Genomic DNA, 57,130 nt, shown 5'->3' with positions numbered 1-57,130 from the left:
GCGGACCGTTTTCAGTGCGGCGGAACCGGATGTTTAGGGCGCGGCCCACGAAGGCCTCGCCGGTGCGGTACACCTGTTCCATGAGCTCGACCACTCCCTGCCCTTCCAGCTCAGGCAGCGCCTCCCGCACCGGCTTCCCGAGAATGTCCCGGTGCCCGATCAGTTGATAGAAGGCTTTGTTGGCAAGCTCGAAGGCAAAGTCCGCCCCGCGGCTCACCGCCACAAAGCCCGGCGCCTGCTCCATCAGTGTGTGCAGTTTGCGCTCTTCGCTGCGCGTTGGCGTAAAAGATCCGGGCGAATGACCCCACACGTCCGTGAGTTCGGTGATGTGGTTGAGAACATGGGTAATTTGATTCGAATGGTTGAATATGGGCCGATTGGTGACGCTCAGGCAGTGAGCCTGCCCGCCTTGTCGGCCCTCGCGAACGGGATAGCGCAGAATCCGAAGCCGATCTTCGCAGCCGGTGGTGAGCACTTTGCGATAGGACTGCAGTAGCTGCTGTTCGAGGGCTTCATCGTCCACCGGAAAGGCATCGAAGACGAATCGGCCCACAATGTCCTCCTTCTCCTGCCCGGTCAACGCCAGGTGACTCGCGTTAACATCGGCCACGGTCAGATCGCGGTGCAAAAGAACATAGGGACTTGGCGAATTGTGAAAAGCCGCCTCGTAACGATTCGAGAATTTCGCCACCGGGACTCCATTAACTGCTGGGTGGTGAGCTGCTGACGCGGGCCGCGAGGCGCGCTGCGGGTCAGAGCCCGCATTGCTCCTGACTATAGCAAAGGGCCCGCAAATCGCTGCCCAAGCGCGTCAATTGTGGCCTGTGACTTTGGAATGTGGCGTAGAAAACAACAAACTGTGGTGGGAGGGGGGATCCAGGTGGGCGCGAGAGTGGATCGAGGACGCGGGCCGCTCCGGCGGCCCGCGTGACCCGGTTACGCAATTCGCTTGTACTTGATGCGCTGAGGCTCGGCCGCAGTTCCTTTGCGCTTGACCAGGTCGTCGTGATACTCGCTGTAGTTGCCTTCGAAGAACACCACTTCGCTGTCCCCTTCGTAGGCCAGGATGTGAGTGGCCACCCGGTCCAGGAACCAGCGGTCGTGGGAGATCACGAGGGCGCTGCCCGGGAAGGTCAGCAAGGCTTCCTCCAGAGCCCGCAAGGTCTCCACGTCCAGGTCGTTGGAGGGCTCGTCCAGCAGCAGGACGTTGGCGCCCTGCTTAAGGATGTTGGCCAGGTGAAGTCGGCCGCGCTCACCGCCGGACAGGTCTCCGACGCGTTTTTGCTGGTCGGAACCTCTGAAGTTGAAGCGCCCGATGTAGGCGCGGGAACTCACTTCATAGCTGCCAATCCTGAGCGTGTCGTGCCCGTCGGAAATGGCTTCCCACACGGATTTGTCGTCGGCCAGCTGTTCCCGGCCCTGCTCCACGTGAGCGAGCTGAACGCTTTCGCCGATGGTAATGGTGCCTTTATCGGGCTCTTCCACACCCGTGATCATGCGGAAAAGGGTGGATTTGCCCGCCCCGTTGCCCCCCACAATCCCCACGATGGCGCCCTTGGGGACGGAGAAGGACAGGTTGTCGATCAGCAGCCGGTCGTCGTAGCCCTTGCAGACGCCGTCGAAGGTAATCACCTGATCCCCCAGGCGTGGGCCCGGCGGGATATAGATTTCGTTGGTTTCGTTGCGGGCCTGGAATTCCTGGGACTGCAACTCTTCAAAGCGGGCCAGGCGCGCCTTGCTCTTGGCCTGGCGGCCTTTGGGGTTCTGCCGCACCCACTCCAGTTCCCGCTCGATGGCCTTCTGGCGGCTCGCTTCGGCACGCTCCTCCTGAGCCAGGCGCTTCTCCTTCTGCTCCAGCCATTCCGAGTAGTTGCCCTCGTAGGGAATGCCGTGCCCGCGGTCCAGTTCCAGAATCCAGCCGGCGGCATTATCCAGGAAGTAGCGGTCGTGGGTGATGGCGACCACGGTGCCGTTGAATTCCTTGAGGAAGCGCTCCAGCCAGAGCACGCTTTCCGCATCCAGGTGGTTGGTGGGCTCGTCCAGCAGCAGCATGTCCGGGCGGGACAGCAGCAGGCGGCACAGAGCCACCCGGCGCTTTTCACCGCCGGAGAGGGTGTTCACGTCCGCATCCCAGGGAGGCAGGCGCAGGGCCTCGGCGGCCTTTTCCAGTTGATTGTCCAGGTTGTGTGCATCCCAGGCCTGGATGATATTTTCCATTTCGCCCTGGCGCTTGGCGAGGGCGTCGAAGTCCGCGTCCGGTTCGGCGTAGGCGGCATAGATTCGGTCCAGCTCTTCCAGTGCATCCTTGGCTTCGCGCACGCCATCTTCCACGTTGCCGCGCACGTCTTTCTCCGGGTCCAGCTGTGGTTCCTGGGAAAGATAGCCGACCTTGATGTCGGGCATGGGTCGCGCTTCGCCCACATAGTCCTGGTCCACCCCGGCCATGATTCGCAGGAGGGTGGACTTGCCGGCGCCGTTCAGCCCGAGTACGCCGATTTTTGCGCCAGGGAAGAAGGACAGGGAAATGTCCTTGAGGATTTCACGTTTGGGGGGGACGATCTTGCCCACACCCTGCATGGTGTATACGTATTGAGCCATAGGGTTTGTAGTCGGTCCGGGTAAGTGATTGGGTAGTCTTGCGGATCAGCATCCTGCGCTGTCCGCGCCCTGTATCCGGGCAGCGTACCATGTGGGACATGGCAGGCCACCGCTAACCGTGTTTGCCTGGCCGCGAGTTCAGGGTTCGCTCGGCCCGGGGTGAAAAGCGGCAGCGACGTTAGCGAATGTGGGGGCAAAATTCAATGAGGCAAGAGGGCCGGGTCTTGGGCTGCGTCCACCGGAGCTTGTTATTCTCCATTGCTCCAGGCTCCACCCGTATCGGCCCGCGTATATAGAGACTAAGTGCCGACCATCCTGTACAATCCGCGCTCTCATTTATTCCCCTTTGCAAGCGACGAGGCAGCGATGTTTGACCAGTCCCAAACTCTCGATTCTTTTGATCCGGATATCTGGCAGGCGATTCAGGACGAGGACCGCCGTCAGGAAGAGCACATCGAGCTGATTGCCTCGGAGAACTACACCAGCCCGCTGGTCATGGCAGCCCAGGGCAGCAAGCTCACCAACAAGTACGCCGAGGGCTATCCTCACAAGCGCTACTACGGCGGCTGCGAATACGTGGACCAGGTGGAAATTCTGGCCATCGAGCGAGCCAAGGCCCTGTTCGGCGCGGATTACGCCAACGTCCAGCCCCATTCCGGCAGCCAGGCCAACTCTGCGGTCTACCAGGCGCTGCTCGCGCCGGGCGATACCGTGCTGGGCATGAGCCTGGACCACGGCGGGCACCTGACCCACGGTGCCAAGGTCAACTTTTCCGGCAAGATTTATAACTCCGTCCAGTACGGGCTCAACACCGACACTGGCGAGGTGGATTACGATCAGGTCGAGCAATTGGCTCGCGAGCACAAGCCGAAAATGATCATCGCCGGCTTTTCCGCCTATTCCCAGGTCATGGACTGGGAGCGCTTCGCCGCTATTGCGAAAAGCGTCGGCGCCTACCTGATGGTGGACATGGCCCACGTGGCCGGACTGGTCGCGGCAGGCGTTTATCCAAATCCGGTGCCCTTCGCCGACGTGGTGACCTCCACGACCCACAAGACCCTGCGCGGCCCGCGGGGCGGTCTGATCATCGCGCGCGCCAACGAAGAGATTGAGAAAAAGCTGAACTCGGCGGTGTTCCCCGGCGGTCAGGGTGGCCCCCTGATGCACGTTATCGCCGGCAAGGCCGTGTGCTTCAAGGAAGCCATGGGCGACGACTTCAAAACCTATCAGCGCCAGGTGGTGAAGAATGCCCAGGCCATGGCGGCCACCTTCATGGAGCGAGGCCTGAAGATCGTCTCCGGCGGCACCGAAAACCACCTCATGCTGGTGGACCTGATCGGCAAGGAATACACCGGCAAAGACGCAGATGCGGCGCTGGGGCGAGCCAATATCACGGTCAACAAGAATGCCGTGCCCAACGACCCGCGCTCACCATTTGTGACCAGTGGTCTGCGGGTCGGTACCCCGGCCATCACCACCCGTGGTTTCAAGGAAGCGGAAACCCGTCAGCTCACCCATTGGATGTGCGACGTGCTGGACGCCCTCGAAGGCGATAACGCCGAGGCGATGATCGCCGAGGTGAAGGGCAAGGTGCTGGACATCTGCAAGCAGTTCCCGGTGTACGCCTCCTGACAATCTGACGCAGCCGAGCAGGGACGCCCGGTCACGCCAAAACCGAACACCTCGGCCGACCCGTGCTACGGTCGCCCCCGACCGAGGGCCTGAAGCAGGGCTTTGAGTGGGAGGGAAGGGGGTGACTGCCTGTGCTAGAATCGCACCCACATTCTGGGTCGCTCACTTCTGGAAAACCCCATGCATTGTCCCTTCTGTGGCGCAGACGACACCAAGGTCATCGATTCCCGCCTGGTTTCCGACGGCGATCAGGTCCGCCGGCGTCGGGAGTGCCTGTCCTGCCACGAGCGCTTCACCACCTACGAGGTGGCCGAACTGCTCATGCCCCGGGTCATCAAGACCGACGGCACTCGCGAGCCCTTCGACGATGCCAAACTGCGGGCCGGTCTGCAGCGGGCCCTGGAGAAGCGCCCGGTAAGCATCGAAAGCATCGAATCCGCCATCAGCCGCATCAAACACAACCTGCAGGCCACTGGCGAGCGGGAACTGCCGTCGCGAACCATCGGCGAGAAGGTGATGGAAGAATTGCGTCAGCTGGATCAGGTGGCCTATGTGCGATTCGCCTCGGTCTATCGGAGTTTTCAGGACGTCGAAGAATTCCGCCGTGAAATCGACAGCCTGTCCCGGCAGGCAGATTAACCTCCAGGCGCCTATGTCCAACCCAGACGATCTTCGCCATATGGCGGCCGCCATCGGCCTCGCCCGACGCGGTCTTTACACCACCCAGCCCAATCCCATGGTGGGCTGTGTGCTGGTGCGGGATGGTCAGGTGATCGGGCAGGGTTGGCACCAGCGCGCCGGCCAGGCCCACGCTGAAATCAAGGCCCTGGAGGACGCCCGCGAACGCGGCCACAGCACAGCGGGCGCCCGGGCCTACGTCTCTCTGGAGCCCTGCTCCTTCCATGGCAAAACCGGCCCCTGCACTCAGGCACTCATCAGTGCGGGGCTGCGGACTGTGGTGTATGGGATGGAGGACCCCAACCCGAAAGTGTCGGGCGATGGACTCCAACAACTGCGCGACGCGGGCATCGAAGTTATCGGCCCCGTCCTCGAACAGGAAGCCCGGCAGATCAACCCGGGGTTCAACAAGCGCATGGCCGAAGGGCTTCCCTTCGTGCGGGTAAAAATGGCCATGAGTCTCGATGGCCGTACCGCCATGGCCAGCGGGGAGAGCAAATGGATTACCGGCCCAGCGGCCCGCGGCGACGTGCAGCGACTGCGGGCACGCAGCTCGGCCGTGATCAGCGGCATCGAAACCGTGCTGCGGGACGACCCCACATTGAACGTGCGAGCCGCAGAGCTGGGCCTGCCCAATGCCGCGGCCATTGCCGGGCTTCAGCCTCTGCGGGTGATTCTGGATTCAAATGGGCGCCTGCCCGCTTCGGCGCGCACACTCAATGCCCCCGGCCGGGTCCTGCTGGTAAACGCGGAAGGGGAAAGTACCCTGCCGGCAAGCCCGGCGGCCACCATCGACCGCATCAACATGAACGATGGCAAGGGCCGGATCGACCTGCGCCAACTGTTGAAGGTGCTGGCCGACCAGCAGTGCAACGAGGTGCTGGTGGAAACCGGCGCGACCCTTGCCGGAGAGTTCATTACCCAGGGTCTGGTGGATGAAATCATCATCTACATGGCCCCCAAGCTGCTGGGAAGCAGCGCGCGGCCCCTGTTCAACATGCCCCTGGAAACCATGGCCGCACAACTGGGCCTGAAAATCGCCGACGTCCGCCCCATCGGACAGGACTGGCGCATCACCGCCACCATCGACCCGGAGGCCTGAATGTTCACCGGCATCATCGAAGCCATCGGCCAGATCGCGGCCGTTGAGCCTTGTAAAGGCGACCTGCGGCTCCACATCAAAACCGGTACGCTGGATCTGTCCGATGTGCACCTAGGAGACTCCATCGCCTGCAACGGTGTATGCCTCACCGCGACTCAACTGCCCGGCGACGGATTCTGGGCCGACGTGTCCCAGGAATCCCTGGAACACACCACCATCGCGGACTGGACAGTGGGAGACCGGATCAACCTGGAAAAAGCCCTCACCGCCAACGCGCGTCTGGGCGGCCACATCGTCAGCGGCCACGTGGATGGGGTCGGCACCATACGGCAACGCAGCACCGACGCACGCTCCGAGCGCTTCGTCGTCGCCGCACCCGGGCACCTGGCCCGCTACATTGCCCAGAAAGGCTCGATTACCGTCGACGGCACCAGCCTCACGGTCAACAAAGTGCAAGGCGCGGAATTCGAGCTCAACATTGTGCCCCACACTCTGGAGCACACCGTCATTGGGCAGTACCAGCCCGGCCACAGAGTGAACCTGGAAGTGGACCTGCTGGCCCGATATCTGGAACGACTGCTCCTGGCGCGCGATGCCGGGAGCGAGGGCGGAGAATCCATCAGCCTGGATTTTCTCGCCCGGCACGGATTTGCCGATCCCGCGCGGGGGAACTGAGCACCCCTCGCGCCCTGCTAGGCCCCAAAATCACGCTCGCACGACAGCCCGGTAATATCAGCTATGGCACTCAACACAATCGAAGAAATCATCGACGACATCCGTCAGGGCAAAATGGTCATCCTGATGGACGACGAGGATCGCGAGAACGAAGGCGACCTCATCATGGCCGCCGAACAGGTGCGCCCCGACGACATCAACTTCATGGCCACCCATGCGCGGGGCCTCGTCTGCCTCACCTTGACGGAAGACCGCTGCAAACAACTCGACCTGCCGCTCATGGTCCTGGACAACGGCGCCCGCCACTCCACCAACTTCACCGTCTCCATCGAAGCGGCCGAAGGGGTGACCACCGGCATCTCCGCCGCCGACCGAGCGCGCACCGTGCGCACCGCAATCGCACGGGACGCCCGACCCAAGGACATCGTCCAGCCCGGCCACGTCTTCCCGATCGTCGCCCAGGCCGGCGGAGTACTCAGCCGCGCCGGCCACACGGAAGCCGGCTGCGACCTGGCTCGTCTTGCGGGTTACGAGCCAGCCGCGGTCATCGTCGAAATCATGAATGAAGACGGCACCATGGCCCGCCGCCCGGACCTCGAGAAATTCGCCGAAAAGCACAACCTGAAAATCGGCACCATAGCGGACCTGATCCACTACCGCTCGGTGAAGGAAAAGACCGTCGAGTGCATCAACGAGCGGGAAATCAACACCGACTTCGGTGACTTCCGGCTGCTCACCTACCGGGACATCCCCCGCCAGGAAATTCACTTCGCACTGATCAAAGGCTCGATTCAGCCCGACGACCCGACGCTGGTGCGGGTGCACGTGCTGGACGCAGCAAGGGACATCTTCACCATCCGCCGCGCCGACGACAACGACTACCGCTCCTGGAGCTTCCATGACTCCCTGCGCTACGTCTCCGAACAGGGAGCCGGGGTCGTCGTACTCATCTGCCACAGCGATCCGGCCTCCACCATCGAAGAGAGCGTTGACTGGATGCTCTCCGGCAAACAGGCGCGCCCGAGTCAGGACATGGTATACCGGCAAATCGGCACCGGCGCCCAGATACTCCAGGACCTGGGGGTGAAGAAAATGCGCCTCATGTCCGCGCCCCTGCGGTTTACAGCGATTTCCGGCTTCGATCTGGAGGTAGTCGAACAGATCCCGTGCGAGACCTGAGGTAAACGTTTATCAGGAAAACCATCTCCCCGGATACTCGGAAGGGAGTTTGCTGGCGGGGTGAGCTGTTTCAAAACCCTCGCCGCAGGACGCGGCGCGGGAGCTACAGGGAAGTATTCATGCGTTTTTGAAACAGCTCACCCCGTCAGCAAACGGGCTAAGCGGCACCAGCAAACGGGCTAAGTGGCACCAACAAAAGGGCTAACTGGCACCAGCAAACAAGCCAATTAGCGCCAACAAACAAGATAAGCAGCACCCGCAAACGGGATATGCAGCATTCAATTTCAGACGCGCAAAACGCGCACGATAACGACCAACAAAATGCAAAGGTGAGAACAACATGGGCAAAGTAATCGAAGGAGACATGGTTTCCGGGCAAGGACGTTACGCAGTGCTGGTCACACGATGGAACTCCTTCGTGGTGGACCACCTGAAAGAAGGCGCGCTCGACACACTGCGACGGCACGGCGTGAATGAAGACAGCGTGACCCTCTGCTACGTACCCGGCGCCTACGAAATGCCCCTCGTGGCCCAGAAACTCGCCAACTCCGGCAACTACGACGCCATCATCGCACTCGGTGCCGTCATCCGTGGCGGAACACCCCACTTCGACTACGTCGCCGGCGAATGCAGCAAAGGCCTCGCCCAAGCCTCCATGAACAGCGGAGTACCCGTCGCCTTCGGCGTCCTCACCGTCGACAGCATCGAACAGGCCATCGAACGCGCAGGAACCAAAGCGGGCAACAAAGGCGCCGAAGCCGCCGCCACCGCCCTCGAAATGGTCTCCCTGCTCAAACAAATCTAAACATCCCGCATTGCGGGTAACCCTGAAGTCTCAGAGAAGCAACAATGACAGCCTCCACCCCGGCCGCGCGCCACAAAGCTCGTCACTACGCAATGCAGGGCCTCTACCAATGGCAGATGAGCAAACTGGACCCCGGAAAAATCGCCCGGCAGTTCCGCGAAGAATACGACATGACCCATGTGGACGTGGACTATTTTGAAGAGCTGTTAACCACAATTCCAAACCGGACCGACGACCTCGACCAGAGCTTTGCGCCACTCCTTCAGGACCGCAGTCTCGAAGAGCTCGACCCCATCACCCTGGCTCTTCTGCGCATTGCCAGCTACGAACTCGTCAGTCGCATCGACGTCCCCTACCGGGTCGTCATCAATGAAGCCGTTGGCCTCGCCAAAAAATTCGGCGCGGCCGATAGCCACAAGTTCATCAATGGAGTAATGGACAAAGCGGCGGTCAAGCACCGCCCGCTCGAAATCAAAGGACGATAATGGCCCTCGATGAATTCGAACTGATTGAAAAATACTTTCATCGCCAGCTTGGTGGATACGGTGTCCTGCTGGGCATCGGCGACGATTGCGCCCTCCTGCAGATACCGGAGGGAAAGGCACTGGCCACCAGCATGGACACCCTGGTGGCCGACCGACACTTCCCCGGGAATGGCGATCCGGAACTGATCGCCCAGCGGGCTCTGCGCGTGAACCTCAGTGACCTGGCCGCCATGGGCGCCGAGCCCCTGTGGTTCACACTCGGACTGACGCTCCCTTCGGCCGACCCATACTGGCTGGAAGGGTTCAGCCGTGGGCTCCAGGGTGCGGCTGACCAGTTCCGGTGTACCCTGGTCGGTGGCGACACCACCCGCGGGCCGCTGACCATCACAATCCAGGTGATGGGCGCAGTCGAACCAAAACGAGCACTGACCCGCGGCAACGCGCGCCCGGGAGACATAATCTACGTGACGGGCACCGTCGGGGATGGAGCCGCGGCCCTTGCCGTTCTCCAGCGCGAATTCCAGGTGGGCAAAGCGGCCTTCGACTATTTCATGGCCCACTACTATCGGCCCCTTCCCCGATTGCGGGAAGCCCAGGCACTGGCTGGAATCGCATCAGCCGCAATCGATGTCTCGGACGGACTGCTGCAGGATCTGGGGCATATCTGCGAGGCCAGCGGCGTGGGCGCCGTACTGCAAGTCGAGCGCCTGCCCCTCTCCGAAGCCCTCGCCAAACTCGCAGGATTTGAGCAAAGCATCGAATGGGCGCTTGCGGGCGGTGACGATTACCAGCTCTGCTTCACAGTATCCCAGCAGCAGCGCTATAAAGTGGAGAAACTGATCGCCGACCGCAAACTGACTGCGCGGGCCATCGGCATGATCGACAAAGGACGCGGCGTAAAGTGCGTCCACAAAGGCCAGCCTTACTCCGTCAAAAATACAGGGTACCGACACTTTGACACAGCTACCGACACCTAGCTTCAGCGAGTTGCTGCGCAATCCTGCGCAATGGCTGGCCTTCGGCTTCGGCAGCGGCCTCGCTCCCAAAGCCCCCGGAACTTTCGGAACGGTTGCAGCCATTCCGTTCTACTTCCTGATGCGCGACCTGTCACTGCCGGTCTACCTGGCCGTTGTGGTCGTCACCTTCGCGTTGGGTATCTGGCTTTGCGAAGTTGCCGCGCGCGCCCAACAGGTCCATGACCATCCGGGAATCGTCTGGGACGAGATGGTCGGCTATTGGCTCACCATGGTACTCGCCCCTTCGGGCTGGATGTGGCCGCTGCTGGGGTTCATCCTGTTTCGCTTTTTCGACATTCTCAAACCGTGGCCAATCGGCTGGGTGGACCGGCGTGTGCGCGGTGGGCTCGGCATCATGTTGGACGACATCATCGCCGCGGTTTATGCTCTTGCGTGCCTGCAACTGATCGCCTACTTGAGCATGGGGTAAACCACTGTGCGACACTCACTGCTAATCTGCGCCATTCTCCTCGCCATTTCCCCCGCCGGCTGGGCGTTGGAGGTCACGGTCAAGGGGCTGTTTCAGGGCGGCGCGATCCTCGAAGTGGACGGAAAGCGGCGCATGCTCCGCACCGGGCAGCGCAGCCCTGAAGGCGTGTTGCTGGTCTCGGCGGATATGAAACAGGCAGTGCTCGAGATCGACGGAAAGCAGGAGAAGCTGGGGATCTCCCGCAGTATCTCCAATCGCTATCAGGAGCGGAGCAAACCCGAGGTAAGGATCGCTTCCGGTGAGGGTGGGCATTATTTTACCCCTGGTCGTATCAACGGCCAGGCCGTGGACTTTCTGGTGGACACCGGCGCGACGGCCGTTGCCATGAACCTCCCCACGGCCCAGCGCCTGGGTTTGAACTACCGCGCCGGCCAGCGCGTATCGGTCAGCACCGCCAGCGGCGTGGATTCCGCCTACCGCGTGGTGCTCGACAGCGTCCGGGTGGGGACAATCGAGGTGAGGAATGTGGAAGCCGTGGTGTCCATGGGGGATTTTCCCCGCGAAATACTCCTGGGAAACAGCTATCTGAATCGCGTGGGTCTGCGACGTGAGGCCGGCGTTCTGATTCTGGAAGCCCAATACTGAATTATTGATGAGAATGAGCAGTTACAGTGACTATGCGTTTTGTTGAATCATCCAAGTTGCCGACCCCCTGGGGCATGTTCCAGATGTACGGTTTCGAAGACACCGCGACGGAGAAGGAACACATCGCATTGACCATGGGGGACGTGGGCAACGGGGAGCCAGTGCTTGCGCGTATTCACTCGGAATGTCTGACCGGCGACGCCTTGTTCAGTCTGCGTTGCGACTGCGGCGCGCAGCTCCAGGCGGCAATGCACCGCATCTCGGTGGAGGGCCGCGGAGTCATCTTTTACCTGCGCCAGGAAGGCCGTGGGATCGGTCTGCTCAATAAGATCAAGGCCTACCATCTGCAGGATAAGGGAGCGGATACAGTTGAAGCCAATGAACAACTGGGCTTCGGGGCCGACATGAGAGATTACTCCATCCTGCGCGATATGCTCGAGTACCTCCACATCGAGCAGGTCCGGCTCATGACCAACAATCCCAAAAAAGTAGACGCGTTGAAGTCGCTGGGGATTCAGGTGGTGGAGCGCATCCCCCACCAGACCGGGCGCAACCCGCACAACATCAAATACCTCGAAACCAAAAAGGGAAAACTGGGCCACCTTTTCGACGAGACGGAAGACCCCGATCAAACCGGGTCCTGAGCGACCTGCTGTTTTGGCCAGCCGCTGTAGTCCCAGAATGCGGAGCGTCCGCTGTTCAGGTGATCGCGCTGAGAGCCTGCTCAAGTTCGGAAAGGCCAAGCGGTTTGGTCAGGTGGCGGGAAATCCCTGCTTTCTGTTCCCGCTCCACATCGCCCGAATACCCGCTCAGCGTGATGAAACGGGTCGCGGAGTGCCCCTCGCGGCGCAGTTCTTCGACCAATTGATAGCCACTCATGTCGGGCAGACTCAAATCCACCAGAGCAAGAAAAGGTGTTTGTCCTTCTGCGACCCTCAGGGCCTGGGCCGCGCAATCAGCTTCCAGCACTTCCCACCCCAGAAGATCGAGGATCTCCCGGGTGGCGCGACGCACGTCCGCGTTGTCCTCCACCAGCAGCACCAGATTTTTGCGTGTGGTGCCCGGCTCCGGCTCGTCTTCCTCAGGGGGCACCCGGGCCGCCAGCAAGGTGCGTGCGGCGCTCAGAAGCGCTGACTCCTCAACCGGTTTGCTCAGGTAGTCGTCGCAGCCGGCGGTGATACAACGCTCCTTTTCACCCTGCATGGTAGCGGCGGTCAGAGCCAGGATCGGGCACTGGCAGCCATCCCTGCGAAGCTGAGTGCTCGCCGCCAGACCGTCCATCCCCGGCATCTGCATGTCCATGATAATCAGATCGAACGGTTCCCCCCGGGTGCAAGCGTGGTGATAGTGGTCCACCGCTTCATCCCCGTCGCTGGCGCAGGTGACATCTGCGCCCGCGTTGAAAATCATTTCCCCAACCAAGCGGCGGATATCCGGGAGGTCGTCAACCACCAGTACCCGACCGGAAATGCGAATCTGCTCTGGTTTCAGGTCGGTGCCGGCTTTCCTGTACATGGCGAGCGGCGCGAAGGACACATCGGACAAAGGGCCAGCGTCCACCGACAGGGTAAAAGTACTGCCCTGCCCGGCCTCGCTGCTCACCTGGATATCGCCGCCCAATCTCGCTGCCAGCTGCTTGCTGATGGTCAGACCGAGGCCGCTCCCTTCGTTGGCCAGGAGTCGCCCTTCATCGCCCTGGGAAAAGGGCTGGAATAGCTTGCCCAGGTATTCGGGATCGATCCCTACGCCGGTGTCCCGCACTTCGAAACGGATCTGGGACAGGTCGCGATGGGGCGCGAGCACCTTGATATGTACGGAGCCGTGCTCGGTGAACTTGATCCCGTTGCCGATCAGATTGATGAGAATCTGTCGAAGCCGGATCGGATCCGTCTCGATGTGAGTGGGTAGTGGACGGTCCGCGCTGAATCGCAGCGACAGGTTCTTCTCCCGGGCTGCAACCTCCATGAGCGAGCGAAGGTCGGTCAGGAAACTGTTCAGGTCGACTCGCTGCCTGTTAATCTCCAGCTTTCCAGCCGCAATCTTCGAAAGATCGAGAACATCGTTGAGCAGGCTCAGCAAGTGCTGGCCATTGCGCTTGATAGTCAAAAGGTCCGCCTGGTCCTTCCCTTCGTTCTGGCGGTGCAGCAGAATATCGGTATAGCCGAGGATGGCAGTCAGCGGTGTTCGCAGTTCGTGACTCAAATGCGCAAGGAACTCACTTTTCGAGCGACTTTCCGCTTCGGCGCGAAGCCGTTCGAGGCGTTCCGTTTCAACCTCACGGCGGGCTACGGCGTATCGAATGGCGCGCGCCAGCCGGGCGCCATTGAGTTGCGATTTCACCAGGTAATCGACGGCCCCTGCGCGAAGTGCATTGAGATCCAGCGCGGTATCATCCTGACCGGTGAGCATGATGATCGGCGCTGAAAACCCCAACCGGGGGGCCTCCTCCAGCAAAATCAGACCGTCATCCTGACCTAAGCGATAGTCGAGGAGGCAAACGTCGTGCTCGTTTCGCTGGAGCGCATCCCGTGCGAGTGCGGCGTTGGGCGCCCACTCCAGGCTGTACTGACCTTTTGCAATCTCGTCGAGCAGATCGCGAGTGAGCACGTAATCGTCCTCATCGTCCTCAATAAGCAGCAGCTTGATATTCATCATGTTGCTCGACAGAAACATAGGCCGTCCGCCTCGTGAGAACGCCGGTCGGCCGCACGGCGACCTATCGTGAGACGATCCGCGGCACTCATGGCGTCAATTCCGGCGCGGCTTTCATTTCGACTTGCTGCTGTAGCGGCAACTCGATCGTGAACCGGGTTCCCTGTCCGGGGGAGCTCGAAACCGCAATGGAGCCGCCGTGCCGCTCGACCACCCGCCGGCAAACCGCCAAACCGATACCGGACCCGGAGTACTCGCCACGTCCGTGCAGGCGCTGAAAAGGGGTGAAAATGCGTTCAGCATAGCGTTGGTCGAACCCGATTCCGTTGTCGGATACGGTAATTCGACACCATTGTCGGCTGTCAGAGTCAGTTCCGTTTACAAAAGTTTCTGCGTTCACCCGAATGTGGGGTCGCTCTCCTTCAGCGGTAAATTTAAGCGAGTTGGAAAGAAGATTCTGCAACAGTTGTCGCATTTGTGTGGGATCCGCATCGATATTCGGCAGCGGCCCGCGTTCGATACAAGCGCCCTTGGTGTCCGCGGATTCACTCAAGTTATCCAGCACATCGTCCAGCGCTGATTGCAGAGAGATGGTTTCGAAGTCACCGGGGCGGGTACTGACGCGGGAAAATTCCAGCAGGTCATTGATCAACAACGACATTCGCTCTGCCGCAGCCTGCATGCGACCGATATAGTCCAGACCGTCCGCCCCGATTTGTTCACCGGAAAATTTGTCCTTCAGGCGATCACCAAAAGCACGAATCTTTCGCAGAGGTTCCTGAAGGTCATGGGAAGCGACGAAAGCAAAATCCTGTAGCTCACGGTTGCTGCGCCGCAGTTCTTCGGAGTAGCGCTCAATTTCCAGCGTCCGCTCACTGACGATGGCTTCCAGTTCTTCGTTGGTGAGCGCCAGCTTCTCTGCGTCTTCCTGCTGCTTTCGGATCGCACGTTGGATGAGGATGTAGACAGCGCCAATTAACAAGAGGCTGGTGAAGGTCGCCACAGCGATGGTGAATGTAACCTGCTGACGACTTTGCGAGGCCGCATTTCGCTGCTGGCTCATGCGAGTGTACTCGCGCTGCTCCATTTCCGCGACAAGCTCCCGGATCTCCCTCATCAGGGCGTACCCTGTGTCTGATCGCTCCAGACTGAACGCCGCCTGGTTGAGATCGCTTCTGCTGAGGGCGACTACCCGTTCCATTTCGCCGGTTTTCCGGCCAATCAGATCAATCAGTTGTTCAATACTGTTTTGCTGGCGGGGCAACTCCGATCGGAGCGTCGTTAAAATGGTGAGATGGCCCTGCATGTTTGCGAGGGCGTTTTCATAGGGTTCCAGATGCTTTTCTTCGCCGGACAGCAGATACCCCCGCTGTCCGGTTTCGGCATCCTGAAGGGCTGAGAATGTATCCTTGAGCGCAACCAGAAAATTCAGCGTCCTCTGGACGTTGTTCTCTTTCCGAACCAGGTCGCCGATCGCGAGATAGGAAACGGAAGCATTAAGAACCAGCAGAGCCACCAGCAGCCCAAAACCAATCGCTTGCTGGCCAGAGGTGTTCTGAACGAAAGCTTTGACAGTCTGATATCGCACTTTGAACTAGCCCGACGTAGTCACTGCAGCCATGCGGCGGAATGGGGGGCGTTCACGTACTCTTCGAGAAAACACGGGAAAACGCCCGCCCGGCGATTCATATGCGGGACACACATCAGCGCTGGCAGCTTGTGCGGGTAGCTAATCCTCTTTGGACTTTGTGGAGGACTCCAGAACCGTGCCGCAGTTCTTGCACTCCTGCAGAATCCGGTCGATGTAGGTCACCACATCTTCGGGGTCGCCGGCACGCTGAAGCTTCAACTTGATCAGCTCCGCGTTCATGGAGATGCTGTTGAGCGGGTTACGCAGATCGTGAGCGACCTTGGACAAAGTTTTCGCGACTGAGTCGGCATCCGAATTTGATTGAATCATAGAATGGACTTAGCCAACCTCTTGCTTTTCATAGGCGTTAAGTCGGTTGTACAGCGTCTTTAAGCTGATACCCAACATTTTCGCAGCATTCTGTTTGTCTCCCCCCACTTGTTGCAGGGTGAGCTTGATCAACTCCTTTTCCATCTCACTGATGGTTTTACCGGCCCGCAGCCCTGGCTGGGCCGTACGTTCCTTGGCAAACGGTGACGCCAGCTCGCCGGGCAGATTGAGGTGACGGTTGCTTGGCGAGGTCATGATGAAGGCGCGGTGCACCGCATGGCGAAGTTCGCGAATGTTTCCTGGCCAGTCGTATGCCTGCAACCGCTCGATAGCTCCGTCGTCCAACTCCAGGTTCGTGTCGTTTTGGGCATTCAGGTCGGCAAGGAACGATCGCGCCAGCAACGGAATATCCTCCTTGTGAGTGCGCAGCGGTGGCACAGAGATCGGGAACACGGCCAGGCGGAAGTAGAGATCCTCGCGCAGGCATTCCTCCTCTGCCAGTTGCTCCAGCGGCCGGTTCGTGGCCGATATAATGCGACAATCAACGGGAATCTTCTGGGTGGAGCCGAGACGGGTGATCTGATGGGTTTCCAACACTCGCAGCAAGGTGGGCTGCAAGTCGATGGGCATCTCGGTTACCTCATCCAGAAACAGAGTTCCGCCATTGGCCTGCTCAAAGAACCCAACGCGACGACTGACAGCTCCGGTGAACGCACCCTTCTCGTGGCCGAACAGCTCGCTGCTGATCAGCTCCCGGGAAATGGCACCGCAGTTCGCAGCAATAAACGGGCCAGAGGTGCCACTGGCGCGATGAATCGCCTGGGCCACCAACTCCTTACCCACACCACTTTCGCCCTGGATCAGAACATTGGCTCGCGTGGCGGCCACCCGCTCGATCATCTGATAGAGCTCCTGCATCTGTGGCGATTCGCCAATCAGCGCACCGAAGTGTCGGCTGCCTAATTCTTCCGTATTGTCCGCCGATGTGGCTCGATCAATCAGAGAGCGGAGATCGTCCAGATTGATGGGCTTGATCAGATAACTGATGTTGGGACCAAGGACAGTCTTGACCAGCGATTTCACTGCTGTGTTGCCGGTAATGATAGCCACATGGGGCTGAACGCTCTTCTTCGGCAACCCCTCGAGCACCTCGAAACCGCTGCCGTCGGGAAGCATCAAATCGAGCAAAACAATATCGAACGACTGAGACCGGATGGCCTCCAGGCCATCACGAATATTGCCGGCAGTGGTCACCTTGTGACCGAGCATCGTCAAGAGTTCACTTGTGCTGTGTACGAAACTATCGTCGTCATCAACCAATAAAATTGATGCCACCGTCAGATCTCCTCGAAAAATCTTTAATCCGCGACTATAGCAATCTGCCGGTCACGTTACCAACAGGAATTGCCGCACAATGAACGAGTTACAGATATAACCGCTTGCGCAATTTGTAAAACTTACAAAACCTCAGACGCCATACCTCAGGCGTCAAAATGAAGTCTGGCTGCCCCGGGGATCCTGCGCCGTCTCTGCTTAATGGGGAGACGCTCACGAGCGGAAGCGCCGCAACTGATTCTACTCAACCGTGCGGGCGCACCACGTGAGGGATCACTTGGGTTCTCGCTTCGGTCCGCTGTAAACCCTCTGGAACGTGGTTGCGAGTTCGAGATCCGCCTAGAGAATCTGCGCTTTGACCCGATCGGCAGCACCAACTTTTCGCCTTCACCTGACGCAGCATCCTATTATCCGTTTCGCAGCATCGAAAGTGCGTAAGGCCGTGCCTTGCTCCGTAAGCATTGACCATCGCTGCCATCATAAGATCCAGTCGCGCCAATCGGACCCTCGGGAATGTGGGGTAGGCAAAGCGGAGCTCGGCCATTGCGAAAGCCGTGCCAGGCACAGGTCGCGTCCTGCCCAACCTCATGGGGCGGAGGTGCCGAACTATTGCAAACAATACAGTCCCTGCAGTAAACGTCACACTCAGTCCGGTCCCTTTGCAAACTTCCGCTCTAAAGGGCCTGCACGCACAGGGAATGATCAGGCCGGATGGCACGGAAGTTGAGAGTCGGAAATGGAGAGTTGAATGCTGAGTATGCTGTAACAGCTTCACCAACAGTCGACGTCGGTACGTCGACCAACGGGAGGATGGATTTGTGCTGTATTATTCAATCGTGTTTTTCATAATCGCATTGGTTGCCGCCGTGCTGGGGTTTGGGGGGTTGGCCGGTACCATGGCCGGGATTGCCCAGGTCCTGTTCTGGATCTTTATCGTACTGTTTGTTATCTCCCTCATCTTCGGCCGGCGCGGGAGACCATAGCCCGGTTGATCGCTAGTGCCGGCCCTCTCGTGGAATGTTGGGTGACGATTGGGTTGCTCAACACCCGAGACCGGCGGGACACCGTTCAATGAGAGGCTCGGCTGGTTTCCGCCTGTTTCCGTTCAGGGGCGCCAGGCCGAAGCGTCCGCTCAATGCGGTAGTAACCCGGAACGAGAGTAAGGGCTCGCGCGACCACATAGACGATAAACGCTGCCCAGAGCCCGTGATTGCCAAACCTTCCCAGCGCCCACGAAGCGATCATGAAGATGGTGATGGACAGGAGGGCAGCGTTGCGCATGTCCCGCGTGCGCGTGACCCCGATAAAGACCCCGTCCAGCTGAAAGGCCGCAACCGAAAGGAAGACGTAAACCGCCGACCAGGGCAGAAACTCGGAAGCATTCCCGCGGACCTGAGGGAGATCGGTCAATGTGTCGATGGCGTACTGACCGAAAAAATAGATACCCGTCGCGAGCAAGAGGGCAGTTATCACTGCGAGTTGGCTGGACAGAAACATGGAGCGGCGGAATTCGTAAAGCTTCCTGGCCCCGAGGAATCGCCCTGCCAGTGACTCTAGGACGAAGGCGTATCCGTCCAGGAAGAACGCACTGAACGAAACCAGTTGCAGCAGAATGTGATTGCTTGCGAGTACAGCGTCCCCGTATCGTGCGCTTTGGTTTGCAAACCAGGCAAACCCGAAGACCAGGGTGAGGGTTCGCACGAGAATATCGACGTTAGCGGTCATGGTGCGCTTAAGCTTCCTGGGGTCGGCCACACGCCGCCAGGCCCAGAATCCTTCGGTGTCTCGGTGTCTCGGTGTCGCCTTCGCAGGATTGCCAACAGAATTGCGAGCGCCAGGATACAGCTGATCCACTCGGCAATGACTGTTCCTAATGCAATCCCTTGCGCGCCCATCCCGAGCACGCCAGCAAAATAGATATCGAGAACAATGTTGAGGCCATTCAGAATCAACTGGACGGATAACAATGTTCTGCTTTTCCCCAGACCGATCAGTGTACCCACGATTGCGAATGTCGCGAGTGTGGCGGGCGCTCCCCAGATCCTGATCCGGAAATAATCCGCTGCTACACTTTCCACTTCGGCGCTTGCATCTAGGAGCAAAAAAGCGACTTCTGCCAGCGGCCACTGCAGGCTTGTCAGCACAGAACCAATTGCCAGCGCAACGAGCAGGGCACGGCCCAGAGTGGCTCGGACTTCCGGCTCCTGCCTTGCTCCGGCTGCCTGAGCGACAAAACCGGTTGTCCCCATTCTCAGGAAGCCGAAACTCCAATATACAAAGCTGAAGATCACGGCGCCGAGGGCGATGGCGCCCAGTTGCGCCGCACTGCCGAAGTTGCCGATCACGGCAGTATCCACGAGACCCAGTGTCGGAACCGCCGCGTTAGCAAGGATGATTGGCCATGCCTTGGCAAGAATACCGCGCCGGGTCAGGGTGCTTCGAGCCATCAAGAAATCCTGCTTGTGTGCTGTGATTGGTGCCGCAAACTCCGGGCGCTGCGCAACGGGAGCGGGTGAGGTTGGTTCGGCTTGTATGGACTACCTGTTGTGAAGGCGCAAAATCGGCAACCGAAAGAAAGTGAGACCTCGCCAGAGCCACTCGAGGGGTCCATAGCGAAAATGGCTGAGCCACAACAGGGAAAAGCCAATCTGAATAATCCAGATGGCCACCACGACCCCCATCAACTGCAACCGGTCAAGTTGGCCGAAAAGGGCAAGGCCGTAACCGTAAAAAATTCCCGTGCAAATCACCGATTGGCCGATGTAATTGGTGAACGCCATGCGCCCGACGGAGCGAAGCCCGTGCCCGAGGCCACTGACCCCGTTTTGCCACAGGACCACCATGCCGCAGAGATAGCCGATCACCAGCGGCGGTGTGGCCAGGTGATTGTAGGCGAGCCCCGCAAAGAGTCCATAACGGATGTCCCAATCGTGGGCGTAGTTGCGCCACAAACCGAAACCGGCAAGGAAGACCCCCACACCCAAGCCCCAAATGGCCGCGCGGCGATAAAAGATTTTGCTTCGTTGCCCGGTGACGATCCCCCACGAGTAGAAAGCCATTCCAACCAGCATTAAACCGAACGCGCGGGCCAGCCCCTGGGCCACATAGACCCTTGAGACGAGATTCATGGCGGGGTCGGTCAGGTGTTCGGGAAACGCAGTGCGAAAACTCAGTTGCTCCGCGTAGCCGCTCAGGCGCACAGTGGTTTCGAAGGCAACGTCCTGCTCGCTCGGGGCCCAGGTGGGCTCCAGGTTGGCGAGGGAGAAATCCGCCATTTCGTCCAGGGCGCGCTGGCCGCTGAGATCGAGGGCAATCGCGGACAGGAAGATGAGGAGCCCAGCTGCGCATTGGAGCGTGGGTGGTAGCCTCCACAGCGGATAGAGGAGGAAGCTGCAGAGGGCGTAATACAGCAGAATGTCCCCCTCCCAGAGGAAATACCCGTGGAGGAACCCGAACACCAGCAGCCACCAGTTTCGGAGGTAAGAGAAAGGCAGGCTTGGAACGCCGCGTGCGCGCAGTTTGTGGATGAACAGCATTACGCTGCTGCCGAACAACAGTGAGAACAGCCCCATGAATTTCTGATCGGCAAAAATGTGGGTAAAGCCATAGATCAGATGGCTGGAGAGACGATCGCCCATGTAGGCCTGGGGGTTCAGGTAGGCTGCCGCGGGCATTCCGAAGGCCACGATATTCATCACCAGAATGCCGCAGACCGCCACCCCGCGGATCAGGTCCACCACGTCGAACCGTGTCGTGGCGGGGGGAAACTCCGGTAAGCCAGGTGGCCGACCGGCCGGGCTCGGGGTGTCCATGGTCATGGAATGGCTGCTTCCTTGGCGGCCCCGGGACGGTCTCCCCTTCGGTCAGAGAGCGGCCGTGCTTCCGGAGTCGAGGCTTTTCAGGCGACCCCTGATGCTTGCCAGCAGTTTTTCCGGAGTCAGTCCCACCAGCTCCTGCAGTTGATCGCGTGTACCGTGCTCGATGAGCCCATCGGGCAGCCCCAGGTTCATGATTGGCACCACCATCCCGACCTGGGCCAGATATTCGTTAACCGCCGAACCGGCGCCGCCCATGACCGTATTCTCTTCGAGCGTGACGAGCAGATCAAAGCGGCTTGCCAAATCTTCCACTGCCTGATGATCCAGTGGTTTCACAAACCGCATATCCCAGACCTCGGCATCCAGCTGATCGCCAACGCGCAGGGCGGTCGGGAGCAAGGTGCCAAAGTTGAGAATTGCCACCCGCCGGCCTTCCCGGCGACATACAGCCTTGCCAATGGCAAGCTCCTGCATGTCCGTGTCTATTTCCACGCCGACGCCCGCACCGCGGGGGTACCGTACCGCGGCCGGGCCGGGGTGCAGGTAGGCGCTGTACAGGAGATGGCGGCACTCATTCTCGTCGCTTGGGGCCGCGATAATCATGTTCGGCACGCAACGCAGATAGGACAGATCATAGTTTCCCGAATGCGTGGGGCCGTCCTCTCCGACGATGCCGGCCCGGTCAATGGCGAAGGTCACGTTCAAATTCTGAATCGCCACGTCGTGAATCAGCTGGTCATACGCGCGCTGAAGAAAGGTGGAATAAATGGCTACCACTGGTTTGTAGTCCTCGCAGGCCAGCCCGGCCGCCAGCGTGACTGCGTGCTGTTCAGCGATGGCCACATCGTGAAAGCGTTCGGGATACCGGCTCGCGAACTCCACCATACCCGAGCCCTCGCACATGGCGGGGGTTATCCCGACCAGGCGCTGATCCGCCGCTGCCATATCGCAGAGCCACTGGCCGAACACATCCTGGTACTTGGGCGCCTTGGGTTTGCGTGGTTCGGCCGGCTTAACCTTGGGCGCAGGCTCCAGCTTGTTGAGGGCGTGGTAACCCACCGGGTCCTCTTCCGCTGGCACGAAGCCCTTGCCTTTGCGGGTAATGATATGCAGCAGCTTGGGCCCGCCCACCTGGCGCAGATTCCGCAGGTAACTGACGAGGCTCTGCAGATCGTGGCCATCGATGGGGCCGACGTAGTTGAAGCCGATTTCCTCGAACAGGGTGCCCGGGGACACGAAGCCCTTCATGTGTTCTTCAGTGCGGCGGGCAAATTCCCACGCGGGTGGGATCTTTTCGAGCACCCGCTTGCTGCCTTCGCGCATGGAGTTGTAAAAACGGCTGGCCCAGATCTTGGAAAAATACGTGGCCAGACCGCCCACGTTTTTGGATATCGACATGCTGTTGTCGTTGAGAACCACCAGCAAATCGTTCCCCGTGTGGGCAGCGTGGTGCAGCGCTTCGAAGGCCATTCCCGCAGTCATGGCGCCGTCGCCGATTACAGCAACGTTCTTTCGCTCGCTTCCCGCCAGATCGCTCGCCAGAGCCATACCCAGTGCGGCACTGATGGATGTACTGGAATGACCCACTCCGAAAGTGTCGTAATCGCTCTCAGTCCGCTTGGGGAAGCCGCTGATGCCGCCGAACTGGCGCACACTCAGGAGGGCTTCCCGCCTGCCCGTGAGAATCTTGTGGGGGTAGGTCTGATGGCCGACGTCCCAGACCAGCCGGTCATCGGGTGTGTTGTAAATGTAGTGCAGCGCAATGGTCAGCTCCACCACGCCGAGCCCCGCACCGAAATGGCCGCCCGTCTGTCCCACGCAGTACAGCAGGTATTCGCGCAACTGATGGGCCAGCTCCGGGAGTTGCTTTTCGTCAAACGCGCGCAGGTCCGCGGGACTGTCGATGCGGTCCAGCAGTGGTGTGTCGGGACGTTGTGTCGGAATCTCTTTAAACATCAGCCTTCAACTGTCGTGGCATTTGCCCGTGGGCCAGGGAGCGGGGCCAGGAATTGTATTGCGGGTGCTTGGCTATTGATAGTCTCGGCTGCCTGCGAAGCGTCACCCAGCGACCGACCCGCGGGAGCCTCAACTCGCCCGCGCCACAATGAACCCGGAGAGCGCCCGGAGAGGCTCTGCCTGATCATCGAAGTCCGAGAGCGCCCGAAGGGCGCTCTCGTGGAGCTGCCGCGCCTTGCTCCGGGCCTCCTCCAGCCCGAGCAGGGATACATAAGTGGGCTTCTGGCGCAGGGCATCCGCTCCTTGCTGTTTCCCCGTAACCTCCGTGCTCCCGGTCACGTCCAGAATGTCATCCTGAACCTGAAAGGCAAGCCCGACACAGGCGGCGTATTCGGTCAGCGCGGTCAGTTGCGCCGGGCTGGCCGTTTCGGTGGCCAGTGCTCCCAGCACCACACTGGCCTGAATGAGCGCTCCAGTTTTGTACCGATGGATCGTTTCCAGCTCGGGTAGGGCGAGGCGCCGGCCCACGGCCGACAGGTCCAGAGCCTGACCGCCCACCATCCCGCTGCTGCCAGAGGCGGCGGCGAGATGTCTCACCATGGACAACACCGTGGCTGGTTGCAGCCCGTCGATACCGGCAAGCACTTCGAAGGCAAGCGTAAGCAGCGCATCGCCCGCCAGAATGGCAGTGGCCTCACCGAAGGCGATGTGGCATGTTGGCCGACCGCGCCGCATGTCGTCATCGTCCATTGCGGGCAGGTCGTCATGAATCAGGCTGTAGGCGTGAATGCACTCCAGCGCGCAAGCGGCCGCATCCACCGCGGGAGACAACGCCCCGACCGCCTCAGCGCTCGCGTAAGCCAAAACCGGTCGAATGCGCTTTCCGCGTCCCGCCAGGCTGTATTGCACGGCCTGAGACAGGGAGGACGAAGGGCTGTCGGCCTTCAGCTTTTCCAGTTGTTGCTCAAGGATGCGAGTGCTGCGTTCCTGATAATGTTTCAGGAACTCGTCAATGCTTGTCATTCCGCTCCGTCTTCCTGGAAGTCCACCGTGGTCACGCGACCATTCTCTTCCATCAGCTTCTTGACGCGCTGTTCGGCCTGAGCCAGTTGCGTCTGACACTCCCGAGTGAGCTTGACGCCCTCCTCGAATGCTTCCAGGGACTGCTCGAGGCTGAGGTCGCCGGCTTCCATCTTGCCGACCAGCGCCTCCAGCTTGCTCAGGGCCTGTTCAAAATCGACGGATGTTGGCTGGGTCTTGGCGGGCATGGGCTCCTCGCTGCAGGGGGTTCAGGCACTTTGCCGCGCTCGTGAGGCGCGTCAAAGTGCCGACATTTTACCGCAAGTGACTCCGCTTGTATTCCGGGGCGTGCCTCCTCCTTGAAGACATATCGCACACATATGGTCGCGTTTTTCCTACAGAGATTGAGGACTGTGACCAGTTCCACGACCGCTGCGCGGGCCGCAGAATGCCAACTGCACGGACGAAAAAGGAGGCCCCAGGACGGCGGCTTTGATAAGGATCATCCTGTGCTTGTGCACCGCCAGGACGGCGGTGCTTTTTTTCTCCAGGCACCCTGATGGAAACCTCGGCCCCCGCGTGTGAGATATTTCCTACACGATAAAGCGACATTTGCCACTAGGCCGCTGAACGGCGGCTGACCATAATGGCCACACGTTCAAGGAAGCAACTGCAAGGACGCCGGGCAACGGAACTGAAGGGAATGAGCCAACTGCTCATAGGGACTTGAGCCCCCGAATCTGCAAAATCCGGCACTGAACGCCCCGCCAAGGATCTGGTGGGGTCGTTTTTTTATGCCTGCCACCACTCTCCTGGTCGACTGAACACCTCCCTCTTGTGCGAAAACTCTCGCTCCGCATGCCCAGCGGACCGGATCGAGCGTTGACTAATTGACCGCTTTGCTTAAATATAAACCGACTCCAGCGCCCACATTTCCCGGAAGGTGATCTGAGGGGCGGTGATTGGCCTGGCTAAAGTCCTGTTGTTAAAGGGCTCCGGGTCAGGTGAGATGCAAGTGCTGCCTCATGCGCTGGGTGTGCGAGCCGATTATCTCGACCATTGGCGGATTCAAACAAGGGTTCCCGACTGGAGTGCAAGGGGTGGAAGCGCAAATTCTGCGACTGAACATCGCCGGGCAGCCGGTGGAATGGCTGCACTGGAAAGAGGCGGTCTGTCTGCACGCCCGGCAAATGGTGGCCTGGTCCCTCGGTGGGGTGGCTCGTGAAGTGCGCGGCGGTTACTGCCGCCACACCGGGCTGCAATCATCCATTCAGCTTCCCGCCATCATTGCCTGCGGCGGGCGCCGGATCCCCAGACTTCGTACCAACCCTCTGCTCACCAATGAAGCCCTTTTTGCGCGGGACGACTACCAGTGCCTGTACTGTGGAAAGGCCTTTCCGTTTGCGGCGCTGTCCCGGGATCATGTAGTACCCAAAAGCCGGGGCGGGCAGGACCGCTGGGAAAATGTGGTCACGGCCTGCCGGCGGTGCAACCAGTCCAAGGGCGACCGCCTGCCCAGCGAAATACCCATGGAGCTCATTGCCTTACCCTACCGCCCGAACTATGCGGAGTACCTGGCGCTGATCAACAGTAAGCGGATCCGCTACGATCAGATGGAGTTTCTTCGCCCCCAGTTTTCGAAGAACAGCCGTTTCGCACAGTAGCGATTGGGTGATCTTGCCTTTCTTATCCCTTGGTCGTGATTGTGATCTGGAGCTTCCCTGCAGGACAAACCTGTACTGCGCTCCAGGTCGATATGCTATTGTTTTCTTCCGGTTTTCGAACAGTTCAGCACGCGCGGGTGTGAACCCTCCGCGCTGATGAAGAAGGTTTGTGGTTGATCTATGGTGGCATTTGCAAACAAACGAGTACTCGTAACAGGCCCGGCAAACGGGCTCGTTGCCGCCATTGCCGAGGAGCTCGAAGCGGGAAACACAACAGTCGATTTTGTGCAGGAGAACGAAATCAACTGGGATGAACCATCGGCGGTTGACGCGCTGTTTGCCAGCCACCCTCCAGCGGTCCTGCTCACAGGCGTTGATGTGGAAGACCCCGTTCTGCGCGGTGGCGATCTGGCCCGGCAGGACCTGCTTCTGCAACGCCATCACATGCTGGCCTTTCGCTGCGCTCAGTACGGATGCATTCCCTTCTACCTCTCCGACTACCACGTTTTTGGTGGCGATACCAAGAATGCTTACGACGAGGCCGACCCTGCAGCGCCGCTGGATTCCTACGGTGAATTTCTCGCCGAGCTTGAACAGAAGTATGCACGCGCGGTGGAGAAGCACCTGATATTGCGATTCAGCTGGCTGATCGACGCCGATGGTGACAATCTGTTCACGCGCATTTTGACCGGACTGTGCAGCGATGACCCAGTTACTCTGAGTCCCTACCGACGCGGAGCACCGACCTGGCACAGCGATGCCCGGCGTGTGGTTTGCGGTGTGCTTCGGCAGGTGTTATCCGGGGCGGAAAATTGGGGTTATTTCCATTACAGCAGTGCTGACAGCTGCAACGAATGGGAATTCGGACAGGAGGTGGCCGCTACACTGTCCGAGCTGCAAGACGTGCCTGGCAGTGTGCAAGCCGAGGATGACAAGGATCGGGAAACCATCCCCCAGGAGCCTGCCAGCGCGAGCCTGAACAGTCGTCGCATCCGCAACAATTTCGGCGTACACGGCCGCAGCTGGCGGCAAGGCTTGAAAGCGCAGGTCAGCCGCTGGCTCGACCGCCAGGCCGAAGCGGACCAAGCTCGTTCGGCCTGAGAGGGCCGGAAGGTTGGCGAGGTGAGTCGGAGTCGGTGAGCGGCTGGCCGGTGGTGCCGGCCAGCCAGCCGCCGGTCAATCCCGGTAGCGTTCGAATACCAGGCAGGCGTTGGTGCCGCCGAAGCCGAAGCTGTTCGACAGGATTGCATTCAGCCCCGCGTTGTCGACCCGTTCGCGCAGAATCGGCAGGCCGTCCGCCGCGTCGTCCAGGTTTTCGATGTTGGCCGAGGCCGCCATGAAGTCATTTTCCATCATGACCAGGCTGTAGATGGCCTCCTGCACACCGGCAGCTCCCAGTGAGTGGCCGGTAAGGGATTTGGTGGAGCTGATGTGTGGTACCTGCTCTGTAAACACCTCCCGGATCGCCTGGAGCTCCTTCGTGTCACCGACCGGGGTGCTGGTGCCATGGGTGTTAATGTAATCGATGTTCGAGCGGGCCGTGCTCATGGCCTGCTTCATACACCGCACGGCGCCTTCCCCTGAGGGTGCCACCATGTCGTAGCCATCGGAAGTGGCACCGTAGCCGGTAAGCTCTGCGTAGATTTTCGCGCCGCGTGCCTTGGCGTGTTCCAGCTCTTCGAGGACCACACAGCCGCCGCCACCGGCGATCACAAACCCATCCCGGTCCCGGTCGTAGGCGCGCGATGCTTTCTCCGGTGTTTCGTTGTACTTGGTGGACAGTGCGCCCATGGCGTCGAACAGGCAGCTGGAGGTCCAGTGTTCTTCTTCGGCGCCGCCGGCAAACACCACGTCCTGTTTGCCCATCTGGATCAGCTCCATGGCATTGCCGATGCAGTGCGCACTGGTGGAACAGGCGGAGGAGATGGAGTAGTTCACGCCCTTGATCTTGAAGGGCGTGGCCAGGCAGGCGGAGGTGGTGCTGCCCATGGTTTGGGTAACCCGATACGGACCGATTCGCTTGATGCCGCGCTCGCGAAGGATGTCCGTGGCTTCGACATTGCTCAGCGCCGATGCCCCGCCGGACCCCATGATGATGCCTGTTCGCTCATTGCTTACTTCGGTGTCGCCGAGGCCCGCATCTGCAATGGCCTGCGCCATGGAGATATAGGCAAATCCGGCGGCGTCGGCCATAAAGCGCAGGGTCTTGCGGTCGATATGTTCCTGGAGGTCGATCTCCACGCTGCCGGCGACCTGGCTTCGGAAACCAAAGTCCTGGTATTCCTGTTTGAATCGGATGCCGGAAGCTCCACGTTTCAAGGCATCCAGAACAGCAAGCTTGTCATTGCCCAGGCAGGAGACGATGCCCAGGCCGGTGACTACTACGCGTCTCATAGCGTTCCTCGTGACTGCGAGAGTTGGGAGTTGAAGATCGGCCGGAACCCGGCCGGGCCACCGATCGTTCGCTCAATGCTGATGGGACTCATACTGGATCAGAATAATTCAGCATTCTGGAAGAGGCCAACCCGAAGGTCCTTGGCAAAATATATTTCCTTCCCGTCGACGGAAACGCGGCCATCGGCGATACCCATAACAAGCTTTCGCTCGATCACCCGCTTCAGGTGGATATGGTAAGTGACTTTTTTGGCGCTGGGTAGAATCTGCCCGGTGAACTTCACTTCACCGGCGCCCAGAGCGCGGCCGCGGCCAAGATTGCCCTTCCAGGCCAGGAAGAAGCCCACCAGTTGCCACATGGCATCCAGGCCAAGGCATCCGGGCATGACGGGATCGGAAGGGAAGTGGCACTGAAAGAACCAGAGTTCCGGGTGGATGTCGAGCTCAGCAATGATCTCTCCCTTGCCGTACTCGCCCCCCTTGTCACTGATGTGAGTAACCCGGTCCAGCATCAGCATGTTGGGAATGGGAAGTTGTGCGTTGCCGGGACCAAACATACGCCCGTAACCACACTCGATAAGCTCCTCGAAGCCGTAGCTGCTCTTTCGTTCGAATTCTGACATAAAACCTGACTGTATATGACTTGCCGGTCATTGTTCTCCGGCGCACGAAGCAGGCCATTCTACCGGCTCACCGCCGCTTGTCTAGCACCCGCGCGTCGAACTGTGGACTGGTGGGCGGGGTTCCGGAGAATTATGGTATGGTAAGTGCTTTCTGCTGGAAGCGGATGAAAGCAATGCCTTGAAGAAGATGAACCAGAACGTTGTTTTTAATGGCGTGCTTTCCCCGTCGTCCATCTCGGCGGGCGGCTCCGCTTTCCGCGCCCGGCCCACTCCGCACCATCTGCCCTCCGCACGGGATCCCAGCCCAGCGCCTTTTGGTCGCTGGGCGGTCTTTTATTGGCAGCTGAACGAAGCGGCTATGGAAAAGTCTCAGCCGTTTGTGGAGATTCCCGGGCGCGGGCGCCTGCGTCAAAGAAACCCTCGTTGGATTGAACAGACTCAAGGACATAAGCAATGATCAAAAAATGTTTGTTTCCAGTGGCCGGTTACGGCACGCGATTTTTGCCCGCCACCAAAGCCATGCCCAAGGAGATGCTGCCGATTGTCAACAAGCCGCTGGTTCAGTACGGGGTTGAAGAGGCCATTGAAGCCGGACTGACAGAGATCGGACTGGTGACCGGGCGGGGGAAGCGCGCCATCGCCGACCACTTCGACGTCAGCTACGAACTGGAGCATCAGATCGCAGGCACTGACAAAGAGCGCTACCTTGAAAGCATTCGCAACGTGATGGATACGGCCTCGTTTTCCATGACCCGGCAGAAGGAAATGAAGGGCCTGGGTGATGCGATTCTGAACGGCAAGCGCTTGATAGGAGACGAACCCTTCGGTGTGATCCTGTCCGATGACCTCTGCGTGACCGAAGGTGAGGGTGTTCTGGCCCAAATGGTCAAGCTCTACAAGCAATTTCGCTGCAGCATTGTTGCTATTCAGGAAATCCCCATGGAGCAGATTCACAAATTCGGGGTGATTGCCGGCGAGAAAATAAAGGATGATCTTTATCAGGTGAAGGACATGGTGGAAAAGCCGTCCGCTGAAGACGCACCTTCCAATCTTGCAATCATTGGCCGGTATATTCTTACCCCGGATATCTTTGACGTGATTGAAGATACCCCGCCCGGAAAAAATGGCGAACTGCAGCTTACCGACGCTCTGCTCAAGCAGGCAGAAACCGGGTGCGTCATGGCTTACAAATTCAAGGGTCGACGTTTCGACTGCGGCAGCGTGTCAGGCTTCGTTGAAGCGACCAACTTCGTTTACGAAAACCTTTATCAAGAGTAGAGACAAGGAACCGTCATGCCTCAAACCCTGAGCTGTTTCAAAGCATACGATATTCGCGGCCGCGTGCCCGACGAATTGAATCAGGACATCGCGTATCGGATCGGCCGTGCTTTTGCGGAGTATCTGCAAGCGAAAACCGTGGTGGTTGGCCACGACATTCGGCTCAGCAGTCCGGAGCTGACGGACGCGCTGGTGGATGGCATTACCGACGCCGGTGCCGACGTGATGCACATCGGTCAATGCGGCACGGAGGAAATCTACTTTGCCACCTTTGACCGGGGTGTGGATGGTGGCATCTGCGTGACCGCAAGCCACAATCCTATCGATTACAATGGCATGAAGCTGGTGCGGGAAGGTTCCCGGCCCATCAGCGGCGATACCGGCCTGCTCGATATCAAGAAGATGGCGGAAGCCGCGGACTTTGCCGAGCCTGGCGAAAAAGGCACGGTCACACAGGTCGACAATCGATCGCGATACGTCGAGCATCTGTTGAGTTACGTTGAGAAGGGTGAGCTCCGTCCCCTGAAGATCGTTGTCAATGCCGGCAATGGCGGCGCCGGGGCAACCATCGACGCGCTGGCTCCGCACCTGCCGTTCGAATTCATACGCGTCCACCACGAACCGGACGGGACTTTTCCCAACGGAATTCCCAATCCGCTGCTGCCCGAAAACCGCGCCTCCACAATCGAAGCGGTCAAGGAACACGGCGCGGATTTTGGTGTGGCGTGGGACGGCGATTTCGACCGGTGTTTCTTCTTCGACGAAAACGGCAGCTTCATCGAGGGCTACTATCTTGTTGGTCTTCTGGCAGAGGCCTTTTTGCTCAAGGCGCCGGGCTCCAAGATCGTTCACGATCCCCGTCTGATCTGGAACACCCAGGCCATCGCCCGGCAGTTTGGCGGTGAGGCGATCCAGAGTAAAACCGGACATGCCTTCATCAAGGAGCGCATGCGCAAGGAGGATGCCATTTACGGCGGCGAGATGAGCGCCCATCATTATTTCCGGGATTTCGCCTACTGCGACAGCGGCATGATTCCCTGGCTGCTGGTCAGTGAGCTCATCAGCCGGAAGGGCAAGGGGCTATCGACTCTGGTGAGCGAATGCATCGCAGCATTTCCCTGCAGTGGTGAGATCAATCGCACCATCGAAGAGCCGGATCTGGCCCTGAAGAAAGCCGAAGAGCATTACGGCCCGAACGCTATTGCCATCGAACATGTGGACGGGCTCAGCGTGGCTTTCGACGATTGGCGCTTCAATCTGCGCAAGTCCAATACGGAACCGGTCGTGCGCCTTAACGTGGAATCGCGGGGAGACATTGGTTTGATGGAGCAAAAGCGGGATGAGCTGATCGGATTTCTCGATAGCCTCTGACGACTGCCCCGCCCCCGAGCTGTGCCCGGCATGGCGGCCGCCTGAAACGGTTATCTGCCGCGAAACAGGTCGATGAGTTGCTGGGTGGAACTGTCGAAGCTCTCGCGGTGGTTCGGATCGGTCAAGGCCTCGTAGATTGGGGCGCTGAGCTGTTTACCGAGTTCCACGCCCCATTGGTCGAAGGCGTTGATGTTCAGCAACACGCTCAGAACGAAGACTTTGTGTTCGTACAATGCGATCAGGGCGCCGAGCGTCTGGGGGTTGAGCTCCTCCATGAAGAGGGTGTTGCTGGGCCGATTCCCAGGGATCGCTTTGTGGTGCGCGAGTCGGGCGGCTTCCGGCTCGGGTGAGCCGGCCGCGATCAGCTCTGCGCGAGCCTGTTCGTAACTCTTCCCGGCCATCAGAGCCTGGCTCTGACTGAGACAACTGGCGACCAGGTGCTCCTGGTGATGCTTCAGCGGGTGGCTCGCGCGGCGAGCGACGATAAAGTCCGCGGGGATCAACCGGGTGCCCTGGTGCAACAGCTGATGAAACGAGTGTTGTCCATTGGTGCCTTCGCTGCCCCAGATCACCAGCCCCGTCGGGTAACCGACGGGCCTGCCCTCCCGGTCCACACCCTTGCCGAGACTCTCCATGTCCAGCTGCTGGAGGAAGCCTGGAAACAAACGCAGCAACGCGTTATAGGGCAGGACCACCTGGCTGTGGGCATCCCAGAACTGGTTGTACCAAAAGGCGGTGAGCGCCTGGATGACCGGCATATTGCGCAACAACTCTGCCGAGCGAAAATGCTCGTCCATGCTGTGGGCGCCGGCGAGTAGCTCCTTGAATCGCTCCGCGCCGATGGCAAGCGCAATGGGCAGACCGATGGCGGACCAGAGTGAATACCGACCACCGACCCAGTCCCACATGGGGAAAAGATTTTCCTCATCGATCCCGAACGCAACCGCTTTGTCCACCTTCGAGGTGATGGCGACGAAATGGCAGCGAATCTCATGGTCACTGCATCCGCCGTCCAGCACCCACTGGCGGGCGCTTCTGGCGTTCTCCAGTGTTTCCAGCGTAGAAAAGGATTTGGAGGCGACGATAAAGAGCGTGGTTTCCGGTTTCAGTTGCGCCAGGGTCCCACTGAGGTCCGCCCCGTCTACATTCGAAACAAAGTGCACTTCGATGTTGGGCTGGTGATAGGGCTGCAGTGCTTCGGTGACCATGCGCGGCCCCAGGTCCGAGCCGCCGATACCGATGTTGACCACATCGGTAATGGCATGGCCCGTGAAACCGAGCCATTTGCCCCTGTGGACCTTGTCCACGAATCGGGTGACTTTGGTGAGAGTCTGATGAACCGCTCGCTCTTCTTCGCTCTCCGCATTGGGCGAGCGCAATGCAACGTGCAGGGCGCTTCGGTCCTCCGTGGTGTTGATGCGTTCCCCGCTGAACATGGCCTCGATCGCCGCCGGAAGGGCTGCCTCCCGGGCCGTGCGCAGCAGAAGGTCCAAGGTCCTGGTGTTCAGGTGGTTCTTCGAGTAGTCCAGGGTCAGGCCGCACGCCGACAGAGTGAAGTTCTGCGCGCGGTCCGGGTCCTGAGCGAAAAGGTGGTTGAGCGTTTGCGCTAGAAGAATCGCTTGCTCGCCCTGAAGATCAGACCAATGGGAATAGCGGTCGACCAGACTGGCGGGGCTGCCGGGATAAGTCATACTGAGGCCTTCCATTTTCCATTGCTGATGACGAATCTGGAACGGTTCGGGTGGTCCTTACCCGCCTGACGCCTGCCCGCGATCAGAAGCTGCGATCGATCGCAAACTCCGCGAGATCCCGCATGGCCTTCAAATGGACCGAGTCTGTCATGACATCCAGTTCGAGGCTCGCGTTCCCCACGTGTTGGCGCGCGCGGTCGCTGGTGTAATCAAGGCCACCGTTGTCCCTCACGATGCGAACGATGGCATCCAGTTGTTCGGCAGAGCCATCGCGCAGAGCATCGGCGACAATTTTCGCCTCCGCCTCAGGAGCGTTCTGCATCGCGACGATCAGCGGCAGAGTGGGCTTGCCTTCGGCCAGATCATCGCCCACGTTCTTGCCCAGGCTCTTGCTGTCGCCGCTGTAATCGAGCAGGTCGTCCATCAACTGAAACGCCATACCCAGGTGGTAACCGTAGTTCCGGAGGGCCTTGCGCTGGCCTGGGGTTCCCCCGGCGAGGACGGCGGCGGTTTCTGCCGCCGAGGCAAACAGGATGGCCGTCTTTTTATAGATGACGTCGAAGTACGCCGCTTCGCCCAGGTCGGGATTCCTGGCATTGACCAGTTGCTGGACTTCGCCCTCGGAAATGATGTTGGTGGTATCGGCCAGGATGTTCATGACCTCCATATTGCCGATGCCTACCATCAACTGAAAAGCGCGCGAATAAAGGAAGTCGCCGACCAGCACGCTGGGGGCGTTGCCCCATTTCGCATTGGCGGTCAGGCGGCCCCGCCGCAGCTCGGACACGTCGACCACGTCGTCATGGAGCAGGGTGGCCGTGTGGATGAACTCGATGATTGCCGCCAGCTTGAGATGGTCCGTTCCCTCGTATTCCAGTGCTCCGCTGGCGAGTAGCGCCAGCAGTGGACGCAGCCGTTTGCCTCCTGCTTCCACCAGATAATGACCGATATTCTCCACCAGACCTACGTCCGAGTGCAGTTGTTCAATGATGAGCTGATCGACTGCGTTGAAGTCGCTCTGCACGGGTTCGTAGAATGACAGCATGGAGGGAGATTCTAAGGCGGATGAAAGCCTGAATGCTAAGGAGGGGGCCCCGGGCTGTCAAGGCAGAGCCCGCGGCGCCTGGGGCGTGCCCCGGCCTGACCAGGGCGGCCCGCATGAAGTGCACAGTGAGTCAGCGCTCCCGGGCTCTCGGCGGCGGCCACGGTCCGTTGCGGCGCGGCGCTTGCGGCACCTGGTGGTTTCCCGTACAATCGCCGCCCCTGAATCAGCCGATCCGGTTGACCTGAATTAACCCCAAGCGCCGCGAGCCCCCAAGAGCCGCGCCAGCGGGCAAGAGCCCGGGGCCGAGCCGCTCAGTGGCGTCCGATTCACATTGGAGCACAGCATGTACGCAATTATTGAAGCCGGTGGCAAACAGCACCGGGTCAGCGAAGGCGAAACCCTGAAACTGGAAAAGATCAAGAATGTAGAAGCCGGTGGCGCCGTCGAATTCGACCGCGTGCTGCTGGTGGCCAACGGGGACGACGTCAAGATCGGCGCCCCGGTTGTGGACGGCGCCAAGGTGACTGCGGAAGTCATCGGAAACGGTCGTCACGACAAGGTGAAAATCATCAAATTCCGTCGGCGCAAGCACTCCATGAAGCGCCAGGGCCACCGTCAGTGGTACACGGAAGTGAAAATCACCGGCATCAAAGCCTAAAACCCCGAATTCAGTTAGAGAACAGATCAGGAGCAACTCATGGCTCACAAGAAAGCAGGCGGTAGTACCCGCAACGGTCGCGACTCGGAAAGCAAACGCCTGGGCGTCAAGCGCTTCGGCGGCGAGCAGGTAGCGGCTGGCAATATCATTGTTCGTCAGCGGGGCACTCGTTTCCACCCTGGCGTGAACGTTGGCATCGGCAAGGATCACACCCTCTTTGCGAAAGCAGGCGGTGCGGTGAAGTTCGAAGTCAAAGGCCCGAACAACCGCAAGTTTGTGAGCATCGTTCCCGCCTGAGAGAGGTTTGGCGGCGGCCGCGACCTTTGCGGTGGCACAAACCTGTAATATGAGAAAGCCCCGTCTCGCGAGATGGGGCTTTCTGCGTTCTGGCCCGGCCAAAAGCCGGGCCCCAGACCTGGGTAGCCCATGAAATTCGTCGACGAAGCGACAATCTCGGTACACGCGGGCCGTGGCGGCAATGGCTGCCTGAGCTTTCGCCGGGAGAAATACATCCCCAAGGGCGGGCCCGACGGCGGCGACGGCGGCGACGGTGGCAGCGTCTACCTGGAGGCAGACGACAGCATCAATACGCTGGTGGATTTCCGCTTCCAGCCCAACTACCGGGCGGAAAGTGGAAAATCGGGTGAGGGTGGCCAGCGCACCGGCGCCAAGGGGGCGGATCTGGTGCTGAAAGTACCTGTCGGTACCACCGCCATCGATATCGACTCGGAGGACATCCTCGGTGACCTGACCGAGCCCGGGCAGCGCCTCCTGGTGGCCCAGGGCGGGTTCCATGGGCTCGGCAACACGCGATTCAAATCCAGCGTGAACCGTGCGCCCCGCCAGACTTCTCCCGGTTCCGACGGTGAGAGTCGCAATCTGAAGCTGGAACTGAAGGTATTGGCGGATGTAGGCTTGCTGGGCCTGCCCAATGCGGGGAAGTCCACCTTTATCCGCGCCGTGTCCGCTGCACGGCCCAAGGTGGCCGATTACCCTTTCACCACACTGGTCCCCAACCTCGGGGTGGTGCAGGTGCAGAAGCATCGGAGTTTTGTGGTGGCCGACATCCCCGGCCTGATCAGCGGTGCGGCGGAAGGCGCCGGTCTGGGCATTCGCTTTCTCAAGCACCTGACCCGCTGCCGTCTGCTGTTGCACCTGGTGGACACGGCCCCATTCGACGGCTCCGACCCGGTGGAGAACGTGCGTTCCATTCAGCACGAGTTGGAAAACTTCAGCCCCACCCTGGCCGCTCGCCAGCAGTGGTTGCTACTCAACAAAATTGATCTGCTCCCGGAGGACGAGGTGGACGCCCGGTGTGAGGACATCGTCCGCCGCCTGGATTGGCAGGGGCCGGTTTTCCGTCTCGCGGCCATTAACAAGACCGGTACCGCTGCGCTCAGCGGTACAATCCTGGACTGGCTGGAGGAGCGCTGGCAAAACGAGGCCGAAGACCCGGACGTGGCTGCCGCCGAAGAGCAAAGCCAGACGCGCATGCAGCAGGAGGCCCGCGATCGAATCGAGGCCCTGCAGGAGAAGCGCCGCCAGGAGCGCAGGGCCCGGCGGGAGCAGGACGACGATGACGATGACGATGACGTGGAGGTCGTCTATCACCCCTAGTCCCCTATTGAAGAACTAGCAGCCTGTTGAGAAAGCCCTCCTGGCAGGCCGTCAAAGAAGCGCCTGTTGGCTGCCTACCGAGCCCTTCGAAACGCTCTATGGGCGCCGTCGCTGGAGGCAGGCGCCAGGTTTGGAACACGAGAAGAGTGGATACAACATCAGTTAACAACCCGAAGCGGCGCTGGGTCATCAAGATCGGCAGCGCGCTGCTCACCAACAATGGCCAGCGCCTGGACGCGGATGCCATCACCGCCTGGGTGGACCAGATGGCGCAACTGGACACATTGGGGGTGGAGTTTGTGCTGGTCTCCTCCGGTGCGGTCGCCGCCGGCATGAGCCGGCTGGGCTGGTCCCGGCGCCCCAACGCAATTCACGAGTTGCAGGCGGCCGCCGCGGTGGGTCAGATGGGGCTGGTGCAGACTTACGAACAGGCCTTTGCCCGCTACGGCCGCCATACTGCCCAGGTGCTGGTGGACCACGATGATCTTTCCAACCGCCAGCGCTACCTGAACGCCCGCTCGACCCTGCTGACCCTGCTGAACCTCGGCGTTGTAGCGGTAGTGAATGAAAACGACACGGTGGTGACCGATGAAATCCGCTTCGGCGATAACGACACCCTGGCGGCGCTGATTGCCAATCTGGTGGATGCGGAAACGCTTGTCATTCTTACGGACCAGGATGGGATGTACGACCGGGATCCCCGCGGCAACCCGGACGCGCAGCTCATCCGGGAGGCGGCGGTGGACGACCCGCGCCTGACCGAGATGGCTTCCGGCGGCGGCGAGCTGGGCCGCGGCGGCATGATCACCAAGGTGCGGGCGGCGCGTCTGGCGGCGCGTTCGGGGGCCGATACGGTCATCGTCGGCGGCCGCATCGATTCCGTCCTCACCCGTCTTGCCCGACGGGAATCCCTCGGCACCCATCTGACCACGGACCAGCAACCCCAGGCCGCCCGCAAGCGCTGGCTGGCAGGCCAGTTGCAGGCCCGGGGGCGCATTCGACTGGACGCGGGGGCCGTGCGCGTTCTGCAGCAACAGGGGCGCAGTTTGCTACCGGTTGGGGTCAAGGCGGTCACTGGCAACTTTACCCGCGGCGACATGGTGATCTGTGAAGACCCGAGCGGGCGCGAGATCGCCCGGGGCCTGGTCAATTACAACAGTGAGGAAGCGCGCAGGATCATCGGCCACTCCAGCGAGCTCATCGAATCGCTCCTCGGCTATCGCGATGACGAAGAGCTCATCCACCGGGACAATCTGGTCCTTACCTGAGCGCAACGGGGTTCCGCACCCAGAGTCTGTTGACTCCTGTGTGGAAACCGGCATAATGTCGCGCCTCAATTTATCCTAGACCCCAATTCGTATCAGGAGCACTCAGTGGCTAACTTTCCCCAATCCCGTAAGCGCGCTCGCCAGAACCTGAAGGCCCGCAAGCATAACGCCAGCCTGCGCTCCATGGTTCGTACCTACATCAAGAAGGTGGTTGCCGCCATTGATGCCAAGGACCTGGAAGCAGCGAAAACCGCTTACGCGCAGGCCGTGCCGGTCATTGATCGCATGGCGGACAAGGGCATCATCCACAAGAACAAGGCCGCTCGTCACAAGAGCCGCCTGAACAGTCAGATCAAGGGTCTGGCTGCTTAACAGCCCGTCGTTCAGAACATCCCGAAAAGCCCTGCTGGAGTGCTCCGGCAGGGCTTTTTGCGTTCGCCGCCGGAAACCTGGCTAAGCGGGAAGAGTTACCGTGAAGCACACCCCTCGATGATCGGTCAGGTTGCGCGCTGACACGGTGCCACCGTGGAACTCCGCGATCAGCCGTACGATATAGAGCCCCAGGCCCAGGTGGTTTCCCCCATCGCCGCGTTGCGTGGCTTTGCGTACCGAGACCAGACTGTCAAAGAGCTGATCCTGCATGTGGTCGGGCAGGGGCGGACCGGTGTTACTGACGCTCAACTGAACCTTGTTCCTCTCGCGGCCGAGCGAGACGGTAATCCGCCCGTCGGGCGGGCAGAAGTCCACGGCGTTGTCCACCAGTTTGTCCAGCATCTGCACGATCAGGTCCGGCGCGCCCAGTAGTGAGTAGCCCTGCTCGCTGGCGGCGATCTCAAGGTCCAGTTGCGCGTTGGGGTAACTGCCCCGATAAGCATTGATCAGCTCGCGCAACAGTTCGTCGAGCGGAAACGGCTCCCGCTGGGCCTGCTGAATACTCTCCTCCATCCTGCTGGCGGAACTCATGGCGTTGAGAATGCCCGCGAGGCGCTGGGAGGCATCCCGCGCGCGCTGAACGTAGGTTCTGGCGCCCGGCTCCAGGTCTTCATGGTTGAGATTCTCCAGCGAGGAGCTCATCACCGCCAGCGGCGTGCGCAACTCGTGGGAGAGTTTGCTGGAAAGGGTTCGCAGGTAATCGGTGTAGTCCCGCAGGCGCCCGAGCAGGCGCCCATAGCTGCGGGTCAGGTCGCCGATTTCGTCGCCGGCCTTCGAACGCAGCAGTTCCGGGTGAATGTGCCCATCATCGCCCACCGCGGAATCGGCTGCCCGCTTCAGCCGCCGAATCCGGAATGACAACCAGCTCGCGTAGGCCAGCAGGCCGAAACCGGTTATTCCCGTGGCCATGAAGGTGTAGAAGAACAGATTGCCGAAGGCGGCGTTGGTTTCCGCCAGCAGCGAGTCCGTGCTCTGCTCCACCGTCACGGCGCCGATGACGCGCTCCTCGGAGTGGATCGGCACGGCGACCCGGCCGACCCGCTGGCGGCCGTTCTGGTACCAGGCCAGGCCAGTGTCGCCCCGCAGCGCCCGGGTTATTTCCGCGGTCCGCATGCGGCCGCTGGCGCGGGCGTCCGGCAGGACCGGAAACTCCCCGGGCCCGATGGCCGCCCGGTACAGCCAGGCCATCAGGGGGTTGGCTGCCCGGCCGCTGCTGCCTTCGTCCGTTCCGGTCAGTGAACCGGCCCGGGCGAGCAACCACTGGCGCTCGTCGATCACTGAGATGCGGCTGCCTTCTTCGGCGTAGGCGGCAAGAATCAGCGCCAGAGTCTCCGAAGGTCGGACCCAGGGAGCGGGGTATTCCATTGGGTTTGAATTGCCGAGGCGCTCATCTTGCTCGTCCTCAGCGGAGGCATCCACGAAGTAATAGTCAAAACCTTCCGCTGCCAGGCGGAGCGGCACCCGCAGTTCTATCTGGTAGCCCTCGGTTGTTTCCCGCCATTCACCCCGGATCCTGTGTTCCTGACGGATGTGCCCCGTTTCATTCAGGTAGCGGGCGGTCACCGTACCATTGCCGCCGGAGCGAAATACGAATTCACGGGCTACATAATCGCCGGGGAAGGTGCGCAGCACCAGGTGATCGCCGCTGGCCATCGCCGGTTGCTGGGGGTTGTGGTGGTCGTGGCTCGGGTCCATCACCCGGAAGAACAGATAAATGTCCTCCCCGTACCAGCCCGAGTAAGTCCTCAGGCTGAAGTCAGGGTTGCGGGGGCCGGTAAATGTGCGGGGCTCGACCCCCAGTGATTCCCACTCCGCGTCGTAGCCGTCCACCGCCGCCGCACTGCGCAAGGGGTGCAGATAACTTTGTTGCGCCCAACCGAAAACCGCAGGATGCTCGGGTGCTGTAATCAGAGCGGCTTCGCTCTCCATGCGCGCGGCCACCGCGCGGGCGGTTGCCTGAAGAGCCTTGGCCTGCCCGTCGCGCAGCGCCTTTTCCATCTGCTGCACGTACTGGCAGCCCGCCCAGGGCAGACTCAGCAGAAAGAGGCTCACGACCAGAAGTTGGCGGCGCAGGTTCATGGGGCCGTCAGGCGCTGCTCGACCAGCGATAGCCCATGCCGTAGGCGGTCTGCAGGGCGTCAAAGCCCGGGTCGATCTGCTGGAACTTCTTGCGGATCCGCTTGATGTGAGAGGTGATGGAATTGTCGTCCAGAACGACGTTGGCCGCGTCCATGAGCTGCTGCCGGTTCTTCACATGCCCCGGGCGGCGGGCCAGCGCATGCACGATCCAGAACTCGGTGACGGTCAGTTCCACAGGCTGCTCCAGCCACTGAACCAGCATGCGGTCCAGATTGATGCGCAAGGGCCCGCGCTGGATCTCCTCATCTTCCCGGCTCGGCTGCCGCAGAGCGTCTATCCGCCGAAACAGGGCCACAATGCGGGCCAGCATATGGGGCTGGCTGATGTCCTTGGTCAGATAGTCATCCGCTCCGAGGCGCAGGCCCGAGATCGCATCGAGCTCGCTGTCGCGGGCCGTTAGGAACATGATGGGCAGGTTCGGCGCCATGGAGCGAAGCTCCCGGCACAGGTCGAAGCCGCCTTCCACTTCGTCTGCCAGGCCAACGTCGATGATCGCGAGGTCCGGCAATTTGGTCTGGAAGGCGGCCAGAGCGTCCGGCCGGTTGCGGTAGAGCTTCACTTGATAACCGTGCCGGCTCAGGGCGTCCCGATAATTGGCCGCCAGTGCCTCTTCGTCTTCCACTATGGCAATTTCTCGTTTCATGGTTCGAAAAGTAGCACATCCATAATCATAAGTCCCCGGCGATGGACCGTCTGCCGGTTGTGCAAGCCGGACACAAAAAAAGCCCGGCAGGGGATGCCGGGCAAGGGCTGAGGAGACAGCAGTGAAAAGGTCAGTGGGCCTGCACCAGATTATCGGCCAGGGTCGGGCTAAGCAGCTCGATATCCACCCGGCGCTCCATGGCATAGGCTTCGTAGTCCCCCTTGGGGGCAACGGAGCGGTCGGCCCCGAAGGACTGGCGCTGGATCCGGTAGGCCTCGATTCCAAGCTCCTGCAGGGCATCTTCCACCGCGCGGGCCCGGTGCTCGGAAAGCACATTGTTGTACTCATCGGTGCCGCGCGGGTCGGCGTAGCCGGTCAGGCGCACGGTCAGGTCCGGGTGTTTCTGCAGAAAATCCGCCAAGGCGTGCACACGCCCCTCGGCTCGTTCGGTCAACCGGTCCGCCCCGGTGTGAAACAGCACCTGGAACTCCAGCTTGTCCAGGGCCAATTGGGACAGCTCGCCCACCTTCTCGTCGGCCTTCGCCAGTTGAGTGTGTAACTGCGCTACTTGCATCTTCTGCTCCGCCAGTTCCAGTTCAGTGATTTCGGCCTGCTCGGCCTTCTCGATTTGCTCTCCCACATAGGCGCCGCCCAGTGCACCCAGGAAAAGCCCCAGCGGGCCGCCGGCCACAGCACCGACAATGGTTGATGTGGTAAATGCCGCTCCCTGCTTCAAGCCGGTGGTGATTTCATTGTCGGTGGCGGGTTCGGCGGCAGCGGTACTGGCAACGGCGATACTGGTCAGGGCTACAATCTTCTTCATCTCGTGATCTCCCGGTTGGCTGTTTACGTGCCCGTGCCCTTCTTGCACAGGCGGAATGTGTGTTCTGTCGAAGCAGCTCGCCCCGACTGATTACCAGTAAACCGCAGAAGATCACGAATCTCGTGGCGGCTTCGGGTCAATTTGCCGATCAAATGTGGCGAAAAATGGCAGGCCACCATGCCGAACTCGTGAGCGTAAATTTGGTTAGCGCAGCGTAACCCAACAGGAAGAGCCCTCGATCCGATTCCAACCTGCGGACGTAGATTCAAGAAGGGCGGTGAATAGTGTTGTGATTTGAACGAGGCAGTTTGAACCACGCGACCGCGGGCGTTGATGGTGAGGTGTTGGGTTACGGCCGTTGGCCTAACCCAACCTACAGGTGTCACCCCCTATCGCCGCCGAGCGTAGGTTGGGTTAGCGCAGCGTAACCCAACAGGAAGAGCCCTCGATCCACTTCCAACCTGCGGACCCAGATGCAACAACGACGGTGGAAAGTGTTTTGATATGAACGAGGCAGTTTGAATCACGCGACCGCGGGCGTTGATGGTGAGGTGTTGGGTTACGGCCGTTGGCCTAACCCAACCTACAGGTAGGTGGCACCCCCTATCGCCGCCGAGCGTAGGTTGGGTTAGCGCAGCGTAACCCAAAAGGAAGAGCCCTCGATCCACTTCCAACCTGCGGACCCAGCTGCAACAACGACGGTGGAAAGTGTTTTGATTTGAACGAGGCAGTTTGAACCGCGCGGACCGCGGGCGTTGATGGTGAGGTGTTGGGTTACGGCCGTTGGCCTAACCCAACCTACAGGTGGCACCCCGTATCGCCACCGAGCGTAGGTTGGGTTAGCGCAGCGTAACCCAACAGGGAGAGTTATCGAATAACCTTCAGTTCGTCGAGCAGATTATCCGCTTCGTCCACGTATTCCATCACCCATAACATGTAGCGAGCATCCACTGCGATTGCGCGGTTCTTTTCCACGTCAAAATCCCAGTCGCCGATAATGCTTTCGTAAACACCGTCGAACAGCAGGCCAACCAATTGCGCTTCGCCGTTCATGATGGCCGAACCGGAATTGCCGCCGGTGATGTCCACGGTGCTCAGGAAATTCACCGGCACTGAATCGATGCTCTCCAACTCGTAGTCGCCATAGGTTTTCTCCCGAATCAGCTGGAGCTGTTTCTGTGGAGCATTGAACGGTGCGTCACCGGTCTGCTTCTCCAGAATTCCTTCCAGAGTGGTAAAGGGTGTATTGCGCAATCCGTCCCGTGGCTGATTGCCGGCAACCCGGCCGTAGGTCACGCGCAACGTGCTGTTGGCGTCCGCATAAATGGGCTCGTCCTGACTGCGTTTGAAAGCAATCAGGGCCTGCATGTAGCGCGAGCGCCATTGCTGCATGTTGCCGTCCAGTTCCTTGGACTCCTCTTCCAGGGCCATGCGCGCGTCGTGAGTGGCGACTGCGTAGCGGATCATTGGGTCCTCGCTGTTGCGGAACTTCTCGGGTGACTTGTTCATCCACTCCAGCCGCACGGACTCGTCATCGAGGTCAGTGGCGGCATAGAGCTCATTAATGCGACTTTGCAGGGCCTGCTTGTCCAGCGACTCTCCAATGTTGAAAAAGTCGTCGAGGGCGGGTACGTGCTGGTCCGCAGGCAGGCTGGCATAACGCTCCAGAATGTAGGCAAGAATGGCTTTGTCTACTTGCTCATCATAGCGTCGCGTCAGGCGTTGCACGGACTGGCGGAATTGCGTGAGGTCGCGCTCCTGGTATCCGGGCTCGCGTTCCGCGTCGGGCTTTTGCTGCTCCACCGCCAGCCGGTACAGGCGGGAAGCCATGAACGGCATGTCGGCATAGGTCATGTAACCGAGCACCAGGTCGCGGGCCTGAGTGGACTGCTCCTGATCGATCAGCTTGCCCAATTCGCGGACGGCGGGACCGTAGCGCTCAGCCATCTCTTCATTGTCTGCCAACCAGGCCATCAGCTCCCTTTCCATGTTCTCCCGGCGCTGTTGGAAATCACTTTTTTCGTAACTTTCCACCATGGAGCGGTAGTTCTTCGCATAGTTGGCGAGACTGGCGATTGTATTCTCGTAACTCAGGCGCGCCTTGCTGCCCGGGTCCGAGTTATTCTCGATCACCTCGATAATGTCTTCCCGCAGTTGCCGCGCGTTGGGGTAGACCCACGTGAACTGGTTCTGTACTTCGTCAGCAGTGCGGTAACGGTTGGTGCTGCCGGGGTAACCCGCCGCCATCACGTAATCTCCGGCTTCCAGATCCCGAGCGTTGATGGTCAGAAAACTTTCGGGCTCGTAGGGCACGTTGTCTTCGGCATAGTCCGCGGGCTTGCCATCCTTGCCCACGTAGGCGCGATAGAAACCGAAATCGCCAGTGTGGCGCGGCCACTGCCAGTTATCGATGTCGCCGCCGAATTTGCCGATGCTCGTGGCCGGGGCATAAACCAAGCGCACGTCGCGAATCTCCAGGCGCTTCATCAGGAAGTACTCCATCCCATGATGGAAGGCCGGAACGCCGCAGCGGTGGATGCCGGTGGATTCGCACTCCTTGATCAGCGCTTTGATATTGTTCTCGATAGTCTGGTAGCGATCCAGACCGCTCATGGTGTCGCTTACCCCATCCAGAACCTGTTCGGTCACGTTGGTGAGTGATTCGGTCACGTAGACCCGCGATCCCGGAGCGGCGGGAACCTCCTCCTTCAGGTCACGGGCTAGAAAGCCGTTCTCCAGAAGGTTGTTCTCCGGAGTGCTGTTGTACTGCACGGAGCCATAGACGCAGTGGTGATTGGTGGCCACCAGGCCTTTGGGGGAAACAAACGAGGCGCTGCATCCCCCGAGGCTGACGATGGCATTCATGGGGAACTCGGTCAGGCTGGTGAGCTTGTCGGGGTTGATCTTCAGGCCCAGGTCCTCCAGTTCTTCCTCCAGCTGAGGAAGCTGGTGCGGTTGCCACATGCCTTCAGCGGCGTGGATCGAGACGCTGAACACCAGCAGTAGTGCCGACATCAATGTGCGCATTATTTTTCTCCAATAATTCGATATGAAAGGTGTGGGCCCTGATGGGACCAAGTGGCGGCACGAATCTCTCCTCTGTGTCGCGCAGGAAAAGCTTCCGGCATGCGCGCGTGATCTGATGCCCGGAATCAGGTTCCGGCATGGAGATTCTCCACGCCATACTTTATGATCCCGCAGGTATCTCAAAATCGACGGTTGAAGCAACAGCATCACCGTTAGGCGATTACCGGCTGCATACCGGGGTTGAACACAGAGGAAGTACCGCCAGCAGTGGCCGGATAATAACAAAACCCATGGAGAGTGATCGTGAATCCACTAACTATTTCTGACCGGTCGGGCAAGCGGCCGTTTATTTTCGTTCATCTGCGTTTGCTGGTCCTTGTGGGGGCCGCAATTTTCGGGCTACAGGGCTGTGGCGGCGACAGCGACAGCGACGACAAGATTGAATTCACGCCGGACCGCAGCGACTGGGAGCCCGGCATATTCCAGGACGCGAGCAGTTTCGTGAATATGTGCGAGAAACCCCGTTCTGGCGTGGACCCGTCCACCGGTGAGCCCTATCCGGATCGGCAGGGACTTGCTCTCGACGAGCGCAATTATCTTCGCTCCTGGAGCCACGAGACCTACCTGTGGTACGACGAAATCCAAGATCGCGACCCCTCGGACTACAACACCCTGGAGTACTTCGACCTTCTGAAAACACCCTTCACCACCGCCGCCGGAAACCCCAAGGACCGCTTTCACTACACCATCCCCACCGACGAGTACCAGAAGCTGACCCAGTCCGGCGTTTCCGTCAGCTACGGCGCCACCTGGAGCATGATCGACCCGCGGCCACCGCGAGAGGTCCGCGTTGCCTATGTGGAGGCGGGGTCTCCGGCCGCCGCTGCGGGCCTGCGCCGCGGTGACCGTGTATTGGCGGTGGACGGCGTGGACCTGTTGTACGGTGACAACGTGGACGTTCTCAATGCGGGCCTCTTTCCTTCCGAGGACGGGGAAAGTCACAGCCTCGAGATGAGCCCGCGGGATGAGCAGCCGGACTTCACCGCGCAACTTACGGCCGCCGAGGTGGAATTTTCAGCGGTGCCCACCGTGGTGGACACCCTGGCGGGTGGACAAGTGGGATACATTCTTTTCAACGACCACATCGCGACTGCGGAAGGTGAGCTGATCGATGCCGTGCAGGACCTTGTGGGTGTCTCGGACCTGGTGCTGGATCTGCGCTACAACGGCGGCGGCTATCTCGCCGTGGCCAGCCAGTTGGCCTACATGATTGCCGGTCCCTCGCGCACCGACGGCAAGGCTTTTGAAAGCCTCGTTCACAATGACAAGCTGAGTCATTGGAACGATCAGCTCGAATTCATTCCGGAAACGATTGGCTTTTCCCGCGCTGAAGGCCAGGCGCTACCCACCCTCGACCTGCCCCGGGTGTTTGTGCTTACCAGTGCGGACACCTGCTCGGCCAGCGAGTCCATTATCAATGGCCTGCGCGGTGCGGACGTGGAGGTGATTCAGATTGGCACCAACACCTGCGGCAAACCTTACGGCTTTTATCCCCAGGACAATTGCGGCACCACCTACTTCACCGTCCAGTTCAAGGGCGCCAACGCCCACGGCTTCGGCGACTATGCGGATGGCTTCGCCCCGGCCGATGCTCTGGGGAGCCCCGGCGAGAAGTTGCCGGGCTGCGATGTGGCGGATGATTTCACGCATGATCTGGGCGATCCCGCCGAGGCCCGGCTGGCGGCGGCCCTGAACTACCGCGCGACTGATGGCGATTGCGGCCCAGCGGGCAGCGCTGGGGCCCAGTTCAAAATGAGCACCACTCAGTCCTCTTCTTCGTCCCTCTCGGCCGTTGATGGGCGCGTTATTAAATCCCCGGCCCTGCAAGGTCGGATTCTGACTCGATGAGGTGCACCATGGGCAGAACTATTCTCCTGGCGGTGACCTGCCTCCTGCTTGTGGCCTGCAAGAAGGGCACGCTGCAGCACGAAGTCCCTGCTGTTCTCAGCGAGCCGGGGCCGGAAGTGCGGGCGGAACTGCGCAAGACGGTGGCGGCGGCAATGAATCGCGAATCCATACTCCTCGCGGAGGACGCCCTCGTCACCAGTAGCCAGCTGATCGTGGAACGCAAGGTTCAGCGCGATCCCCAGGGCGGGCGCATTCTCGGTCGCGACCTGGGAGAGCCGGAGCATTTCCGGCTTTCTCAACGGGACGGAGCCTGTGTCCTGGAGCAACAGAGCAGCGGGCGCAGCTGGGTTCTGAAGAGCGCGCGCTGTCGTCCGGAATAGCAGCGGGCGCTAATGCGCACCCCTCGGAGGACCCGGGTGCATTTCAGATGCCCCGGGCCTTCAGATTCCCGCCACGGAAATGGCGCCATCCACCGGCAGCACCGCACCGTTGATAAAGGACGCGGCCTCGCTGCACAACATGACGACTGGTCCCACCAGTTCGTGCAGTTGGCCCAGCCGCCGGGCCGGCATGCGCTCCACGTACTCCTTCCCCGCCGCAGACTCGAAGTAATCCGCATTGATCTCGGTTTTGAACCAGCCGGGCGCAATGGCATTCACGCGGATCCGGTTCTTCATCAAATCGAGCGCCATGGCCCGGGTGAGTTGCACGACTGCTCCTTTGGATGCGCAGTAGGATGCCTGCCCCGGCTTGGCGGTCAGGCCCAGCACCGAGGCGATGTTCACAATACTCCCCGGTCTGTCGGCCGCGATCATGCGCTGCGCCGTCTCCTGGGCCACGTTCCAGACTCCGTTGAAGTTGGTCTGCATTACGAAGTCCCGGTCCGCCTCACTGACTTTCACGAAATTGCGCGGCTTCGCAACCCCTGCGTTGTTGATCACCGTATCGACTACACCGAAGTGCGCTTCCGCATCGTCCAGGGCGTCGCTGACACTGTCCCGCTTGGATACGTCCATGGCCACCGCCATGGCTTCACCCCCGGCGGCGCGAATTCGCTCCACCAGATCGTCCAGCCGATCCTTGCGCCGGGCCGCGACCACCACCCTCGCACCGACTCCCGCCAAAGCCTCCGCCACCGCGGCGCCGATGCCGCTGGAAGCGCCGGTCACAAGGGCGGTCCTGTGATTCAGGGAAAATCGCTCAAGGGAAAATTCGTTCGTCTGCATTGCCAGATTCCGGTTGTGAATGTGCAGACGATTGTAAACCAGTGGAGAAGGGTGCCGATAACGGTCTCTGGCGGGCAGCGGGTCACATGTGATCCCTGGGAATCCGGCGGTCCCAGTTGCGCGAATAAACCCGCTTGTCGCCCTCCCAGGCATCCAACTCCGCGTGGATGAAAAAAGTGCTTTCGTCGCAGGTCAGCACTGTGCGCGTGGTTGTGCGGACGCGCCAGTCCTCCCGGGCGAAAACCCGTTCGCTGCGGGTTTCGCCGCGAAGCGAACTGAAGTCATCGTTCTGAAAGGTATACCAGTCCCAGGTCCGGTCAGTTACTTCCAGATCGATATCGTCAATCCGGAAGCGCCCATCATCCTTGATAACTTCCAGCATCGAAAGGTCCGCGGCCAGATCCCGGTGAACCAGCCAATTGTGTTCCGGCTCTTCCAACTGTGTGGAAGGCCCCGGCCAACTCGCTTCCGGCGCCGGAAAGGCAATGCGATCGTCGTCGGGCCGAGGCTCCCGAACCGGCAGTGTCAGGCTGCTTTCGCCGATCAGCACCTCAAGGCGGGTTGGGCGCGGCGGCGCCCAGGCCAGCGGCCAGTAGGAGGTGGAAATGCTCACCCGCAGGCGATGGCCCGCGGGAATGGTTTGGGCCACGTGGTTCAGCGGCACCCGCACCCGGTACTTTTGGCCCGGGATCAGTGCTTCGGGTCGGTCGTGTCCGTCCCTGTGGCAAAGGTTCAGCAACCCATAGGTAATGCGTGTGGCTTTGTCGTCCGGCGCCACATCGGACAATCGCACCGCCATCATTGCCCGGCTTTCACTGGCAGTCACCACCGCATCCAACTCCGGCGAGCCCAGGAACTCCAGATCTTCGCTCAAGGGCTCACTCTGAAAAACCAGCGCCCCGCCGTCTTCTTCCCGCTGGTCGTGCGGCAGATCCGGTGCGGCCGTATAAGAGCACCACTTGCCTGCGAACAGGCCCACGCTCAGCGGAGACTGAACACTCTTTGCCAGTCCCTCGTCGGCCGTATTCCGCCGCTCGCATAGCATGTGACCACTCGCTAACCAAAACCGGCGAGAGCGAATGCCGGGGGACGGCCACTCTGGTTCCGCCACCCAGCGACCGGGGCGCTCCTGATAGTAGGTCGTGGGCGGAACACTTTCCTGCATCCAGGCGCGCAACAGGGGCTCCCGTTCAATCCCCGTATCGCGGCCTTTCAGCCAGTGGTCCCACCATCGTAGCGCTTCCTGGAGGAAGCCGATCGCGGGTCCGGGTATGCCCAGGTGCGGGTACTTATGTCCCCAGGGTCCAATCAGGGCCTGGCGCGGTACCTCCAGGTGCTCCATCAGCCGGAAAATGGCGTTCGTGTAGCCGTCTGCCCAGCCCCCGATTGCCAGCACCGGACACTGAATGCGACTGTAATCCTCGCAGACCGAGCCGTGGCGCCAGTAGTCGTCCCGGCGTTGATGCCGCAACCAGATGTCCAGCCACAGGCCGCTGCCTTCCAGCCGCTCCATCCACATCTCACGCCACCGTTCCCCGACAAGGGCCGGGTCGGGAGGGCAGCTGTTGACCGAGAACATGGTGGTGGACTCGGACAGATTGTCGGTCAGCAGGCACCCGCCCATGTAATGCATGTTGTCCCGGTAAAGGTCCTCCGTGGAGCAGGCGCTGATCACTGCCTTCAATGCGGGCGGACGCAGCGCCGCAATCTGCAGTGCATTGAACCCGCCCCAGGAGATTCCCATCATCCCCACGGCTCCGTCGCACCAGGGTTGCTGCGCGGCCCATTCGATGGCTCGCAATCCGTCCTGTTGTTCCTGCAAACGATACTGGTCCCGCAGGACTCCGTCGGCATCGCCACTGCCGCGCATGTCCACGCGCAGGCAGGCATAGCCGTGCCCGGCCAGGTAAGGATGAATCATTTCGTCCCGGCGGCGGGTCAGATCCCGCTTGCGATAGGGCAGGTACTCAATAATGGCGGGAACGGGCTGTGTTTCGGCGTTCGAGGGAAGCCACAGCCGCGCGGCGAGCTGTTGTCCATCGGGCAACGGAATGCTCAGGTGTTCAACGGTGCGGACCGTGTTGGGGAAGCTGTCGTGATCGCGCCAATGCATAAGCAGATTCAGCATTAATTGCGGAAAAATGTGGTCGGAGACGGACTCAGTGTTGGCTGCCTGGGCCCGTCTCCGTGCTCAGGCGGCTTTGATGGGATCAAACCTGAAGGGCAGCATGTCCACGGCGCGACGGTACTTCTGCTCCATTTCCGCCACTGTGTGGCCGGCTACCAGGACTTCCGCCAGTACATAGCTGTAAGCGTCCTGATCCACCAGTCGGGACAGCCGATCGCCCCGATGGATGTTCAGGTGGACCTGGGTGTCCGGCTGTTCCCGGCGAAGGCGCTCCAGATCTTCGTCGCTGGGAACCTGAATGGCGATACCGTCAGTCAGGTCGTAGCGACGGAGCAGGAACTTGGCAGCGTGTTCGAAGCGCCCGGAGCCGTGCTCGAACAGCGGTTTGTCTCCCAGTGCCACATGCACAGCCACTTCGTGGTTGGACATTCCGTCCACCTGCTCGAACTGATAGCTATGGCTTTGCGACATGCGTGGGTTGACTTCAACCAAACTCAATCGATCCGTGTCCGGGTCCCAGAAGTATTCGATATTAAAGCACCCGTTGTCGAAGCCCACCTGTTTCATCACCCGCTTGGCGACATCGACGGCCCGCTCCTGAACCGACGCCGGTGCCCGCGACGGGTATTCGTAGCGCTGAAAGCTTTTGCCATTTTCAGCCTGTACCATGTCGAACATGCCGTGCACATGGCATTCGCCGTTTTGCACGTAACCTTCCGGCGCGAATTCGTGCCCGTAGATCAGCTCTTCCGCCATTAGATAGTTGCCATTCACACCATTCAGGTCCGGCGGCAGAGTCACCCGGTCGAGCATCGTATTGAATTCATTCCCTATGCGACCGATTCTGTCCCGAGCGATGCCGATCGCCCGTTCAAATTCTTCTGCATTGTCCACGCGGAACCCCAGCAGAGAATTGTAGCCTTTCACGGGTTTGAGCCAGAAAGGGAAGTCGAGCGTGACCTGGTCAAGCGGATTGTCAGCGAAGGGATCCACAGCGCAGAAGGCGGGCGTCACCTCCGGGGCAACTTTCTGTTGCTCAAGACGGCTCCAGTACTTGTGGGAGCATTTGAGAATGGACTCCAGTGTGGGATACCGCAGGCCGAACTCGGCGGCCAGGATCGCGGCCATGGGGTTAACCGGAAAGTCCCAGTGGCAAATGATTCCATGCACTTCCCCGGTATACCCGGCAAGCGTGGCGCCAGCCTTGTCGAGCTTCGCTTCGATATCGAAATTTTCTTGATAGACCAATTCGCTGCTGTGCAGCAAGGGGTGAAAGCGAAAGCGTTCCCGGTCCGGAAGGGCCTGCAAGTCCCGCTCGTGCTGCTCGTCGTATCCCAGAACAAAAATATTCTTAGGTTCTGTAGCCGCCATAAATGTACCTCTTAGAAATAACCAATCGTGTGCCGGGCCTCCGGGGCGGATCGGAACATCTGGCCCAGGCATTCAAAACACCGTCCTGCAAATTGCTGTCCACCCTTCGAAATGATGCGCCGGAAAATCGTCGAGCCAACGGTGGCGAGTGGTTTCCGAATGGCTGAACCTGAGCTTCATTTTTCAGTGCGGATGGATCGCGCAGGTTGTGTTGAGGAACGGTTCATTGCATAGGACTTGTAAGAATTTCAGGCGCAATCGGGTGCTGAGTCTGTCTCTGCGGGAGAGATCGCAGGAGTTCGCTTGCAATGTGACGATCAAGTCCGCCTGACGATGTGCCCTCTGTCGGATTGAAACTCCGATGGGTGGAAACCTCGGCCAGAAGCGAACCAGGTCCGTCTAGGCCCGGAAAATGCTTAAAGACCGGGGCGAATCGAGCAGGAACTCGAAGAGCAGGAAGAAATTGCCCCGGCAGAGACGGATTTCTGCAGAGAAGGAACTCATTGACTGGGACAGGGTAGAAGGAACCGGAAACGGTTTCGAAGGATCTCGACAGCCCAGGGGGCAAGCTCACCGACTTGGACGTGGCCGGTGGCGGAACGGATAGAACCGCATGGATGCGAGACCAGCGAATGGAGCAATCCATTAAGCACTGGGTACCGGCATGGAGATGGCGGAGCGCCACGGAGATGGAAGGAACCATCCCGTGGCGTGATGTTGCCGGAGGAAGAGTAGTAAACGCAGGATGCGGCTACTACGCATTTCAAGGGACTGCCAGGTAAAGGACTACATCGCCAAGGGAAAGTGGCTCAGCAAGGATAGCGCAAGGATCTGCGCTATCCTTGCTTTCTTTTGGGCGGCCGCAAATCGGCCGTCAGTTCATCTTCACTTCCCGCCATCATCGCGCAGCGGTATAGCCCGGGCGCAAGTCCGTGCCCGGACGTGACGAGGCGCTCAGCGGCGACGGAAGATGAAGGCCTGAACGAACCATGAAGCTCCGGTATTGTCCACCCTAACGACACCTTCACCCGGTCGCGCCGCACGGAATCGCCAGAGCGATCGAAAATCACCCAACAACAGGGGAAAAGACTATGCGATCCACCTCCTCTTTCACAATTTCCGGCTTTCTGGCCCTCCTTGCGCTCTCTCTGTATAGTTTGAGTGGCTATGCGCAGCCTGTGGACCAGCAAGGCCCCGGAGCCCCTGAGGATGATCCCGCAGCTATCCAGCAAAAGGCGCAACAGGTTCAATCGGAACTGATCGAAATACAGCGACAGACTCTCGAGGAAAACCCGGAGTTGCGCGACCAGGGGGAAGCCCTCGAAGAGCTGATTACACAAATCATGGAAGAGCAGGGTGCAACGCCTGAAGAAGACACCCAGCGTCTGCAGGAGCTGCAGCAGCAGGCTCAGGATCCTCAGGCCAGCGACACAGAGCGGCAGGAAATGGCAGCAGAATTCCAACAGATCCAGGAAGACCTGATTCGCGCGCGCCAGCGGGCGACTGAAGACGAACAGGTTCAGACCCAGCAGATGGAGTTCCAGACCGCCATGCTGGAGGCCATGCAGGAACAGGATCCGCGAACAGAAGAACTGCTGGCGGAGATGCGGGAAATTCAGCTTCAGGCGCAGCGCCAGATGCAACAGCAAATCCAGCAACAGCAGGGACAGCCGGAACCGGCTCAGTAAAACACCGGCTCAGTAAAACACTTAATAAAATAACAGGGCTGAGGCAACGCCCGTCAGAAACTCGGACTTTTGCTGCCGCCTCTCTGGCGGCGTATCGAGCAGGCCTGCGTGTGGTGACCTAAGGCGGCCTGGCACTACAATAGGGGGCGTAGAGACGAGTGCTTGATGTCCAACGGATTGATGAGGAGCTCTTCCTGATCCTGCGCCCCAACCGTTCATTGTCCTGGCGCGGCAACCAGTATGTTTTGCTGGTCATGTCTCTCTGGCTCGGCGGCTTCGCTCTGAGCTTTGCGCTGATGGGGGCGTGGATGATTCTGCCCTTGGTAGGCCTCGAACTGCTGGCCCTTGCTGCCGCCCTTTATTACGTGTCCTGGAAGTTGTCCCATTGCGAGGTGCTGCACATCAGCAGGGACCAGGTGCATATCGCCAAGGGTGCGAGCAGGCCGACCTACAGCCAGAGTCTGCCGCGCGCCGAAGTCATCGTGCATGTCGCGGCCGCCTCACACCCATGGGGTGCGCCCCATATCCAACTGCTCACCCGCATGGCCCCCGGTATTCGGATTGGTGAATTTCTCAACCAGGATGACTGCAAGGAGCTCCTTCGGCATCTGGGCTCGGCGCGCCTTACAACCCGGCACTCGAACGGAAGTGTCCGTGTAGCGTTCTGAGCCGCGGACCTCCCTGTCCGCTGCTCGTGCCCCAATCAGGGGCGTGAGGGTGTGTTGGGCGCCCAGGGGGATGGGGACTGCTGGCGGCTGGCGGTGCTGAACACCGTAGCCGCCGTGGCCTCGAACTGATCCTTGCAGTCGGCGAGGCTCGGAAAGCCCAGGGCTTTCAGCTCTTTCGAAACACGTTCAGACTTTTCGGTGGCAAGTTGCTCGTGGTAGGTCTCATAGACCTCTTCGTCCGAAGCGAGGGTCCGAAACAGCTCCCGCTGCTGGCCTACCTGCTCCTGTAAATTGGCGAATTCGTCCTGATAGCGTTCGGCCACGCTGGCCGGCGACGCCCCCAGAACAGGTTCAAATGCCCCTTCTTCAAGAACGGTAAACAAACGTTTCACTTCATGCGCCATGGAATTACCTCTGTGCAATTATCGGCGCAGCAAGTGTGCAGGTTCCGTTCCTGATCAGACGGTCTCGCATTACCGTGGACGCTGCCGCTATACTCGCGTTCGAGCGGCCGGAATCCACTGGTTTTGCAGGTCCATTGCATTCTAAGTCCGTTGGATCCGGTGAATGAAACTGGACAGACAAAAGGAGAGAGCATGAATACTCACAAAGGCTCCTGTCACTGTGGCGAAGTGCAGTACGAAGTGGACATGGATATCGAAGAACTCATGTCCTGCAACTGTTCCATCTGTTCCCGTCGGGGGCATCTGCTGGCCTTTACCAGCGAAGACAACTTCCGGCTGCGGCAGGGCGAAGACGTCCTGAGGGATTATCAGTTCGGGTCCGGAAACATCCATCACCTGTTCTGCAGCAACTGCGGCGTCAACTCATTCGGCCGCGGCAGCATGCCTGATGGAACCCTCATGGTGGCGATCAATGCCCGTTGCCTGGAGAACTTCGACTGGCGCGCGGTGCCGGTCAAGGAAGTGGATGGAGCGAGTTTCTAACTCGCTACGCTATCGCAAAGCCAAGGGGTGACCCGTTTCAAACGTCCTCTTTGATTTCACCGTCTTCCAACTCGACACTGTTTTCCAGTGACCGGGTAAACGCGCCCGTGAAGGCGTGGCGGAGAACGTTGACGAAGGTGCGCCAGATGCCGGCCTCGGGCTCTTCGATGGTGCCGCTGATGGGAATGCGCGTGGCGACATCTTCCTCGTCACTTTCGAAGAGGTCTGCTGTCACATCCAGCGTAGCCTCCCAGGCCTTTTGCAGGATGCCCTTGGATTCATCGTCCAGATCGAAGATCTCGATGTTCTCCGTAAACGGTTTGGCGTAGCCTTCAAAGCGACCATCCTTTGCCGCCAACTCCAAATAGAGAGCGAAAATGCCCGCATGGGCGTCGGCATTCAGGTATTCGCGCATCCAGGGATTCAGCTCGGTCACTTGCACCGGGTCGAGGGTCGCGTTGACATCAAAGGTGGGCTGCTCCGCGGTCGGTTCCGCCCGGCCGACGATCAGCAGCTTGGCCCCCATGGCCTGACTTTCGAAGTCAAAGGTCGCAAACGCCTCGTCTTCCCCTTCCACCTCCACCACGTTGGTGAGGTTCTTCAACTCTCCATTGAGCTGACTCAGAGTGATGGCGTCCTCGGTCTGAATGCCGGGGGTGCGAAAACGAACGGTTCCGTCCCGCACCTTGATGCTGTCGAAGCGGAACGGAAAAAGCTGTTCGAATTGCTCCTGCCAGTCTTCCTCTTCCCCGGTCTGAGCCTGGGTTTCGTCTTCCGCCTCCACCATGTTCAGCTCGGGCCGCCAGAAGATCACTTCCGCCACGACCGCGCCGTCCAGCAAGCGGCCCCAGTCCACCGCCAGGTCGATGGCATCGGCAACGAAGAAGGGCTCCAGGCCCTCGGCCTGTTCCTTCTCCACCACGATGCCCTCGATCTGGTAGGCGCCCCGCCACAGCGCCACATCGATATCTTCCACCTGACCGCCGTAACCATCCAGGGAGGCAAGTTGGCGATTCACATAACCCTCGATCATCCAGGGAAGCGCGACGCGCAATCCGACCAGGACGAGAACGACGATCAGGAGAATTGTTGCGGTTTTGCTCCGCGTCTTCATCGAGGCGACTCCCGGCCCCTTGCCTGGCAGTGTCGAAAGATCGGCAGGGGGTACCCACATCAGGGTGAAGCAGGAAATGAGCCATTCGACGGAGGCTGCATCGTCCCGGCTACCGTACAGCCTCGTAGGGCCGGTCCGCGCAGGCTTGTGCATGTTTCAGCGCGCTGGCCCACCATTGAAGTTGTTCCAACAGCTTGACCATGGAGCGACGGGTGCGCGCCCCATCCTTGAGTTGACCTGCGGCATCGAAGCGCTCCCAGGGAGAGGCGAATGGCAGATAGGCGTGGATGCACACTGCGTGCAGCTCCACGAACACTTGCCGCAGTTGTTGAACCGCACGGGTTCCGCCCGCAACGCCGCCGTAAGAGACAAAGGCAACCGGCTTGAGCTGCCACTCCTCGCGAAAAGCATCGATCACCAGCTTCAGTGCTGCCGGGAAGCTGTGGTTGTATTCCGGTGTAACCACCAGGATGGCATCGCTGGCTGCGATCGTGGCGGCGGCCTCGTCTACGCGCGTGGTTCCGCTCTCGGGGCTGATCAGCGCTGGCGCCAGGTCGCGCGGATCCACCACGTTCAGTTCCACAGCTCCGAACTCGTCAATCTGGCTGATGCACCATTCGGCGATGGTGTCGCAAAACCGACCTTCTCTGTTGCTTCCGTAGATCAAAGTGAGTTTCATGGATGCTCCTTTCAAGTGGGGTGGGATTGACCCGAATGAGCCCTCTTGCTCATCCGTCAAATCGAAGGCTATCCTAGAAGCTCAACTTAACTTCAGGTCAACAGGAAAATGTCAGAGGCTCCGGAATCGTTCGTTTACAAAAAAGAGCTCAGCGTTGGGGCGGTGGCTAAGCGCTGCGGTGTGGCGCCCTCGGCTTTGCATTTCTATGAGAGCAAGGGCTTGATCAGCAGCTACCGCACTGCGGGCAACCAGCGGCGCTACCGGCGTGATGTCATCCGGCGCGTGTCACTGATCAAGGTGGCGCAGCGATTGGGCGTGTCGCTGGAGGAAATCAAAACCGCCTTTGAGCAATTGCCGGCGGACAAAACGGCCAGCCAGAAGGATTGGGCGAAGCTGTCCAGGCAATGGGGCAAGCAGCTGGATGAGCGCATCGAAAAACTCAGAAACCTGCGCGCCCAACTAAGCGACTGTATTGGCTGCGGATGTCTGTCCACCGAGACCTGCCCTTTGCGCAACCCGTGGGATGAACTGGCTCGCAAGGGACCCGGCCCCCATCTCCTGTAATCATCTGAACGGCGCTTCTGTAGATCGGGTCTGCTCGTGCCTGCGGGGGGGTTCATTCTGTTGGGTTACGCTTCGCTAACCCAACCTACGCAGCGAACGGCACCCGTAGATACCATCTGCCCTAACTTCCCGCAACGGGCTATGTTGCCCAATGCGGGTCGTATGCCGTTTGGTGTTT

Annotated in this window: 54 protein-coding genes (1 of these 54 cut by a window edge); 28 read left to right on the top strand and 26 right to left on the bottom strand. The window is 60.1% G+C overall.

The features are described 5' to 3' along the window. On the bottom strand, positions 1-691 hold the beginning of the coding sequence (locus tag ACURWW_RS12940) for a putative bifunctional diguanylate cyclase/phosphodiesterase (RefSeq protein ID WP_445617502.1). Its footprint begins 1,382 nt before the window's first position; only the first 691 of its 2,073 coding nucleotides appear in the window; its start codon is at positions 689-691; the stop codon falls past the left edge of the window. 245 nt (positions 692-936) lie between these two features. After that, positions 937-2,598, bottom strand: a complete 1,662-nt coding sequence (gene ettA / locus ACURWW_RS12935; RefSeq protein ID WP_445617503.1) for an energy-dependent translational throttle protein EttA — start codon at positions 2,596-2,598, stop codon at positions 937-939. Between the two features lie 366 nt (positions 2,599-2,964). Between ettA and glyA the strand changes: the two genes are divergently transcribed. The 11 genes from glyA (at position 2,965) to ribA (ending at position 11,889) form a co-directional block, all read left to right on the top strand. Further along, entirely contained in the window at positions 2,965-4,230 is a 1,266-nt protein-coding gene (gene glyA, locus ACURWW_RS12930; protein WP_445617504.1) for a serine hydroxymethyltransferase, read from the top strand. A gap of 180 nt (positions 4,231-4,410) precedes the next feature. Continuing rightward, positions 4,411-4,869, top strand: coding sequence for a transcriptional regulator NrdR (nrdR, locus tag ACURWW_RS12925; protein ID WP_445617505.1), 459 nt, complete (start codon positions 4,411-4,413; stop codon positions 4,867-4,869). A 13-nt stretch (positions 4,870-4,882) separates the two neighbouring features. Then, positions 4,883-6,010, top strand: a complete 1,128-nt coding sequence (gene ribD, locus ACURWW_RS12920) for a bifunctional diaminohydroxyphosphoribosylaminopyrimidine deaminase/5-amino-6-(5-phosphoribosylamino)uracil reductase RibD (RefSeq protein WP_445617506.1) — start codon at positions 4,883-4,885, stop codon at positions 6,008-6,010. Next, complete coding sequence (locus ACURWW_RS12915) at positions 6,011-6,685, top strand: riboflavin synthase (protein ID WP_445617507.1); 675 nt, start codon at positions 6,011-6,013, stop codon at positions 6,683-6,685. 63 nt (positions 6,686-6,748) lie between these two features. Further along, positions 6,749-7,864, top strand: coding sequence for a bifunctional 3,4-dihydroxy-2-butanone-4-phosphate synthase/GTP cyclohydrolase II (gene ribBA / locus ACURWW_RS12910; RefSeq protein WP_445617508.1), 1,116 nt, complete (start codon positions 6,749-6,751; stop codon positions 7,862-7,864). Positions 7,865-8,204: 340 nt separating this feature from the next. After that, positions 8,205-8,669, top strand: coding sequence for a 6,7-dimethyl-8-ribityllumazine synthase (gene ribH, locus ACURWW_RS12905; RefSeq protein ID WP_445617509.1), 465 nt, complete (start codon positions 8,205-8,207; stop codon positions 8,667-8,669). Positions 8,670-8,713: 44 nt separating this feature from the next. After that, positions 8,714-9,154 carry a transcription antitermination factor NusB gene (nusB, locus tag ACURWW_RS12900; RefSeq protein ID WP_445617510.1) on the top strand — a complete coding sequence of 147 codons (441 nt, stop codon included), beginning with the start codon at positions 8,714-8,716 and terminating at the stop codon, positions 9,152-9,154. Then, positions 9,154-10,131, top strand: a complete 978-nt coding sequence (gene thiL, locus ACURWW_RS12895) for a thiamine-phosphate kinase (protein WP_445617511.1) — start codon at positions 9,154-9,156, stop codon at positions 10,129-10,131. The genes nusB and thiL overlap by 1 nt, the downstream gene beginning before the upstream one ends. Then, positions 10,109-10,600, top strand: a complete 492-nt coding sequence (locus tag ACURWW_RS12890) for a phosphatidylglycerophosphatase A family protein (RefSeq protein ID WP_445617512.1) — start codon at positions 10,109-10,111, stop codon at positions 10,598-10,600. Before thiL ends, ACURWW_RS12890 begins: the two co-directional genes overlap by 23 nt. A gap of 6 nt (positions 10,601-10,606) precedes the next feature. Beyond that, positions 10,607-11,245: a retropepsin-like aspartic protease family protein gene (locus ACURWW_RS12885; RefSeq protein ID WP_445617513.1), complete on the top strand. Its 639-nt coding sequence runs from the start codon at positions 10,607-10,609 to the stop codon at positions 11,243-11,245. Between the two features lie 26 nt (positions 11,246-11,271). Further along, a complete protein-coding gene (ribA, locus tag ACURWW_RS12880; protein WP_445617514.1) occupies positions 11,272-11,889 on the top strand; it encodes a GTP cyclohydrolase II in 618 nt (205 codons plus the stop codon). A gap of 55 nt (positions 11,890-11,944) precedes the next feature. On the opposite strand, the gene ACURWW_RS12875 is transcribed toward ribA, so the two are convergent. From ACURWW_RS12875 to ACURWW_RS12860, 4 genes are all read right to left on the bottom strand, one after another. Next, entirely contained in the window at positions 11,945-13,918 is a 1,974-nt protein-coding gene (locus ACURWW_RS12875; RefSeq protein ID WP_445617515.1) for a response regulator, read from the bottom strand. A gap of 67 nt (positions 13,919-13,985) precedes the next feature. Further along, a complete protein-coding gene (locus ACURWW_RS12870) occupies positions 13,986-15,485 on the bottom strand; it encodes a sensor histidine kinase (RefSeq protein WP_445617516.1) in 1,500 nt (499 codons plus the stop codon). A gap of 141 nt (positions 15,486-15,626) precedes the next feature. Next, positions 15,627-15,857, bottom strand: a complete 231-nt coding sequence (locus ACURWW_RS12865) for a histidine kinase dimerization/phospho-acceptor domain-containing protein (RefSeq protein ID WP_445617517.1) — start codon at positions 15,855-15,857, stop codon at positions 15,627-15,629. Positions 15,858-15,866: 9 nt separating this feature from the next. After that, positions 15,867-17,192 carry a sigma-54-dependent transcriptional regulator gene (locus ACURWW_RS12860; protein WP_445617518.1) on the bottom strand — a complete coding sequence of 442 codons (1,326 nt, stop codon included), beginning with the start codon at positions 17,190-17,192 and terminating at the stop codon, positions 15,867-15,869. A gap of 818 nt (positions 17,193-18,010) precedes the next feature. Here ACURWW_RS12860 and ACURWW_RS12855 point away from each other — a divergent pair. Next, positions 18,011-18,175 (top strand): DUF1328 domain-containing protein, encoded by a 165-nt coding sequence (locus tag ACURWW_RS12855; RefSeq protein ID WP_445617519.1) that lies wholly within the window; start codon positions 18,011-18,013, stop codon positions 18,173-18,175. Positions 18,176-18,260: 85 nt separating this feature from the next. Here the strand turns inward: ACURWW_RS12855 and ACURWW_RS12850 are convergent, their stop codons facing one another. From ACURWW_RS12850 to ACURWW_RS12825, 6 genes are all read right to left on the bottom strand, one after another. Further along, positions 18,261-18,917, bottom strand: a complete 657-nt coding sequence (locus ACURWW_RS12850; protein WP_445617520.1) for an MATE family efflux transporter — start codon at positions 18,915-18,917, stop codon at positions 18,261-18,263. Then, positions 18,914-19,639: an MATE family efflux transporter gene (locus ACURWW_RS12845; RefSeq protein WP_445617521.1), complete on the bottom strand. Its 726-nt coding sequence runs from the start codon at positions 19,637-19,639 to the stop codon at positions 18,914-18,916. Before ACURWW_RS12845 ends, ACURWW_RS12850 begins: the two co-directional genes overlap by 4 nt. Positions 19,640-19,729: 90 nt before the next feature. Then, the gene (locus ACURWW_RS12840; protein ID WP_445617522.1) at positions 19,730-21,010 is read right to left on the bottom strand and encodes a DUF418 domain-containing protein; all 1,281 of its coding nucleotides are present in this window, start codon (positions 21,008-21,010) and stop codon (positions 19,730-19,732) included. A 45-nt stretch (positions 21,011-21,055) separates the two neighbouring features. Then, entirely contained in the window at positions 21,056-22,966 is a 1,911-nt protein-coding gene (gene dxs, locus ACURWW_RS12835; protein ID WP_445617523.1) for a 1-deoxy-D-xylulose-5-phosphate synthase, read from the bottom strand. A gap of 129 nt (positions 22,967-23,095) precedes the next feature. Further along, on the bottom strand, positions 23,096-23,989 hold the full coding sequence (locus tag ACURWW_RS12830; protein ID WP_445617524.1) for a polyprenyl synthetase family protein: 894 nt from the start codon (positions 23,987-23,989) through the stop codon (positions 23,096-23,098). Next, on the bottom strand, positions 23,986-24,234 hold the full coding sequence (locus ACURWW_RS12825; protein WP_445617525.1) for an exodeoxyribonuclease VII small subunit: 249 nt from the start codon (positions 24,232-24,234) through the stop codon (positions 23,986-23,988). The genes ACURWW_RS12830 and ACURWW_RS12825 overlap by 4 nt, the downstream gene beginning before the upstream one ends. An 852-nt stretch (positions 24,235-25,086) precedes the next feature. On the opposite strand from ACURWW_RS12825, the gene ACURWW_RS12820 reads away from it, so the two are divergent. Further along, positions 25,087-25,650, top strand: coding sequence for an HNH endonuclease (locus ACURWW_RS12820; RefSeq protein WP_445617526.1), 564 nt, complete (start codon positions 25,087-25,089; stop codon positions 25,648-25,650). A gap of 180 nt (positions 25,651-25,830) precedes the next feature. Continuing rightward, the gene (locus ACURWW_RS12815; protein WP_445617527.1) at positions 25,831-26,751 is read left to right on the top strand and encodes a sugar nucleotide-binding protein; all 921 of its coding nucleotides are present in this window, start codon (positions 25,831-25,833) and stop codon (positions 26,749-26,751) included. Positions 26,752-26,826: 75 nt separating this feature from the next. Here the strand turns inward: ACURWW_RS12815 and fabB are convergent, their stop codons facing one another. Then, positions 26,827-28,044, bottom strand: coding sequence for a beta-ketoacyl-ACP synthase I (fabB, locus tag ACURWW_RS12810; protein ID WP_445617528.1), 1,218 nt, complete (start codon positions 28,042-28,044; stop codon positions 26,827-26,829). Between the two features lie 98 nt (positions 28,045-28,142). Beyond that, positions 28,143-28,667: a bifunctional 3-hydroxydecanoyl-ACP dehydratase/trans-2-decenoyl-ACP isomerase gene (fabA, locus tag ACURWW_RS12805; protein ID WP_445617529.1), complete on the bottom strand. Its 525-nt coding sequence runs from the start codon at positions 28,665-28,667 to the stop codon at positions 28,143-28,145. Positions 28,668-28,845: 178 nt separating this feature from the next. Here fabA and ACURWW_RS12800 point away from each other — a divergent pair, with 178 nt between their 5' ends. From ACURWW_RS12800 to ACURWW_RS12790, 3 genes are read left to right on the top strand one after another with little or no spacing between them, the layout of a single operon-like run. Further along, entirely contained in the window at positions 28,846-29,124 is a 279-nt protein-coding gene (locus ACURWW_RS12800; protein ID WP_458618496.1) for a hypothetical protein, read from the top strand. Further along, positions 29,121-29,945, top strand: a complete 825-nt coding sequence (gene galU / locus ACURWW_RS12795) for a UTP--glucose-1-phosphate uridylyltransferase GalU (RefSeq protein WP_445617530.1) — start codon at positions 29,121-29,123, stop codon at positions 29,943-29,945. Before ACURWW_RS12800 ends, galU begins: the two co-directional genes overlap by 4 nt. Positions 29,946-29,960: 15 nt before the next feature. After that, a complete protein-coding gene (locus ACURWW_RS12790) occupies positions 29,961-31,316 on the top strand; it encodes a phosphomannomutase (RefSeq protein WP_445617531.1) in 1,356 nt (451 codons plus the stop codon). 50 nt (positions 31,317-31,366) lie between these two features. Here the strand turns inward: ACURWW_RS12790 and pgi are convergent, their stop codons facing one another. Next, positions 31,367-33,022 (bottom strand): glucose-6-phosphate isomerase, encoded by a 1,656-nt coding sequence (gene pgi, locus ACURWW_RS12785; protein WP_445617532.1) that lies wholly within the window; start codon positions 33,020-33,022, stop codon positions 31,367-31,369. A gap of 67 nt (positions 33,023-33,089) precedes the next feature. Continuing rightward, a complete protein-coding gene (locus ACURWW_RS12780) occupies positions 33,090-34,052 on the bottom strand; it encodes a polyprenyl synthetase family protein (protein ID WP_445617533.1) in 963 nt (320 codons plus the stop codon). 343 nt (positions 34,053-34,395) lie between these two features. On the opposite strand from ACURWW_RS12780, the gene rplU reads away from it, so the two are divergent. From rplU to rpsT, 5 genes are all read left to right on the top strand, one after another. Continuing rightward, a complete protein-coding gene (rplU, locus tag ACURWW_RS12775; protein WP_445617534.1) occupies positions 34,396-34,710 on the top strand; it encodes a 50S ribosomal protein L21 in 315 nt (104 codons plus the stop codon). A 39-nt stretch (positions 34,711-34,749) separates the two neighbouring features. After that, entirely contained in the window at positions 34,750-35,007 is a 258-nt protein-coding gene (rpmA, locus tag ACURWW_RS12770) for a 50S ribosomal protein L27 (RefSeq protein ID WP_445617535.1), read from the top strand. A gap of 129 nt (positions 35,008-35,136) precedes the next feature. Next, complete coding sequence (gene cgtA, locus ACURWW_RS12765; protein ID WP_445617536.1) at positions 35,137-36,327, top strand: Obg family GTPase CgtA; 1,191 nt, start codon at positions 35,137-35,139, stop codon at positions 36,325-36,327. A gap of 146 nt (positions 36,328-36,473) precedes the next feature. Then, entirely contained in the window at positions 36,474-37,595 is a 1,122-nt protein-coding gene (gene proB, locus ACURWW_RS12760; protein WP_445617537.1) for a glutamate 5-kinase, read from the top strand. A gap of 105 nt (positions 37,596-37,700) precedes the next feature. After that, positions 37,701-37,967 (top strand): 30S ribosomal protein S20, encoded by a 267-nt coding sequence (gene rpsT, locus ACURWW_RS12755; protein WP_445617538.1) that lies wholly within the window; start codon positions 37,701-37,703, stop codon positions 37,965-37,967. A gap of 81 nt (positions 37,968-38,048) precedes the next feature. Here rpsT and pdsS read toward each other — a convergent pair whose 3' ends face one another. The 4 genes from pdsS to ACURWW_RS12735 form a co-directional block, all read right to left on the bottom strand. Next, on the bottom strand, positions 38,049-40,106 hold the full coding sequence (pdsS, locus tag ACURWW_RS12750) for a proteobacterial dedicated sortase system histidine kinase (protein WP_445617539.1): 2,058 nt from the start codon (positions 40,104-40,106) through the stop codon (positions 38,049-38,051). Positions 40,107-40,113: 7 nt separating this feature from the next. Further along, positions 40,114-40,809: a proteobacterial dedicated sortase system response regulator gene (gene pdsR / locus ACURWW_RS12745; protein WP_445617540.1), complete on the bottom strand. Its 696-nt coding sequence runs from the start codon at positions 40,807-40,809 to the stop codon at positions 40,114-40,116. Positions 40,810-40,939: 130 nt separating this feature from the next. Continuing rightward, the gene (locus tag ACURWW_RS12740) at positions 40,940-41,632 is read right to left on the bottom strand and encodes an OmpA family protein (RefSeq protein ID WP_445617541.1); all 693 of its coding nucleotides are present in this window, start codon (positions 41,630-41,632) and stop codon (positions 40,940-40,942) included. Positions 41,633-42,499: 867 nt separating this feature from the next. Then, positions 42,500-44,659 (bottom strand): S46 family peptidase, encoded by a 2,160-nt coding sequence (locus ACURWW_RS12735; protein ID WP_445617542.1) that lies wholly within the window; start codon positions 44,657-44,659, stop codon positions 42,500-42,502. A 303-nt stretch (positions 44,660-44,962) separates the two neighbouring features. Between ACURWW_RS12735 and ACURWW_RS12730 the strand changes: the two genes are divergently transcribed. Further along, positions 44,963-46,567, top strand: a complete 1,605-nt coding sequence (locus ACURWW_RS12730) for a S41 family peptidase (RefSeq protein WP_445617543.1) — start codon at positions 44,963-44,965, stop codon at positions 46,565-46,567. An 8-nt stretch (positions 46,568-46,575) separates the two neighbouring features. Further along, positions 46,576-46,947: a hypothetical protein gene (locus tag ACURWW_RS12725; RefSeq protein ID WP_445617544.1), complete on the top strand. Its 372-nt coding sequence runs from the start codon at positions 46,576-46,578 to the stop codon at positions 46,945-46,947. Between the two features lie 60 nt (positions 46,948-47,007). Here ACURWW_RS12725 and ACURWW_RS12720 read toward each other — a convergent pair whose 3' ends face one another. The 3 genes from ACURWW_RS12720 to ACURWW_RS12710 form a co-directional block, all read right to left on the bottom strand. Beyond that, the gene (locus ACURWW_RS12720) at positions 47,008-47,793 is read right to left on the bottom strand and encodes an SDR family NAD(P)-dependent oxidoreductase (protein ID WP_445617545.1); all 786 of its coding nucleotides are present in this window, start codon (positions 47,791-47,793) and stop codon (positions 47,008-47,010) included. Positions 47,794-47,875: 82 nt separating this feature from the next. Next, positions 47,876-49,906 (bottom strand): CocE/NonD family hydrolase, encoded by a 2,031-nt coding sequence (locus ACURWW_RS12715; RefSeq protein WP_445617546.1) that lies wholly within the window; start codon positions 49,904-49,906, stop codon positions 47,876-47,878. 78 nt (positions 49,907-49,984) lie between these two features. Further along, positions 49,985-51,292 carry an ATP-grasp domain-containing protein gene (locus ACURWW_RS12710; protein WP_445617547.1) on the bottom strand — a complete coding sequence of 436 codons (1,308 nt, stop codon included), beginning with the start codon at positions 51,290-51,292 and terminating at the stop codon, positions 49,985-49,987. 1,091 nt (positions 51,293-52,383) lie between these two features. Here ACURWW_RS12710 and ACURWW_RS12705 point away from each other — a divergent pair. Both ACURWW_RS12705 and ACURWW_RS12700 read left to right on the top strand, forming a co-directional pair. Then, complete coding sequence (locus ACURWW_RS12705; RefSeq protein ID WP_445617548.1) at positions 52,384-52,980, top strand: hypothetical protein; 597 nt, start codon at positions 52,384-52,386, stop codon at positions 52,978-52,980. A 158-nt stretch (positions 52,981-53,138) separates the two neighbouring features. Next, positions 53,139-53,648, top strand: a complete 510-nt coding sequence (locus tag ACURWW_RS12700) for a DUF2244 domain-containing protein (protein ID WP_445617549.1) — start codon at positions 53,139-53,141, stop codon at positions 53,646-53,648. A gap of 35 nt (positions 53,649-53,683) precedes the next feature. Here the strand turns inward: ACURWW_RS12700 and ACURWW_RS12695 are convergent, their stop codons facing one another. Beyond that, a complete protein-coding gene (locus tag ACURWW_RS12695) occupies positions 53,684-54,052 on the bottom strand; it encodes a hypothetical protein (protein ID WP_445617550.1) in 369 nt (122 codons plus the stop codon). 192 nt (positions 54,053-54,244) lie between these two features. Here ACURWW_RS12695 and ACURWW_RS12690 point away from each other — a divergent pair, with 192 nt between their 5' ends. Next, positions 54,245-54,595 carry a GFA family protein gene (locus ACURWW_RS12690; protein WP_445617551.1) on the top strand — a complete coding sequence of 117 codons (351 nt, stop codon included), beginning with the start codon at positions 54,245-54,247 and terminating at the stop codon, positions 54,593-54,595. A 37-nt stretch (positions 54,596-54,632) separates the two neighbouring features. Here the strand turns inward: ACURWW_RS12690 and ACURWW_RS12685 are convergent, their stop codons facing one another. Together ACURWW_RS12685 and ACURWW_RS12680 are read right to left on the bottom strand one after the other, a co-directional pair. After that, the gene (locus ACURWW_RS12685) at positions 54,633-55,709 is read right to left on the bottom strand and encodes a hypothetical protein (protein WP_445617552.1); all 1,077 of its coding nucleotides are present in this window, start codon (positions 55,707-55,709) and stop codon (positions 54,633-54,635) included. Between the two features lie 109 nt (positions 55,710-55,818). Beyond that, positions 55,819-56,388: an NADPH-dependent FMN reductase gene (locus tag ACURWW_RS12680; RefSeq protein WP_445617553.1), complete on the bottom strand. Its 570-nt coding sequence runs from the start codon at positions 56,386-56,388 to the stop codon at positions 55,819-55,821. Positions 56,389-56,496: 108 nt separating this feature from the next. Between ACURWW_RS12680 and soxR the strand changes: the two genes are divergently transcribed. Beyond that, positions 56,497-56,952: a redox-sensitive transcriptional activator SoxR gene (gene soxR, locus ACURWW_RS12675; RefSeq protein WP_445617554.1), complete on the top strand. Its 456-nt coding sequence runs from the start codon at positions 56,497-56,499 to the stop codon at positions 56,950-56,952. Positions 56,953-57,130 lie beyond the last annotated feature (178 nt).

It is taken from the genome of Gilvimarinus sp. F26214L, from assembly GCF_054401055.1.
This window is presented reverse-complemented; position numbering and strand designations above follow the sequence as displayed.

What these genes read in the sequence shown, in the direction of transcription:
- ACURWW_RS12850 (WP_445617520.1), bottom strand. Translation starts at nt 18,917, where the DNA reads ATGACCGCTAACGTCGATATTCTCGTGCGAACCCTCACCCTGGTCTTC.
- nrdR (WP_445617505.1), top strand. Translation starts at nt 4,411, where the DNA reads ATGCATTGTCCCTTCTGTGGCGCAGACGACACCAAGGTCATCGATTCC.
- ribH (WP_445617509.1), top strand. Translation starts at nt 8,205, where the DNA reads ATGGGCAAAGTAATCGAAGGAGACATGGTTTCCGGGCAAGGACGTTAC.
- ACURWW_RS12710 (WP_445617547.1), bottom strand. Translation starts at nt 51,292, where the DNA reads ATGGCGGCTACAGAACCTAAGAATATTTTTGTTCTGGGATACGACGAG.
- pdsR (WP_445617540.1), bottom strand. Translation starts at nt 40,809, where the DNA reads ATGAAACGAGAAATTGCCATAGTGGAAGACGAAGAGGCACTGGCGGCC.
- ACURWW_RS12845 (WP_445617521.1), bottom strand. Translation starts at nt 19,639, where the DNA reads ATGGCTCGAAGCACCCTGACCCGGCGCGGTATTCTTGCCAAGGCATGG.
- pgi (WP_445617532.1), bottom strand. Translation starts at nt 33,022, where the DNA reads ATGGAAGGCCTCAGTATGACTTATCCCGGCAGCCCCGCCAGTCTGGTC.
- rpmA (WP_445617535.1), top strand. Translation starts at nt 34,750, where the DNA reads ATGGCTCACAAGAAAGCAGGCGGTAGTACCCGCAACGGTCGCGACTCG.
- ACURWW_RS12840 (WP_445617522.1), bottom strand. Translation starts at nt 21,010, where the DNA reads ATGACCATGGACACCCCGAGCCCGGCCGGTCGGCCACCTGGCTTACCG.
- fabB (WP_445617528.1), bottom strand. Translation starts at nt 28,044, where the DNA reads ATGAGACGCGTAGTAGTCACCGGCCTGGGCATCGTCTCCTGCCTGGGC.
- dxs (WP_445617523.1), bottom strand. Translation starts at nt 22,966, where the DNA reads ATGTTTAAAGAGATTCCGACACAACGTCCCGACACACCACTGCTGGAC.
- ACURWW_RS12725 (WP_445617544.1), top strand. Translation starts at nt 46,576, where the DNA reads ATGGGCAGAACTATTCTCCTGGCGGTGACCTGCCTCCTGCTTGTGGCC.
- ACURWW_RS12865 (WP_445617517.1), bottom strand. Translation starts at nt 15,857, where the DNA reads ATGATTCAATCAAATTCGGATGCCGACTCAGTCGCGAAAACTTTGTCC.
- ACURWW_RS12720 (WP_445617545.1), bottom strand. Translation starts at nt 47,793, where the DNA reads ATGCAGACGAACGAATTTTCCCTTGAGCGATTTTCCCTGAATCACAGG.
- ACURWW_RS12740 (WP_445617541.1), bottom strand. Translation starts at nt 41,632, where the DNA reads ATGAAGAAGATTGTAGCCCTGACCAGTATCGCCGTTGCCAGTACCGCT.
- ACURWW_RS12695 (WP_445617550.1), bottom strand. Translation starts at nt 54,052, where the DNA reads ATGGCGCATGAAGTGAAACGTTTGTTTACCGTTCTTGAAGAAGGGGCA.
- rplU (WP_445617534.1), top strand. Translation starts at nt 34,396, where the DNA reads ATGTACGCAATTATTGAAGCCGGTGGCAAACAGCACCGGGTCAGCGAA.
- galU (WP_445617530.1), top strand. Translation starts at nt 29,121, where the DNA reads ATGATCAAAAAATGTTTGTTTCCAGTGGCCGGTTACGGCACGCGATTT.
- ettA (WP_445617503.1), bottom strand. Translation starts at nt 2,598, where the DNA reads ATGGCTCAATACGTATACACCATGCAGGGTGTGGGCAAGATCGTCCCC.
- ribBA (WP_445617508.1), top strand. Translation starts at nt 6,749, where the DNA reads ATGGCACTCAACACAATCGAAGAAATCATCGACGACATCCGTCAGGGC.
- cgtA (WP_445617536.1), top strand. Translation starts at nt 35,137, where the DNA reads ATGAAATTCGTCGACGAAGCGACAATCTCGGTACACGCGGGCCGTGGC.
- ACURWW_RS12690 (WP_445617551.1), top strand. Translation starts at nt 54,245, where the DNA reads ATGAATACTCACAAAGGCTCCTGTCACTGTGGCGAAGTGCAGTACGAA.
- fabA (WP_445617529.1), bottom strand. Translation starts at nt 28,667, where the DNA reads ATGTCAGAATTCGAACGAAAGAGCAGCTACGGCTTCGAGGAGCTTATC.
- thiL (WP_445617511.1), top strand. Translation starts at nt 9,154, where the DNA reads ATGGCCCTCGATGAATTCGAACTGATTGAAAAATACTTTCATCGCCAG.
- ACURWW_RS12705 (WP_445617548.1), top strand. Translation starts at nt 52,384, where the DNA reads ATGCGATCCACCTCCTCTTTCACAATTTCCGGCTTTCTGGCCCTCCTT.
- ACURWW_RS12815 (WP_445617527.1), top strand. Translation starts at nt 25,831, where the DNA reads ATGGTGGCATTTGCAAACAAACGAGTACTCGTAACAGGCCCGGCAAAC.
- ACURWW_RS12735 (WP_445617542.1), bottom strand. Translation starts at nt 44,659, where the DNA reads ATGCGCACATTGATGTCGGCACTACTGCTGGTGTTCAGCGTCTCGATC.
- ACURWW_RS12825 (WP_445617525.1), bottom strand. Translation starts at nt 24,234, where the DNA reads ATGCCCGCCAAGACCCAGCCAACATCCGTCGATTTTGAACAGGCCCTG.
- pdsS (WP_445617539.1), bottom strand. Translation starts at nt 40,106, where the DNA reads ATGAACCTGCGCCGCCAACTTCTGGTCGTGAGCCTCTTTCTGCTGAGT.
- ACURWW_RS12790 (WP_445617531.1), top strand. Translation starts at nt 29,961, where the DNA reads ATGCCTCAAACCCTGAGCTGTTTCAAAGCATACGATATTCGCGGCCGC.
- ACURWW_RS12915 (WP_445617507.1), top strand. Translation starts at nt 6,011, where the DNA reads ATGTTCACCGGCATCATCGAAGCCATCGGCCAGATCGCGGCCGTTGAG.
- glyA (WP_445617504.1), top strand. Translation starts at nt 2,965, where the DNA reads ATGTTTGACCAGTCCCAAACTCTCGATTCTTTTGATCCGGATATCTGG.
- ACURWW_RS12680 (WP_445617553.1), bottom strand. Translation starts at nt 56,388, where the DNA reads ATGAAACTCACTTTGATCTACGGAAGCAACAGAGAAGGTCGGTTTTGC.
- ACURWW_RS12780 (WP_445617533.1), bottom strand. Translation starts at nt 34,052, where the DNA reads ATGCTGTCATTCTACGAACCCGTGCAGAGCGACTTCAACGCAGTCGAT.
- ACURWW_RS12830 (WP_445617524.1), bottom strand. Translation starts at nt 23,989, where the DNA reads ATGACAAGCATTGACGAGTTCCTGAAACATTATCAGGAACGCAGCACT.
- ACURWW_RS12715 (WP_445617546.1), bottom strand. Translation starts at nt 49,906, where the DNA reads ATGCATTGGCGCGATCACGACAGCTTCCCCAACACGGTCCGCACCGTT.
- ACURWW_RS12875 (WP_445617515.1), bottom strand. Translation starts at nt 13,918, where the DNA reads ATGTTTCTGTCGAGCAACATGATGAATATCAAGCTGCTGCTTATTGAG.
- ACURWW_RS12685 (WP_445617552.1), bottom strand. Translation starts at nt 55,709, where the DNA reads ATGAAGACGCGGAGCAAAACCGCAACAATTCTCCTGATCGTCGTTCTC.
- soxR (WP_445617554.1), top strand. Translation starts at nt 56,497, where the DNA reads ATGTCAGAGGCTCCGGAATCGTTCGTTTACAAAAAAGAGCTCAGCGTT.
- nusB (WP_445617510.1), top strand. Translation starts at nt 8,714, where the DNA reads ATGACAGCCTCCACCCCGGCCGCGCGCCACAAAGCTCGTCACTACGCA.
- ribD (WP_445617506.1), top strand. Translation starts at nt 4,883, where the DNA reads ATGTCCAACCCAGACGATCTTCGCCATATGGCGGCCGCCATCGGCCTC.